Raw genomic sequence first — 55283 nt, 5'->3', positions numbered from 1 at the left:
ACGGGTCCAGATCGCCGGTACGTCGTAGGCGCCGATCACCCGGGCGGTCAGCACCGGGTCGCCGAGCTCCTCGGCCGCGGCGATCGCGGCGGTGCGATGGCGGCGGGCCGCGACCAGGCCCCCGCCGCCGGTGACCGCCAGCGTCCGCAACATCTCGACGGTCGAGTCCAGCCGCGCCCGTGCCCCGGCCGCCACGATCCGGTCGTAGTCGGCCGCCGCCTGCGCCCACACCTGCCCCGCCGTCGGGTCGCCGGATGCGGTCCGGGTGGTCTGCGCCAGCGTCAGGTGCGGGGCCTGGCGCAGGATGTCCTGTTCCAGGTGGCGTAGTTCGGGGGTGGGATCGAGGCCCAACTGGCCGGCCAGGAGCGCTCGGGCCCGGCGCAGCACCGCGAGTGCCTCGGGCTGGCGGCCGGTCCGGTAGAGGGCCAGGGCCAGCAGGCGCCAGGCCTGTTCGCGCCACGGGTGTTCGGTGGCGTGGGCGTCCAGGTCGGGGATCGCCGAGGCCGGGTCACCGGCGGCCAGCCGGGCCTCGCCGAGCTGTTCGACGGCGCGCAGGCGCAGTTCGGCCAGCCGGGCACGTTCCGCGCCGGTCCACGGGTCGGCGGCGAAATCGGCGTACGCCGGGCCGCGCCACCACGACAGGGCCTCGGCCAGCCGGCGGGCGTCGGTGGTGCGGACCGCCGCCTCGAAACGCCAGGCGTCGACCGTGTCGGGATCGGCGCGCAACGCGTAGCCCGGACCCTCGGTGACAAGCAGCCGGGCCGGGGCGCGTGGCGGTCTGGACGGCTCGATCGCCCGGCGGAGGGCCGCGACGAATGTGCGTACCGCTGCATCCGCTTTTGCCGGAGGCGCCACCCACAGGTCGGTGACCAGGTCGCCGAGCGGAACCACCCGCCCCCGCGCGGCGACGAGCCGGGCCAGCACGGCGCGGTGCCGGGGACCGCGCAGCGCGATCGGCCCGGTGTCGTCCCAGGCCATCACCGGTCCCAGCACCCCGAACGTCACCCGCACCCGGCCAATTTACTCATCGGCTGCTCATCGGGGGCGGCGAGCCTTGACCTCATGACCAAGTTCGAAATCTCGCGCGTGCCGGTGGCCGACGGTGTCCGGCTGAACGTCTCGGTGGGCGGGGCCGGCTCGCCGATCGTGCTGCTGCACGGCTTCCCGCAGACCCACCTGATGTGGCGCCACGTCGCCGCCGACCTCGCCGCCGGCCACACCGTGATCTGTCCCGACCTGCGCGGCTACGGCGCCAGCGACAAGCCGGTGGCCACGACCGCGGACACCTACTCGAAGCGGACGATGGCCGCCGACATCGTCGCGCTCGCCCGCACCCTGGGACACGACCGCTTCGCGCTGGCCGGGCACGACCGCGGGGCGCTGGTGGCGATCCGCGCCGCCCTGGACCACCCCACCGCGGTCACCCATCTGGCGTCGCTCGACGTGCTGCCCACCCTCGACATGTGGGACGTCCTGCACGGCACCTCCGCCGCGGTCGGTTTCCACCTGTACCTGATGGCGCAGCCGCCCGGCCTGCCGGAGAAGATGATCGCCGCCAGCGCCGACGAGTTCTTCGGCTACTTCCTGGACCTGTGGACGTCGTCGCCGGAAGCGATCCCGCCCGCGGTCCGCGCCGCCTACCTGGACGCCTGCCGGGCGGCGGTGCCCTCGATCGTGGCCGACTACCGGGCGTCGGCGGGCATCGACGTCGAGCACGACGCCGCCGACCGCGCGGCCGGTCGCCGCCTGACGATGCCGGTCACCGTCCTGCAGCAGGACTGGGGCGCGGCGCTCGGCTTCGACGCCGCCGCGCTCTGGCGGGCGTGGGCTCCCGACCTGGTGCATCAGCCGGTCACGTGCGGGCATTTCCTGGCCGAGGAGGCACCCGACCAGGTGACCGCCGCCATCCGGGAACTGCTGACCCGCTGAGTGATGAGTTGGCGTGCCCGCACCCGTCATACCTGGCGACGGGACACGATGAGACGGAAGGATCGACGTCATGGGTGCGGACACGCTGCTCGACGGATTCTCGGGACACGCCGAGCAACATCGGCGGGAACTGCACGTGCACTGCTACCGGATGCTCGGCTCGTTCGAGGACGCCGAGGACACCGTGCAGGAGACGTTCCTGCGGGCCTGGCGCGGCCGGGAGACCTTCGAGGGACGCTCGACGTTCCGCGCCTGGCTCTACCGGATCGCCACCAACGCCTGCCTCGACCTGCTCGCCAAGCGCCGCCCGGAGCCGGCGACCGGCGGCGAGGTGCCGTGGTTGCAGCCCTACCCGGACCGGCTGCTCGACGAACTGCCGGCGGGCGCCGCCGACGAGCCGGAAACGGCGACCCTCGGGCGGGAGACGATCGAGCTGGCCTACCTGGTCGCGGTCCAGCACCTGGCGCCCCGCCCGCGGGCCGTGCTGATCCTGCGGGACGTGCTCGGCTGGCCCGCCAAGGACGTCGCGGAACTGCTCGGCGACACGGTCAACTCGGTGAACAGCGCCCTGCAGCGGGCCCGCGCCGGCATGCGTGCGCACCTGCCCGCGGAACGGCAGGACTGGACCGGCGGCGACGAGGACGCCGGAACCCGCGACCTGGTGCGCCGCTTCACCGACGCCAGCGTGGCCACCGACATCCCGGCGCTCACCGCGATGCTGCGCGCCGACGTACGCTCCTCGATGCCGCCGACCCCGGGCGCCTATTTCGGCCGGGAGGCGGTCCTGCACAGCTGGCTCGCCGACGGCTACGAGGGCATGACCGGCCTGCGCGCCGTCCCCACCGCGGTGAACCGGCAGCCGGCCGTCGCCTACTACCACTGGCGCAAGTCGGAAGGCGCCTACCTGCCACTGACGATGGACGTCCTGCGCATCACCGGCGGCCGGATCACCGAGATCTACATCTTCGACGCCGACCAGTTCCCCCGGCTCGGTCTGCCGGCCGGCCTGCCCGCCGACGGCACGGAGTGACCCCGATGCCGACCACGACCACCGGACCCCGCCCGCGCGGGCTCGCCCGCACCGGCCTGCTCGCCACCCTCACCGCGATGGCCGCCACCACCCTCACCGCCGCGCTCGCCCACCTGCTCGGCGTCAACTTCGAGGTCCCCGACGGCGGCGCGGCCATCCCGCTGCCCGGCATCACTGTGGTGACCGCCTTCTTCTCCACCCTGGGCGTCTTCATCGCCGCCGCCCTGCGCCGCTGGAGCACCCGCCCGGCCGAGCGCTTCGCGTGGACGGCTGCCTCCTTGACCGGCCTCTCGCTCCTACCACCCCTGCTCGTCGGCGCCGATCCGGCCGCTGCCGGCACACTCATCACGCTGCACCTGATCGCGGCCGCGGTGATGGGTCCCGCTCTGCTGCGGCCGTTGGTCGCCCACGCCGGCTCTCCCGCCCGCGCGGCGTGAGGGGTTCGCGTCGTTCGGGGGCCGGCCGGGCTTCGGACATCGGCTCGGCTGCGGGTTGCTGGATTTGATCTCGGGCGGGGCTGACCGCCGGGCCGGGCTGGGTTGGACCGACGCGCGCGCTGGTTCGATTCGCGGTGCGATCCGGCCAGGGACCCGATCCTGGTCGCGCCCGCCGTCGCCGGGCGGTTCGCCGGTCCGGCGCACGGCCCCGGGGACCGGCAAGTTCGCGGTGGAGGCGCGGGTTCAGGGGTGGCCCAGTCGCGCGGGCCGGGCGGAAGGCGGGTCGGAGTTCAGACGCCTACGGAGTCGCCGGCCATGAAGTCGGTCACGCCGCGCAGGCGGGTGCGCAGCAGGGACTCCGCGAGGTCGGTGGTCAGGCGGATGTCGGCGGGGACGGTCACGCCCATGTCGGCGGCCCGGCCGGACGGGATCAGGGACGGGTCCAGGCCGTCTCGTTCGGCGACCAGGACGCCGAGGTCGTAGCGGCTGATCGGGTCGGGGCCGGCCAGGTTGAGGATGCCGTGGTAGTCGTTGGCGGCCAGTTCCAGGAGGGCGTCGGCCAGGTCGTCGACGTGGATCGGCTTGCGGATCTGGTCGGTGAAGAGCATGCCGGTGCTGCGCCCGGCGATCAGGTTGTGGGTCAGGGTCTCGTGGGCGCCTCGGCCGTCACCGACGATCAGCGAGGTACGGACCACGGCGGCGGTGGGGTCGATCGCTCGTACGGCTGTCTCGGCGGCTGCTTTCGCCGCGCCGTACCGATAAATGGGGTCCGGTTGGGCGGACTCGTCGTAGTGGACGTCGCGTCCGGAGAAGACGGCCTCGCTCGACATGTGCACCATGCGCGCGCCGACCGAGTAGGCCGCCACCGCGACGTGGGCGGCGCCGTCGGCGATCACCCGCCAGTCCTCGCGGCCCGCGGCGGCGTGGATGACGACGCTGGGGAAGACGCGGCGCATCAGTTCACGGACGGCGGCCGGGTCGCGGATGTCGAGGCGTAACTCGCCCAGTTCGCCCGCGGAGCTGAAGCAGGTGCCGACGACCATCCAGCCGGCCGCCATGGCGCGGGCGGCGACCTTGCGGCCCAGGTGGCCGCTCGCCCCCACGACGAGCATCCGATCCGTCATGGGAGCGCACCTTACCGACTCAGCACACTGGATCGGCACCCCTGGTTCGGATCCAATTACGGTGCGACCAGGCGAGCGGGATGCCACCCGTGTGACCGTTGTCGATCGGAGGTTGGTTAGATCCACGCATCCGACCCGTACCGAGGAGACGCCATGCCCGACCAACCCGACGTCTCCCCGCCCCCGCCCGCGCCCCCGCCGCCCCCGTCGCCGGAGGAGGCAGCTGCTTCCGGGATCCCGGCCCAGCGTCAGCCCGGCCACGACACCCTCGAACCCGACCGGCCCGCCCCGGTCGCGGCTGCGAGCGTGCCGTCCGCCCAGGTCGCGGACGAGGGCCCGGCGGGCGCCCGGGAAAACGGGCCGGGGGAGATCGTGCCGGCTTCGGGGGTTGCGGCTGGGACGCAGGCGGCGGCTGTGGGAGAGGCCGCTACGGACGCGGATCTGGCCAGCGGGACCGTCGGGGCCGGCGAGGGAGATGGCAGGGGAGATGTCGAGGGGGTGCGCGCCCGGCGGTGGGTGAAGGGCGGCGTCGCGGTCGTGGCGGCTCTCGGCGTACTCGTGCTCGGGGTTGTTCTGCTCAAGCCGCAGCCGAAAGGCGCGGCGATAGCGGCGCCCAGCGTGCCGCCGGCATCGTCCGGTGCCGAGCCGGCGACGCCCTATGACCGGGCCGTGGCGGTTCTCGAGGCGCAGGCGAAAGCGCTTCTGGCCGGGGATGAGAGCGGGTGGCTCGCGGCGGTCGATGCGAGCAAGGCACCGCTGGTGGCGAAATACCGCGGTCTATTCCGGAATCTGCGCGGACTGGGGGTGACGCGATTCGAGTACGAGCCGGGGCTGGGCCGGGCCGTCAAGGGCGATGCGACGGCGCTTTCGATCCGGGTCGAATCGCTCTACTGCTTCGGGGAGCAGATGTGCCCGGCGGACGCGGCCACCGAATGGGCGAAGCCGCCGCACATCTCGCAGACGGTCACCATGCGGCCGGTCGGCGGTAGATTCGTGATCAGCGCGCTCGGTGCGTCGCCGAATCCGGATTTCCATCAGCCGTTGCCGTGGGAGAGCACCGACCTGGTGTTCGCCACCGGCAAACGGGTCGTCGTCGCGGCGGCCACGGGGCAGGAGAAATATCTGCCGGTGGTGCTGCCGGTGGCCGAGCAGGCGGCGGTGGTCGCCGACCGCTATGCGGCGCTGAACGGGACCCCGCAGCGGGACTACCGCATTTTTCTGGCCGGCGAGAAGCAGTGGAAATCCTGGTACGGCGGGGAGCCCGACGAATGGGCGATCGGACTGGCGATGCCGCTCAACCGGCGCGGGATCGACGTCATCGTGCGGATGTCGGAGATGGACGACGCGTTGACGCTGCGGACCACCGTGCAGCACGAGCTCGGGCATGTGGTGACGTTGACCGGCGCCTTTCAGATGGACGCGGTCGAGGACACCTGGCTCAGTGAGGGCATCGCCGAATACATCGGGTGGAAACCGAAGGGTGCCGCCGGCAGTTTCCGGAAGTACAGCGTGAAATGGCAGTTCGACCGGGCCGCCCCGAAATCCATCGTGCCGGTCCGGCCGGGGCCGAAAGCCCCGGCGCGGGCGGGTGACGCGTTCTACGGGTTGAGCCACTGGGCGGCCGACTGCATGGCGGCGAAGTACGGCGAGACGAAGCTGTTCACCTTTGTGCGGCTGGTTCTCACCGAGGACAACAGCTACGACCAGGCCTCCCGGGACGCGTACGGGGTGCCGTTCGCGACCGTGGACAAGGCCTGCGTCTCGTGGATCAGGAAGCAGGCGTCCTGAGGACTGTGGCCAGCCGTCCCATGCCTTCGGTGATCTCGGCCGGGGTATGGGTGGTGAACGACAGCCGCATGGTCGCGGTGTCGGGCGGCCCGGCGTAGAACGGCGCGCCCGGCACGAAGGCGACGTCGCGGGCGAGGGCGGCCGGCAGCATCGTGGCCGTGTCGACCTCGCCGGGCAGGCGCACCCAGGTGAACATGCCGCCGTCCGGGTCGGTCCAGGTGCTGCCGGCCGGCGCGGTCGACGGCATGGCGGCCATCATCGCGTCCCGCCGGGCGCGGTAGGCGTCCCGCAGGCCGGCGACGTGCGCGGTCATGTCGGTGGCCTCGAGCCACGCCGCGGCGGCGGCCTGGTCGATCGTGGAGGTGTGCAGGTCGGCCGCCTGCTTGGCGACGGTCAGGGCCGGGCGCAGCGTGGCGGGCGTGCGCACCCAGCCGAGCCGCAGGCCGGGCACCGCGATCTTGGAGAAGCTGCCGAGGTGGAGGACCCGGTCGCCGGCGTCGGGCTGGGCCGCGAGGGCGGCGACCGGCTCACCGCGGTACCGGAGTTCGCCGTACGGGTCGTCCTCGACCACCCACATGCCGTGGGCCGCCGCGAGCGAGGCGATCTCGGCCCGCCGGGCGACCGGGAGGGTGCGGCCGGTCGGGTTGGCGAAGGTCGGCACGAGGTAGAGCAGCTTGGGCCGGGCGGTGGCGAGCACGTCGGCGAGCGCGGCCGGGTCGATTCCGGAGTCGTCGGACGGGACGGTCACGATGCGGCAGCCGGCCAGCTGGAAGCATTGCAGGGCGGCCAGATATGTCGGTTCCTCGGCGGCGACGACGTCACCCGGGTCGAGCAGGGCGGCCGCGATCAGGGTGAGGGCCTGCTGCGAACCGGTGGTGACCAGCAGGTCGGCGGCCGAGGTGGGCAGGCCGCGGGCGGTCATCCGGGCGGCCACCAGCGTACGCAGATCGGGGTTGCCCTCGGTCGGCGCGTATTGCAGGTGACGCCGTCCGCCGGGGGAGGACAGCACGTGGTCGAAGGCGGCCCGCATCCCGTCGACGTCGAAGAGCTCGGGTGCGGGCAGACCGCCGGCGAACGAGATCACGTCCGGGCGGTCGATCAGGGCGAGCAGGTCACGCACGGGCGAGCTGGCGACACCGGTGAGGCGTTGGGCGGGCAGCGCGGGGTGAACGGCGAACTGAGACATGAGGAAACTCCTGGTCAGGCGGAACTGAGCGGGTGCGCACGGCGGGTTGGCCGAAATGGCGCGGGGGAGCTGCCTGATCGAGGAGCTACGCACACCTTAGCGGATGTTAAGCACTGAACGACGGTTAAGGGGAGTGGTGACCGCGCCAGGATTCGCCAGAAAAGTGGACGTTCATTCATCGGCGTGCGGGGATGCGCGATCAGGCCGGTTACACCGCAGCCCACGTGGCGTTTTCCGCGCTCTTGAGCCGACACGCCGCACCGGGCGTCTGTTCGACGACCGGTACGCCGCGTGGTTCCTGCCGCGGTGGCCGGCCCGCCCGCGCGCCTCCGCGATCGTGCGTACCCGGCTCATCGACGACCTGGTCCTCGACGCGGTCGCCGCCGGCGCCACCCGGGTGGTCCTGCTCGGCGCCGGGTACGACAACCGCGCCTACCGGCTGCCTGCCCTGGCCACCACGCCGGTGGTGGAGACCGACCACCCGGCCACGCAGCAAGCGAAGATGCGCGTGGTGAAGGCACGGATCCGGGCCGACCGGCGCGCTCATGTGCGCTTCGGGCCAGTCGATCCGAGCCGGCAAGAATTGCCTGCGGCGGCGCTCGACACCGCTGCGCCGACCGTCGTCACCGCTGCGCCCACCGTCGTCATCTGGGAAGCCGGTCCGCGCTCGAGCCGACCGCCGAGTTCTACCATCGCGCAGGCGGAGGTCAAGCATGCCCAAGGTCAGTGATGCGCACCGCGCCCGACGGCGGCAACAGATCCTCGCCGCCGCCGCGGCCTGCTTCGCCCGGCACGGATTCCACCGCACGTCGATGCAGGACATCGTCACGGAGTCCGGAGTCAGCGCCGGTCTGCCCTACCGCTGTCTCGCAGGCAAGGACGACATCATCGCGGCCATCGTCTCGGACTGGCATCAGCAACGTCAGCCGCCCTCGCCGACAACCCGGTCCCGGCGTACTTGACGCTGTTGCGCTCCATCGGCGACCCCGACGCTCGCGAACGCCGGCAGATCGGCGTGCAGACCTGGGCCGAGGCCGTACGATCACCGCGAATCCGGGATCTCGTCCGTGGCGGTGTCGACGAAGCACGCACAGCCGCCGCCGCGTTCATCATCCGGCAGGCGCCGGACACCGACGCCGCCGCGCTCGCCCGCGTGCTCATCGCGATATACCAAGGGCTGCTCCCGCAGACCGTCTGGGACGACAGCGTCGACAATGCCGCCCTACGTGGCGGCCGTCGAATTCCTGCTCGCACGACTCGACTGAGCCGCCTCGCTCATGCGCACGCCGCCAACCGCCCGAGCGGGCGCCTGGAAGGACCGAATGTGCCACACCCAACCGGTGTGCCATCGCCACCCTCCCGACGATCATCAACGGTCGATACCTGAACGGATGATCGACCCATCCCGCCGATAGCTGCACCCTGAAGCGATGTCCTCACCTGTCCCACCGCTCGGCTGGCAACCACCACCGCCCCCGCCGAAGAAGATATCCACCCTGCGCATCGCGCTGATCACGTTCACCGCAATGATCGTGCTGTGTGTCGGAGGGCTCGTCACCCTCGGCCTGATCGTCGGAGACCCCAACCCGGGCAAGACGAAAGAGGCAGCCGACCAACAGGCCCGTCCGGCAGTGGCCCTGCCGGCCAGCAGCAGCCCCGCGGCGGAGTCCGTCCCGACGGTTGAGTCCACCACCGCTGCACCCGCCACCACCGCGGCGGCAACGGTCGCGCCGGCAGCCGAGCCCACCACCGGCAAACCCACCACAGCCAGGCCGACGCCGCGTAGGACCACCGCCCAACCCACCCGCGCGCCCAAGCCGAAACCGACGACGACGCGGCCCAAGCCGAGACCCACCACCAAGGCGCCCACAGCGGGCACCGTCCACCCGGGCGCGTTCTGCTCCCCGGAGGGTGCCCGCGGGGTCACGTCGAAGGGCACAGCTATGCGGTGCACGTTCAAGTCGGGTGACAAGCAGCCCCGCTGGCGTGCGGCCTGACCCAGGAAGGCGGTGAACCCCGGCGCCGGTCGACCGCCGGGGTCCTCGATGGCTGGGGCGTTTCGACACGGCGCGCGGCCCGGCGACGACCAAGCCAGTCCCCGATCCGTCCCGCGAGCAGACCTACAGTGCCGTCGATCAGGAACTCGAGCCCGATGAGGACCGTGCCGAGGACGAGAACCTGCAGCCAGACCCGACCCAGCCCGGGATCGACGAACTGTGGCAGGAATGCCATCGTGAAGGTGATCATCTTCGGGGTTCACCAGGTTCGTCAGCAGGCCGCGGAGAAACGCGCGCCGGCCCGACATGCTCGTGGCGGCCCGTTCGACAAGCTCGTGCCCGCGGTGACGGATGGCCTGCACGCCGAGACAGACGAGGTAGCCGGCGCCGGCCAAGCGCATCGCGGTAAACGCCGTCGGCGCTGCCGCGAAGAACGCCGACAGGCCACGGCGGCCAACCCGATGTGCACGATTTCGCTGGTCGCAAACCCTGCGGTAGCCGACAGCCCGGCGCGCGCGCCGCCAGCATCCCGCAACCAAGGATAAAGAGCATGCGGGGCCCCGGACTGATCATCGCGACGAACGTGGTGACGAGGAAGAGGACAAAGGGGTGCTGCTCGACGGGCATACGCCAATGCTCGTACCGGTGTGACACCCCACAACCTCTTCATCTAGTAGGTCTGCCGTGATGATTGCGGGCAAGGTGTCGAGCGCAGCGACCGGGCGTCGATGCCCCAGGGATCATCGGCGACGGGAAGGCTTCGGTGGGCGGATCTGAAGTGCGGGGCCCCGGTCATCCGAAGATCAGCGGGGAAGGCTCGCGTACGACGCGTCGTGACGGTGGGCGCGACCTGCGGGGACGATATTGTGCCTGGCTATGACGTACTCATCCAAACAGATCGACTTCTGATGCTGGTCGACTTCGCGGCCGGGGTGGCGGCGTCGCCGCTCGAGGTGGAAGAGGCGGCGGCTCAGGCCGAGCGCGCCGGCTACGACGGGTTCGGGGCGGCGGAGACCCGGCACGACGTCTTCGGGTCGCTGCTGCTGGCGGCTCGGCGGACGCAGACGATCACTTTGCAGTCGGGGATCGCGGTGGCGCTCGCGCGCAACCCGATGACCCTCGCGATCCAGGCCAACGACGTGCAACTGGTCAGCCGGGGGCGGTTCCAGCTCGGGCTCGGTTCGCAGGTGCGGCCGCACATCGAGCGGCGCTTCGCGATGCCGTGGAGCAAGCCGGCCGCTCGCCTGGAGGAGTTCGTCGCGGCGGTACGCGCCATCTGGGCGGCCTGGGCGACGGGGGAGCGGCTCAACTTCCGGGGCGAGTTCTACCGCCACACGCTGATGACCGACTTCTTCAGTCCCGGGCCCAACCCGTACGGTAATCCGCCGATCCTGCTCGCCGCGGTGGGGGAGCGGATGACCGCGGCGGCCGGCCGGGCCGCCGACGGCATGCTGGTGCACCCGTTGACCAGCCCCGCCTACCTGCGTGAGCGCACCTTGCCGATCCTGCGGGCGGCGCGCGGCGGTTCCCTCGACGGCTTCCGGCTCGGGCTCTCCGCGTTCGTCGTGACCGGCGCCGACGAGAACGCCCGCGCCCGGGCCGAGCAGGCGGTCAAGGCGCAGATCGCGTTCTACGCGTCCACGCCTTCCTACCGGCCCGTGCTCGAACTGCACGGCTGGGGCGAGCTGGCCGACCGGCTCAACGGGCTGTCCCGGCGGCAGGCCTGGGACGAGATGACCGCCCTGGTCACCGACGAGGTGCTGGACACGTTCGCGGTGGCCGGCGACGTCGGCCGGGGCCTGCGCGACCGGTTCGGTGATCTGGTCGACCGGATCTCGTTCTACACGCCGTACGAGGTCGCTCCGGAGGTGTTGGACGACCTCCGGGCCGTTATCAAGCTGTAAACACAGCTTTGAGGGATTGCGTCCGTAATGCGGCGTGCGTTGCTTTGATGGCGGAGTGCGCCTGCCCACCGATCGCCCGATCTTCGTCGTCGGCTGTCCCCGCTCGGGGACCACGATGTTGCAGCTGATGCTGCACGCCCACCCGCGGATCGCGCTGCCCCCGGAGAACCGCTTCGTGCTGCCCGCCTACCAGCGCCGACACGAGTTCGGCGACCTACGCCATCCGGGGCGGCGCGCCGAACTGGCCCGCTGGATGATCGGTACGCGGCAGTTCGCCGACCTGGGGCTGGCCGAGCAGCAGGTGATCGACGCGGTCGTGGCCGCCCCGCCCACGCTCGGCTCGGCGCTGGGCACCGTGTTCCGCCTCTACGCGCAGCGGTTCGGCAAGCCGCGCTGGGGCGACAAGCGCCCGGCCTATCTGCGCAGCCTGCCCACCCTGCTGCGGTTGTTCCCGGACGCCCAGATCGTCAACATCATGCGCGACGGGCGCGACTGCGTGGCCTCCCTCAAGGAGGCGCCGTGGAGCTCGGCCGACCTCGGCGACCACATCACCGCCTGGTCGCGGGCGGCGGACGCGTCGCTGCGCGCCGCCCGGCGCTGTCCGCCGGACACCTACTTCATGATCCGGTACGAGGATCTGACCGCCGACCCGCCGACCCAGCTGCGCCGACTGTGCGAGTTCCTCGGGGAGGACTACGACCCGGCCATGGCCCACCCGGACGAGGTGGCCCGGGTGGCCGTCCCGCGTTACAAGACGTGGCACACCCGCACCCACCAGAGCGTCACCACCGAACGGGTGCGCAGCTGGCAGCACCGGCTCACGGCGGCCGAGATCGAACGCTGCGAGGCGGTGTTCGGCAGCCGGTTGAACCGTTTCGGATATGAGCAGTCGACCTTCAGCCCGCCGACCCCCGCCGACCGGCTGGACCGGGCCCGGCTCGCCGTCCGCGACCGGCTCGCACCGGTGCGCGGGCTGGTCGACGACGCGCGGGCGGTACTGCGCACGCACCGGCTGGAGCCGGCCGTCGCCGCCCTGCTGACCAGCGGTCAGTGCCTGCGCTGAGCCGGTGCCCCGGCTGGGCCGCGGCGGACCGCCGCGGCCGTCACCGTGCGGGACCTCAGTGGTCCTGGACCTCGATGGAGTCGACCCGGCCGTCCCAGAACGCGACGTGACCGGCGATCTCGGACACCGCGTCGTGCGGCTTGGGGTATTCCCACACCGAGTCGACGGCCTTGTCGCCGCCGGCCGGGATCGAGTAGTAACTGGCGTCGCCCTTGAAGGGGCAGTAGCTCTCCGTCTCCGTACGCCGCAGAAGGGTTTGATCGACGTCGGCCAGCGGGATGTACTGCACCGGCGGGTAGGTCGACTCCTGCAGGGTCAGGGCGTTGTGCGAGTCGGCGACGACCTTGCCGCCGGCGGTCACCACGACCCGGCCGGTCGTGGGCGTGATGGTGATCGGGTGGTTCGGCCCGGGCTGTAGAACCGGCTTGTCAGACATACGTGAAACGTACTCCGCCGGTATGACGGTTATTGTTGATCACATGCCGTCGCCAGCCGAACAGGCCGCTGCCGAACTCGGGGTCGCCCACCGGGTTCTCGCGCACGGACCGGTGTCGAGTGTCGCCGAGGCCGCCGCCGCGCAGGGTGTCGAGATCCGCGACCTCGTCAAGACCATCGTGGTGCGGCGGGCCGCCGACGACTACGTTTTCGTGCTGGTCCCGGGTGATCGGCAGATCTCCTGGCCCAAGCTGCGCGCGCTGCTCGGCGTCAACCGGCTCTCGATGCCCGACGCGGCCACCGCGAAGCAGGCCACCGGTTACGAGCGCGGCACGATCACCCCGTTCGGCTCGGCGACGGCGTGGCCGGTGATCGCCGACGCGCTCACCCGGGGCCGCACGATCAACCTCGGCGCCGGGGTGCGCGGCGTCGGACTCCAGGTCGCGGCGGACGACGCGGTCACCGCTTTGCGGGGTACGTTCGCCGATGTCACCGAGCCAATGTAGGTTTCGCCTGTGACGAGCGAAGACCCGATCCAGCCCGACGTCCCCCCGTCCGGCACCGGCTGCGTGGAGTGCCTCGACGGCGGTGGCTGGTGGTTCCACCTGCGCCGCTGCGCGCAGTGCGGCCACGTCGGCTGCTGCGACAGCTCACCGGCGCAGCACGCCACCGCCCACTGGAAGGCCACCGGTCATCCGGTCATCCAGTCCTTCGAGCCGGGCGAGGACTGGTTCTGGGACTTCTCGACCGAACAGGCCGGCAGCGGTCCGCAGCTGGCACCCGCCCACAGCCACCCGGCCGACCAGCCCGCCCCCGGCCCGGCCGGCGCGGTGCCCGCCGACTGGAAACATCACCTGCACCGCTGAGGCGGTTATCCGGTTTGCGTCCGGCGCCCCGTGCGACTGTCCTAAAGTCGGCACGGGGAGCCTGACGCGCGGGGGTGTGTGGTGTCCGATCCGTTGCTCGATTCACTGGCGAGCCGGTCCGACTGGAGCGAACCGGACAGCGTCCTGGGCACGTACGTGGCTCAGATGGACCGGTTGATCAAGCCGGTGGATCCCGGGGTGCCGTTGATGTTGACGGTGCACGGCCTGCTGGTCAGCGGTGACCTGATCCCGCAGTGGCAGTGGTTCGCCGAGGTCAGCGAGATGAACGACTATTCCGACGCCTTCTACACCGGCATGGCCGAGCACATGAAGGAGCAGTCGGACCTCGCCCACGACGCGATCCGGGCGCGCGACACCGGCGGTGAGGTGACCCACCGCCAGATGAGCGCGTTGCTGGCCCCGACGAAGTACATCCACCTGCGCAATACGCGCATCTACTCGCCGGACAGCACCCCGGGTGACGGCCGGCTGTGGCGCGGCCGGCTCTGCGACGTGTCGGGCTGGACGCCGGGACTCGCGTCCGCCTGATCGCCCGCCATCAGGTCGTCGAGCCCTGGCCCGGCGGTGTTCTCGGCCGGCGGCTCCGCCTCCGGCTCGGGCTCGGGCTCGGCCGGGTATTCGGCCCGGTATTTGTCGGGCGACCAGGCGAATGCCAGGGCGCTGCCGACCACGCCCAGCACCAGGCCGACGATGAAGCCGCCCAGGTTGGACGTCAGCCACGAGGCGAGCGTGAGCACGGCCGCGACCAGCGAGTAGAAGAGGTGCTGCGCCGGGTTGAGCAGCAGCAGCACGCCGAGCACGGCGATCAGGATCGGCAGCAGGTAGCCGATGAAGCCCTGCATGCCGACGTGCACGATGACCGGCAGCGGCGCCCAGACCGTCAGGAAGATCTCGGCACCGGACAGAAAGACGAACAGCCCGCCCCAGAAGGGGCGGGCGTGCCGCCAATGCCAAAAGGCAGAGCGTTGACGCATTGTGTTCAGCAGCCGTCCGCGCTGAACGACATACGCAGGTGCGGCAGGGTGAACTTGGCGGCCGTGGTCGCGTAGTTGTTCTGCCGCAAATTCTTGATCTGGACCGCGTCGGCCTGCTGGCCGAATACGTAATCCGGGCCGGTCACCTGCTGGCCGGTGTTCGGGTTCTTCACCTTGTCGAACAATCCGGCGTCGCCCCCGACCTCGATGTTGGTGAAGTCGGCGTTACCGTTGATCTGGTCGGAGTCCACGACGAGTGCCTTGGCCGAGACCGGGGTGCCGGCGTCACCGGCGGTGATCTTCAGGTAGGCCCCGCCGAGCGACACGCTCTGGCACAGGTTGGTGAGCGTCGCCGTGTTGATGGCGGAGACGATGAGCACCTTCTGCCCACCCTCGTCGGCCAGGTTGGGGTTGTCCTCGCGGGTCGTGTCCAGCGTCGCGAACTGCTCGAACCCCTGACCGTTGAGCTCGTCCGCGACGACCACGAACGGCATGCCGGAGATCGAGAAGTTGGCGGCGAGAACGCCGGTGGCGGTCAGCGCGATGAGACCGCCGGCGGCCACCCCGGTGAAGGCGAGCATGCCGGCGAACTTCCGCCAGCGGACTCCGCCGGCGGCAACGTCGTCCGGTTTCGTCATTGGATTACTCCCTGGTTGTGGCTCGTGAACAAAATCGGGAATTCGATTTGTCGGTCATCGACAACGGCATTTGACAATGGTCGAAGTCTATGTAGCGCACGAAGTTACCGCTCGGTATGCAAGTGGTCAAGTGGCTTGACGAGTCCGATTCGGACGGCTATACATCGACAGCGTCAAGTGTCGCTTTTGTTCGCACTATTTTCCATTGCCGACCCTTGGCGCCCGAATATCCGGACCGGTTGCCGCATTCCCCCGCGGGTGGCCGTTCCGGGTGCTCCGTCCCGCAGTTGCCCAATCGCAAGGAGAACGCCCATGCGTGCGTCCCGCAGCCTCACCGTCGCCGCGGTCTCGATGCTGGCAATGGCCCTGACGGCCGGCCCGGCTCTCGCCGACGACCCGGTCGCCGTGCTCACCAGTGGCAGTGCCGCCGGTGCCGACGTCGCGACCGGTGACGTGCTCAACGCCGCCGTCGCGGCCGGCACCACCGCCGACTTCGCCACCGCGTCCGGGGGCAGCACCGGCGTCAAGTGCGCCGAGTCGGCGTTCAGCACCACGGTCGTCGACAACCCGGCCGCGCCCGGCGTGGCCACCCAGTCGACCACGGCGCACACGTTCGCCTCGTGCACGGCCAACATCCTGGGCGTCACCAGGGTCACCAGCGTCAAGGTGAACAACCTGCCGTTCGCCACCACGATCAGCAGCGACGGCGTGGTCACGGTCAGCGGAACCGACGCCGCGCCGATCCGCACCACGCTGGTGCTCGGCACCCTGCTGGGCACGGTCACCTGCGTGTTCCAGGCCGGCGGCAACGCGATCACCGGCACCGTGGCGAACGCCGACCAGTCGATCAACTTCGTGAACCAGGCGTTCGCCAAGGTGACCGGCCCGGCCACCTGCCCTGGTGCCGGCTTCTTCACCGCGAAGTACGCCCCGGTCGTCGACACCTCGGTCGCCGGCTCACCCGCCGTCTTCACCAACTGATTCAGCGGCGCCGCCGGTCGGAACCCTCATGCCGGGGGGCTCCGGCCGGCAGCGCGCTGTTTCCAGGTCGTTGACAGCAGGTCAACACCTCGATTCAATCCTTTACATGTCTCTATGGGAGCGCTCCCGAACGGTCGCTGTCCTGACCGTTCTTCTCGTCGGCGGTGCGGCCGCCCCGGCCCTCGCCGACGAGGTCGAACAGGTCCGCAACGGCGGATTCGACGGCACCACCGATCCTTTCTGGTCCACCTCCGGCATGCCTATGACGCTCACCGGCGGGCAGGCCTGCGTGGACGTACCCGGCGGCACGACCAACCGCTGGGATGTGGCGATCGGGCAGAACGATGTGCCCCTGGTCGCCGGCCAGAGCTACCGATTCAGCTTCGACGCGTCCGGCGACGCCGGCCACGTCGTGCGAGCAATCGTCGGTCTGGCCGTCTCGCCCTACGACACCTATTTCGAGCAGTCGCCGGTCCTCGGCGGCCTGACGCACTACTCCTCCACGTTCACCGCCTCGGCCGACACGGCCCAGGGCCAGGTGGGTTTCCAGCTCGGTGGCAGCGCCGATCCGTGGCACTTCTGCCTCGACAACGTCTCGCTCGTCGGCGGCGTGCCGCCCGAGGTGTACGTGCCGGACACCGGCCCGCGCGTGCGGGTCAACCAGGTCGCCTACCTGCCCGCCGGGCCGAAGACGGCGACCGTCGTCACCACCGTCACCACACCGCTGCCCTGGAAGCTGCTCGACTCCGCCGGGCGGGCGGTCGCTCGCGGCACCTCGACCCCGCGCGGTGTCGACGTGTCGTCCGGGCAGAACGTCCAGACCATCGACTTCGGCCGGTACCGCCGGCCGGGCACCGGCTACACGGTGGTGGCGGACGGCCAGACCAGCCGGCCCTTCGACATCGGGACGGCGGCCTACGACAAGTTGCGGGCCGACGCGCTGAAGTTCTACTACACCCAGCGCAGCGGCATCGCGATCGACGACGCCCTGCGCCCGGGTTACGGCCGCGCGGCCGGACACGTGGACGTGGCGCCCAACCAGGGTGACGGCAAGGTGCCCTGCCAGGCCGGCGTCTGCGACTACACCCTCGACGTACGCGGCGGCTGGTACGACGCCGGCGACCACGGCAAGTACGTGGTGAACGGCGGCATCACGACGTGGGAGATCCTCAGCGAGTACGAACGGTCGCACGCCGTCCGTACGGTGTCGTTGAAGATCCCGGAGAGCGGCAACCGCGTCCCGGACATCCTGGACGAGGCCCGCTGGGAGCTCGACTTCCTGCTCCGCATGCAGGTGCCGGCCGGTAAGCCGCTGGCCGGGATGGTCCACCACAAGATCCACGACCAGGCGTGGACCGGCCTGCCGCTGCTGCCCGACCAGGACCCGCAGCCGCGCGAGCTGCACCCGGTCTCGACCGCGGCGACGCTCAACCTCGCCGCCGTGGCCGCGCAGGCCGCCCGGATCTACCAGCCCTACGACCCGGCCTTCGCCAAGCGCGCCCTCGCGGCCGCCAAGACCGCCTACACCGCGGCCAAGGCCAACCCGGCCCTGCTCGCGCCCGAGTCGGACGGGGTGGGTGGCGGTGCCTACAACGACACCAAGGTCAGCGACGAGTTCTACTGGGCGGCGGCCGAGCTCTACCTGACCACCGGGGAGCGCTCCTACCAGCAGGACGTGCTCGCTTCGCCGGAGCACACGGCTGACGTGTTCGGTCCGGGTGCGTTCGACTGGGCCTCCACGGCCGCGGCCGGCCGCCTCGACCTGGCCACGGTGCCGAACCGGCTGCCCGGTCTGCCGGCGGTCAAGGCGTCGGTGGTCAAGGGGGCGGAGAAGTACCTGGCCATCGCCAAGGCCCAGGCGTACGGCGTGCCCTACGCGCCCACCAACAACTCGTGGGACTGGGGGTCGAACAGCACGATCCTGAACAACATCGTGGTGCTCGCCACCGGTTACCGGCTCACCGGCCGGCCGGCGTTCCGCGACGCCGTGCTCACCGGGTTCGACTACGTGCTGGGGCGCAACGCGCTCAACCAGTCCTACGTGACCGGTTACGGCGAGGTCAGCTCGCAGAACCAGCACAGCCGGTGGTATGCCCACGAGCTCGACCCGGCACTGCCCAACCCGCCGGCCGGGACCCTCGCCGGTGGCCCGAACTCGTCCATCCAGGACCCGTTCGCGCAGGGCAAGCTGACCGGGTGCGTCGGCCAGTTCTGCTACATCGACGACATCCAGTCGTGGTCCACCAACGAGGAAGCGATCAACTGGAACTCGGCCCTGGCCTGGGTTTCCGGCTTCATCGCCGATCTCCGACCGTAAGTCCCGCGCCGGGTGCGTCACGAAATCAGATGCACCCGGCGTGCCGGGCCCCCTACGGTGGGCGGATGTCCGCCGATGCCGCCCGCGCCGCCGAATTCCTGTCGCAGCTCGCCGTCCCCGCCCGGCTCGCGGCCTTCGCCGAGCTCGTGCGCCGGGGCCAGGAGGGCGCCACCCTCGCCGAGCTGGCCTACACGCTCGACGTCCCGATCCAGGAGGCCGGCAACCTGCTGGCCCGGCTCGCCGGTGCCGGGCTGGCCACCGGCACGGGCAACGGCGTCTACCGGGCCGACGCGTCGGTGCTGCGCGAGGCGGCCCAGGCGGTCGACCGGGCCCAGCCGATCGCTCCCCTGCTGGCCGATTTCCCGCAGCTGCGCGGCAACTTCGCGCACGGCCGGCTGAGCAGCCTGCCGCCCACCATGAGCGAGCGCTATCACCAGGTCGGCGAGTTGTTCGCGCGGTTCCTCGCGCTCGACGGCCCGCACACCGAGGCCGAGATCAACGGCCGGTTGTCCGCGGTCACCGACGACGTGGCGGGCGTGCGCCGGATGCTGGTCGAGACCGGGTGGCTGGAGCGCGACCGGGCCGGCACGACGTACGGCCCGGGAAACCGCTCACCGAGCTGACGTGATCAGTGGGTGTCCTGATAGGCGCGCAGCGTGCGCGGGCCGAACGCGTCGGGCAGCACCTCGTCGATGGTCTTGACGCCGCTGACGGTGTTCAGCAGCATGCCCTCGGCGGAGTGCTCGAAGAGCAACTGCCGGCACCGACCGCACGGCATCAGCGTGTTCCCGTCACCGTCGACGCACACGAAGGCCACCAGCGTCCCGCCGCCGGTCATGACCAGGTCGGTGAGCAGCGAGCATTCCGCGCACAGGCCCAGGCCGTAGGAAGCGTTCTCGATGTTCGCACCGCTGACGATCCGCCCGTCGTCGACCAGGGCGGCGGCGCCGACCGGGAAGTTCGAGTACGGGGCGTACGCCTTGGCCATCGCCTCGCGGGCCCGGTCGCGCAGGGTCTGCCAGGTCTGGTCGGTGATGGTGGTCATCGGGGGTCTCCTCCGGGCTGGATGGGCGTGATCAGCTCCTGCGCGACCCATCGTGCTACGCCGGGCGGGTAGGGCGCGGGCAGGCTCAGCACGATGTGACCGAAACCGCCGCCGACCGCCTCCGCGATCGTGTCGCGGGTGGTGGCGGGGGATTCGTAGGACACCGGCACGTTGAACGAGCGGACGATCTCGGCGGGATCGCGGCCGATCTCGGTGCAGTAGCGATCCAGCCGGGCACTGCGAGCCTGGATGTCAGCCATGCTCTCGCCGCCCGGAATGTTCCAGATGTCGGCGTGCTCGGCCGCGATGCGGAGCACCGCGTTCGACCGACCGGCGATCAGGAACGGCGGCTTGCGTACCGGCTTCGGGTTGCCGAAAGCGCCGGTCAGCCGCACGAAATCGCCGTGGAAGTCGAACGGTTCAGGGGCGCTCCAGAGCCGTTTGATGACTGTGCAGGCCTCGGCGAACCGGCCCACGGCGACCGGTGTCTCGTCGAAGGGCAGGCCGTGGGCGTCGTACTCCCGCTTTGCCAGGGGGTGTCCCGGCCGTGACCCGACGCCCAGGCCGAACACCATGCGGCCGTGCGAGACGACGTCGACAGTGGTGGCGATCTTGGCGAGCAGCGCCGGCGGCCGCACCCGATTGCTCGTCACGAGCAGACCCAGGTCGAGTCGCGACGTCCGGGCGGCGAGCGCCGACAGCAGGGTCCAGCCCTCGAGGGCGGGTCCGTCCGGGTCGCCGGCGATCGGCATCAGGTGGTCGAACAGCCACGCGTGCTCGATCTCCGCCACCTCGTCGGCCTCCTGCCAGACCCGCGCGATGTCGTCGTAGCCGACCTGCATCGGCGGCGTCATGATGCCGAAGCTGACCCTGGTCATCGGACCCCCTGAGAGTAATCGGAGCGTCGTTCCGCTTCAACGATACGGAGCGCGGTTCCATTTACCAAATCAAGGGTCGTGCACCTCAACAGCGGAAGGCGCCGACCAGCGCGGTGAGGTCGCTCGACAACTGCGTCAAGTTGGCCGCCGCCTGCTGGGTCGTGCCCGCGATGCCGGCGGTCGAGGACGCCACGTCGGCCACCCCGGTGATCGTGGTGGCGACGTCCCCGCTGTTCTGGGCCGCCTCCGTCACCGTACGGCTCATCTCCGCGGTCGTCGCCGTCTGCTCCTCGACGGCCGAGGCGATCGTCGTGGTGTAGTCGCCGATCTGCGTGATGACCTGCGCGATCTCGCCGATCGCCGCCGCCGCGGACGCGCTCGACAACTGAATCGCGCCGATCCGGGCGGTGATCTGCTCGGTGGCCTTGGCCGTCTCCTGCGCCAGATCCTTGACCTCCGACGCCACCACCGCGAAGCCCTTGCCCATGTCCCCGGCGCGGGCCGCCTCGATCGTCGCGTTGAGGGCCAGCAGATTCGTCTGCTCGGCGATCGCGTTGATCAGCCGGACCACCTCGCTGACCTCGGCGCTGGCCGCACCCAGCTCGGCGACCTGCTCGTTGGTGCGCTCGGCGACCCGCATCGCCTGGTTGGCCACCTGCGCCGCCTGCGAGGCGTTGGTGGAGATCTCGCCGATCGAGGCGGTCATCTGCTCGGCGCCGGCGGCGATCGAGTGCACGCCCGCGTTGACCTGCTCGCTGGCCGCGCGGGCGGACACCGCCCGGTCGGACGCGGTCGCGGCACCCGCCTGCAGCTGGGCGCTCACCGAGTTGAGGTCGCGGGCCGCCGCCGAGAGCAGGCCGGTCGACTCGCCGATGCCGCGGATGGTGACCGCGACCTTCTCGACGAACGTGTTGAACGCGTCGGCGAGCTGGCCGGCCTCGTCGTCGCGGGTCACCGAGACCCGCTGGGTCAGGTCGCCGTCGCCGTGCGAGATCTCCCGCATCCGGTCGCGCAGGCGCTCGATCGGCCGCAGTATGGTGCGGGCCAGGAAGAGGGCAACCACCGCGGCGAAGAGTACGGCCACCACGGTGATGAGCAGGCTGACGTGCCGCGTGGTGTTCGCGGCGGCCAGGATCGTGGCGGTCGGCACCGTGACGATCAGGGTCCACGTGTCGCTGCTGCCCAGGGAGACCGGCGTGGCGATCCGGAGGGTCTCCTCCCCGTTCAGCTCGGAAACTTGCTGGGTGCTCTTGCCGGCCCGCACCGCCGACGTCGCGAAGGCGAGGGCGTCCGCCGGAGCCGCCTTGCCGGCCAGGGCGGGGTCACCGCCCCCGATCACGGCTCCGGCCGTGCTGAGCAGGACGGCGCTGCCGGTGCCGAACGGCTTGATCCCGTCGACCATGGCCTGCAGGGTGTCCAGCTTCATGTCGAGGCCGGTCACCCCGACCGCCTTGCCGCCGCGGACCATCGGCACGGCCAGGGAGGTCATCAGGACCTCCGTGCCACCGACTTTGTACGCGTACGGCTCGATCACCTTCTCGGCGCCGGAATTCCTCGGCACCTGGTAGTAGTCGCCCGTACCCGCGACGGTGTAGTCGGTGAGCGGAGACAGACTGATCTTGTCGCCGTCCCGGAACCAGTACGGCACGAACCGGCCCGTACCGTCATGGCCCTCCGCTTTTTTGTACCGGTTGTCCTGCCCGTCGAAGGCGTCGGGTTCCCATCCGGTCCACACACCGAGGTAGTTGTCGTGCACGGTCAGCACCGCGCGCAGTTCGGCGGAGGCGACCTTGCGGCTCCCGTCGGTCGACGACACCGCGAGCATCGACTGGGCCAGGTCCTGCGCGGTGCCGAGGCCCCCGAGCACCACCTGTCGCACCGCGGCGGCGTTGCGCTGGGCAACCTCACCGGCATAGGCGAAACCGGTGTCGCGCGCATCGTCGGCGGTCCGGGCGGTGATGTACCAGACCACCGCACTCATCGCGATAACCAGCATCACCACCATGGAGGCGATGATCCGCACCTTGATCGTGAACCGGAACCGGCGCACTCAAACCCCCTCAGGACCCGACAGACCGCACCAACCTGTTCGGCCGAAACGCCAACGGGCTGAGATGTGCCGCCCCGGGGGTGCCCCGGGGGAGGCCGTGCGCGGTGTGGGCCGAGGGCGTGCGGGCCGGATGGGAGGACGTGCGGGGGGCGGGGAAGGTCGCACCGGGCCGGGGAGGAGGGCATGCGAGCGGGGGGAGGCCGCGCCGCGCCGGGGAGGGGCGAGGTGGTCAGCGGCGGGCGAACAGGAAGGCGCCGGTTGTGTCGGGTTCGGGGTGGTGGAGCAGTTCGGCCTCGGCGGTGAAGCCGGCCTCGGTCAGCCGGGCGACGACTGCGGCCGGGCGGCGGCGGTGGACGTGGAGGTTCATCGGGTGACCGCCGTACCCCTCGGTCTTGTGGTGGACGCTGTCGCCGGCCTTGATCGCCAGCAGCAGGGCGCCGCCGGGTCTGAGGACGCGGTGGAACTCGGCCAGGACCGTGCGCACCTCGTCGTCCGGGATGTGGATCAGGGAGAACCAGGCCAGCAGGCCGGTGAGCGACTCGTCGGCGAGGTCGAGGGCGGTCATTCCGGCAGACCGTCCCGCCATGCCGGCGGCCGGGTTCGCGTCCGGGGCGGAAGGCGGCGGGGGCGGTCAGCCGTCGGCGTGCCGCAGCAGGGAGTCGGCGATCTCGGCGACGGCGAGGAGCAGCGGCTGGGCGAAGATGAGCAGCGTCAGCGCGCCGGCCATGAGGAGGACCGCGGCCACGACGAGCAGTGTCATGTGGGTGGTGGCGTAACGCCACGCGCTGATCGGCTTGTCGGCCGCCAGCTCCAGGCCGTCGCCGTCCTCGAAGAAGATCACAGCGTGACTGTACGTCAGAGGTGGGCAGACATTCATGCTTATGAACGATGTGGGCTGCGCTACGAAATGACGGAAAGTCAACGGCTGTACTTGTCGAGGTCGTCTTTGCGCCATCAAGCACTTTCATGATCCACCCAGCGCGCACCGGACTCGGGGCGCCTGAAGGAGGATCTCAAGTGCGCACCCCTATCGGCCGTACCCTGGCCGTCGTCGTCGCTGCCACGACGGCCGTCGCGATCGCGGCCTGCTCGCCGCCGGAGAAGGACGACACCGCGGCCGCGGGTGGCGCGGCCACCGCCACCAGCGCCGCCGACCTCGGTGGCGTCGACGCGCTCGTTGCCGCGGCCAAGAAGGAGGGCCGGCTCAACGTCATCGCGCTGCCGCCGACCTGGGCCAACTACGGCGAGATCATCAAGGCGTTCGGCGACAAGTACGGCATCCAGGTGAACTCGGCGCAGCCGGACGGGTCGAGCCAGGACGAGATCAACGCCGCCAAGACGCTCAAGGGCCAGGACAAGGCGCCCGACGTGTTCGACCTCGGCGGCTCGGTGGCGTCGGCCAACACGACGATGTTCGCGCCGTACAAGGTGGCCACGTTCGGCGACATCCCGGACTCGCTCAAGGAGGCCGCCGGCACCTGGGTCAACGACTACGGCGGTTACATGTCGATCGGCTACGACAGCGCCAAGGTGCCGGCCCCGACAAGCGTGGCCGACCTGCTGAAGCTGGACTACAAGGGCAAGGTCGCGCTCAACGGCGACCCGACGCAGGCCGGCGCGGCGTTCGGCGGGGTGCAGATGGCCGCGATCGCGGACGGTGGCACCGCCGACGACATCACCAAGGGTGTCGGTTTCTTCGGCGACCTCAAGAAGGCCGGCAACTTCCTGCCGATCGACCCGACCGCGGCCACCATCGAATCGGGCCAGACCCCTGTCGTGTTCGACTGGGACTACCTGAATGTCGCTGAGGCCGCCAAGCTCAAGACCTGGAAGACCTTCATCCCGACGGGCGCGGTGCTCGGTTCGTACTATGTGCAGGCGATCAGCAAGGACGCCCCGCACCCGGCGGCCGCCCGCCTGTGGGAGGAGTTCCTCTACTCTGACGAGGGTCAGAACCTGTGGCTCAAGGGGGGCGCCCGCCCGGTCCGCGCCGACGCGATGCAGAAGGCCGGCACGCTCGACACGGCCGCCTTCGCGGCGCTGCCCAAGGTCGACGGCACCCCGGTCCTGCCGACCGAGGCGCAGAACACCAAGGCCAAGGAATACCTGACGGCGAACTGGGCCAAGGCCGTTGCCTGAGAAAGCTCTCGCGGCCCCGCGGCGAAAGCCGCGGGGCACCGCCCTGCTGGGCGCGGTCCCGTTCTTCGGGTACGTGGCGATCTTCCTGATCGTGCCCACTCTCGTGGTGGTGATCGGGGCGTTCGCCGGGACCGACGGCGCAGTCAGTTCCGCCAATGTCGAAGCGCTCACCAACGGCTACCTCCTGGACGCGTTCGGCCGCAGCATCGTGCTGTCCGCGGTGAGCGCGCTGGTCGGCGCGGTACTCGGCGCCCTGCTGGCCTATGCGCTGGTCACCGCGTCGGGGCTGGTGCGGCGGATCGCCACCTCGGCGGCCGGCGTGCTCGCCCAGTTCGGCGGCGTCACCCTGGCCTTCGCCTTTCTGGCGACGATCGGGCTCAGCGGTTTCGTCACGGTCTGGCTGCACGACCATCTGAGCATCGATCTGTACGCGAACGGGGTGTGGCTCTTCGAGCTACCGGGATTGATCCTGGTCTACACGTATTTCCAGATCCCGCTGATGGTGATCGTGTTCCTGCCCGCCCTCGACGGCGTCCGGCCGCAGTGGCGCGAAGCCACCGAAAGCCTCGGCGGCTCCACCTGGCAGTACTGGACCCGCGTCGCCGGGCCGTTGCTCGCCCCCGCATTCCTCGGTTCCACGTTGCTGCTTTTCGCCAACGCCTTTTCCGCGTACGCGACCGCGGCCGCCCTCGTCAGCCAGGGCAGCCCGATCATTCCGCTGCAGATCCGCGGCGCCCTCACCAGTGAGGTCGTGCTCGGCCAGCAGAACGTCGGCAAGGCGATGGCGCTCGGCATGGTCGTCGTGGTGGCCGTCGTCATGGGCCTCTATTCGCTGCTGGAGAGGAGAACCGCGAAATGGCTGGGGTGATCGCCCGCCGGCGGCGCAACCAGCGGGCCTTCCGGTGGGTCGTATTCGTCGTGCTCGGCGTCTTCTTCCTGCTCCCCCTGGCCGCGATGGTGGAATTCAGTGCTCGCGACTCGCAGACGTGGCCGCTCCTGGTGAACTGGCCGAAGCTCAGCGACACCTATCCCGATCTGGCCGACGGCATCGTCGCCTCGCTCGAACAGGCCGGGCTCACTGCCGTGCTGATGCTGGTGCTGCTCGTACCGACCGCCATCTGGGTGCGCCTGCGGCTTCCCCGGTTGCGCCGGACGGTCGAATTCCTGTGCCTGCTGCCGCTGACGATTCCGGCCATCGTGCTGGTCGTGGGGCTGGCACCGGTCTACGCCTGGGTCACGTACTTCCTCGGTGACTCTTCGTCGACGCTCGTTTTCGCGTACACCATCCTGGTCCTGCCTTATGCCTATCGCGCGATCGACGCGGGGCTTTCGGCAATCGACGTGCGGACCCTCGCCGAAGCCTCCCGGAGCCTCGGCGCCGGGTGGTCGACAGTCATCGTCCGCGTGGTGTTGCCGAACATCCGGTCGGCCGTTCTGTCCGCGGCATTCCTGACCGTCGCCCTGGTTCTCGGTGAATACACCATCGCGTCGTTGCTGAACCGCACGAATCTGCAGGTCTCCATCGCCCTGCTCGGAAAGAGCAGCGCCACCATGTCGGTGGCGGTCTCGCTGGCCGCGTTGCTTCTGGCCTTCGCTTTGCTGTTGCTTCTGTCGCTGGCCGGACGTTCCCGGAAGGACTCGAAATGAGCGGCGTCGCCGTGCACCTGGAAGGGTTGCGCCGCGCTTTCGGTTCGGTGCACGCCCTCGACGATCTCGACCTCGAAATCGCCGCGGGGGAGCTGATCGCGCTTCTCGGGCCGTCCGGCTGCGGCAAGACGACCGCGCTGCGCGTGCTGGCCGGCCTCGAGGACGCGGACAGCGGGCGGGTGCTGGTCGGCGGCAAGGACGTCACCGCACTGCCGGCCAACCGCCGCGACATGGGCATGGTGTTCCAGGCGTACAGCCTGTTCCCGCACCTCACCGCGCTGGAGAACGTCTCCTTCGGGCTGCGGTTGCGGGGTCGCCGGCGTGACCCGGGCCGGGCCGCCGCGATGCTCGACCTGGTCGGGCTGAGCGCGCACGGCCGGCGTTATCCCCACCAGATGTCCGGTGGGCAGCAGCAGCGGGTGGCGTTGGCCCGCGCGCTCGCGATCGAACCGGCCGTGCTGCTGCTCGACGAGCCGCTGTCGGCGCTCGACGCCAAGGTGCGGGTGCAGCTGCGTGAGGAGATCCGGCGGATCCAGACCGAGGTCGGGACCACCACCCTGTTCGTCACCCATGATCAGGAAGAGGCGCTCGCGGTCGCCGACCGGGTCGGGGTCATGCGGGCCGGGCGGCTCGAGCAGCTGGCCCCGCCCGCCGTCGTCTACCAGCAGCCGGCCGGCGCGTTCGTCGCCGACTTCGTCGGCTTGAGCAACCGGCTGCCCGGCGTCGTCTCCGGGCCGGTGGTGGCGGTGCTCGGCACGGAACTTCCGCTCATCACGCCGGCCGCGGCCGGCCGGGTCACCGCTCTGGTACGACCGGAAGCCGTCGACGTGACACCCGACCCCGACGGCTCGGGAAGGGTACTGACCAGCAGTTTCCTCGGCTCGACAAGCCGGGTGACGGTGGCCGTCGCAGAGACGCTCGTCGTTGCCCAGGTGGCGAGCGGCCAGTTGCCGTCGCTCACCCCGGGAACCGCGGTGCGGCTGACGCTCCAGCCCGTACCCGTCGCCCTCGATCCTGGGAACTGAGAAAAGTTTCGCGTTTCGCCCACGACACGTGAGACGCCTTCGTACGGTCGGTAACCGTGCGCCTGAAACGACTGCTAGCCGCCCTGCTCGTCCTGGTCGTCCCGGCATCCGTCCTGCCGGGGCGACCTGCTTCGGCAGCGTCCCGCCCCGGCGCGGTCTGGCACGTGGTGGCCCCCGGCGACACCATGGACAGCATCGCCCGGGCCGCCCGCCTGCGGGTCGCGGACATCGGCCGCTGGAACCAGATCGTCCCGCCCTACCCGGTGCACGTCGACGAGACGTTGCGCCTGACCCCGCCCCGGGTGCAGCTGCGGGACTGGCGCACGAGCGTGGAAGCCGTCACGCCCGCGATGGTCAACTGGAACCCGGCCGTCGGCTGCCCGGTCCCGCCGGCCGCCCTCCGCCGGGTCTGGGTGTCCTACATCGACCTGCAGGGCGACTACCACGACGGCAGCATCATCGTGCACCGCGACGTCGTCACCCGGATCCAGAAGATCTTCTTCACCCTGTTCCGCTGGCGCTACCGCATCATGGCCATGGCCCCGATGTCGGTGAACATGCCCGGCGAGACCGACATGGGCATCGTCACGGCCGGCTACAACTGCCGCCCGGTCGGCGGCACCGACGTCTGGTCCGAGCACGCCTACGGCGTCGCCATCGACATCAACCCGCTGCAGAACCCGATGATGCGCAACGGCTCGGTGTCACCGGCCGGCGGCCACGCCTACCTGAACCGCCGTTCCTACAAGATCGGCATGATCCACCCCGAGGGCGCCGGCCGCGCGTTCACCACGAACGGCTACTTCTGGGGCGGCAACTGGCGAAGTCTGAAGGACTACATGCACTTCAGCCTCACCAACAAGTGAGACCTGGTCATCTGTAGATCAACTCGCGCTCTGGGCCGGGCCGGGCCGCAGAACGGTCCAACCCGTTTCGCCCGGGGTCGCCGCGCCGGTGGGGCGGCGGCACAGAGCAGGGCGATCGCTTCCCGGACGTGGGCGGGTGCAGATGTCGCCGTCGCGCCAATGGGCCAGGGCGGGCAGGACCTGGCGGCCCGGATTCAGCCGCCGCCCTCGGGATCTGCGCTGCCGGCGGCCGGGGATCCGGTCGGCAAGGTGGTTCGGAGTCCGGCGTAACAGAAACGGTTGCTTTTGAGACGCGTGTCGGCGAGGCTGTCGGGATGACCGCCAACAGCAAGTTGACGATCGCCGCCCACGCCCTCGCATGGCTGGAACTGGCCAGGCGCCGGGGTCGGGAAGTGCTCACCTCCGAGGAGGTGGCGGCCAGCGTCAACACCAACGCGGTCATCGTCCGACGCAGCCTCGGCGACCTGCAACGGGCCGGCCTGGTGCGGGCGCGTCGCGGAAATGGCGCGGGTTTCTCGCTGGGTCGCTCAGCGGCCGAGATCAGCCTGCTGGACATCTGGCTCGCCGTCTCGGCGGAGCCTCTCCTCGCCCTCCACCGTTCCGAGCCGAACCTGGAATGCCCGGTCGGGCGCGGAATCCGTCCGGTGCTCACCGACCTCTACGACGAAGCGACCAACGCGTTCCGGGCGGCGCTGGCGCGCTCGACCGTCGACGACGTACTGGAAAGGATCCTCCGATGATCGTCGAGTTGCGCCGATACACCCTGCGCGAGGGCCGCCGCGACGAACTCATCGACCTGTTCGACCGCGAGTTCATCGAGTCCCAGGAGGATCTGGGGATGGCCGTGCTGGGCCAGTTCCGCGACCGCGACCGACCCGACCAATTCGTGTGGCTGCGCGGATTCGCCGACATGCCATCGCGCCGGACCGCCCTGACGGCCTTCTACACCGGCCCGGTGTGGGCCGAGCACGGACCGGCGGCCAATGCGACGATGCTCGACTCGGACGACGTCATGCTGCTCCGCGAGATCGTCGCGGTTCCGGTATTCGACCGTGGTGCCGCCGAACCCGAAGCAATTCTGTACGCGACAGTTTGGTATTCGGCCGACCCGTTCCCCGACCCCGTACCGACCCCGGAGGACACCCTTGCGGTACTGCGGACCGAGTACGCGGCGAACAACTTCCCCCGGCTCCCGGTTCGGGAAGGGGAACACGCGCTGGTCTGGCTCACCCGCGCACCCTTGCAGGGGGAGGTCCCCGCGGAGGTCGTGAAGACCGAGAGCTTCCGACTCGGCCCAACCCACCGCTCCACCCTCTACTGAGTCCGGCGGGCCCGCAGCCGGCGGAGCGCGACCACAGATCTGGTACCTCGACTGCGCTGTCCTGCACTGGGCTCTGCCCTTACGTTCGCGATTTTCCGGTGGGTCAATCAGGTGCCGGCGAGAGAAGCGAGGAGGGCGAGCTTCTCCGCGCTCTCACTTCCGGCCTCGGCGTAGTAGAGGACGAGGAGCAGCCCATGGACGGGGAGCTTGTCGCGATGCAGTACCAACTCGCCCACCATCGGGTGCAGCACGGTGGTGCTGCCGCCCTCGAGCCGGCGCACGTCATGGCGGCCCCAGAGCTCCCGGAATCGCCCGCTTTCCAGCGACAACTCGCCGATCAGCTCGACGAACCGGCGGTCGTCGGGGTTCGTCCCGGCCTGCTCTCGGAACGCGGCGACGAACCCGGCGGCCGACGTGGCCCAGTCCTTCTGGAAGGCTTGCTCCTCGGGGTCGAGCAAGAGCGAGCGTAGCCGGTTCTGCCCTGGCTGCAGGCGGGGTGAGAGGGCGATTGCCAGCTTGTTGGCGGCGAGCACGTCGAAGGCGCGTCCCTCGACAAATGCCGGTACGCCGACTGCCGACAGCAGGTGGTGCAGCCGTGCGGGTACCCGCTCCGGCGACGTACGCGTCTTGCGCAGTCGTGGCAGCGGCTGGACGAGACCGGACAGGTAACGGCGTTCGGTCTCGTCCAGTTGCAGCACCCGGGCGAGCGCGTCGAGCACCTGGGGTGACGGACGGGTGTCCCGGCCACGTTCGAGGCGCAGGTAATAGTCGGTGCTGATGCCGGCCAGCATCGCGACCTCCTCGCGACGCAGGCCGGGCACCCGACGGATCGGTCCCGGCGGGATGCCGGCCTGTTCCGGGCGAATCAGCGCCCGCCGGGCCTTGAGGTAGGAACCGAGCCGGTTCGTCGGCGTGTCGTCGGCCATCCCTGATCGTCAGCCCTTGGTGCGGCTGGGCAGCGCGGCGAGCGCCTGCGAACGCTGCGCCACGAGGTCGTGGTAGGTGCCGTCGCGCTCGGCCCATCGATGCATGAGTACGCCCTCCACGAGAATCTCCCGAGGCGTCGGGTCCTGCGCGAGCAAGCTCATGACTTCGGCGCCGAACGCATCCAGAGCGAGTGCGTGGGGATTGCTGCTGCCGATGCGGGTGGCGACCGCCGGTGGCACCAGTTCCGCTACCTCGACGCCGGTGCCGGCGAGTTGGGCGCGCAGCGCCTCGCTGTAGGCGTGCACGCCGGCCTTCGACGCGCCGTAGGTGGGCATCAGCGGGAAAGGAAGGAAGCCGATTCCGGAGCTGACGGTGACGACCGTTGCGGCGCGACGGGCGACGAGATGGGAAATGAAGGCGTCGATGACGCGGATGGTGCCGAGCAGGTTGACGTCGATGATGGTTCGAGCGGTGGCGAAGTGCGCCGGGTCCTGGAGGTCTTCCGCTGCTCCGGTGCCGGCCATCGTGACGATCACGTCGAGGTCGGGGTGTGACCGCAGCACGTCGTCACGGGCGCGGGCCACCGAAGCGGCATCAGTGACATCGATTTCGACGGCACCGAACCCCTCCGCGGTGAGCTTCTCCAGTAGCTCGGTGGTGCGTCCTCCGACGACCACGTCGCTGCCGGCTGCCCGGAAGCGGCGCGCCAGCTCGAGCCCGATGCCTGAAGTGCCGCCGACCACGAATACGGAACGTGACTCGATGTTCATGTCTCCCACGCTAAGCCGCTGAAGCCCCAGCAGGGGAGGCCCCGCCAGGACCCCGGCACGGACACCCCTCCCCCCTGCTGATGACAAAGTCATCTGAAGCTGCCTGGGCGGCGCCGTCATCTCGCGTGGTTTCAGGCCCTGCGGCAGTCGGCATTCGTGACCGGCGAGCACCTCGCCCGCCGATCAGACCCGGGGAAGCGCCACGGAAGCGGCGCGCGACTCCTGACGCGTTCCTCTCTCGCGCAGTTCCGATTCCGGGCCCGGGCCCGGGCCGGTGCTCAGCGAGGTCGGCCCGGTCGAGATCACCGAGCCTCACGACGACGCAGGTTATGCGGGGAAGTCGTACATGTAAATATCTTGACGGGCGTGATTGTTATCGTTAACAATCTGCGGCAACCTGGCGCCGGATACGACCGCGGTGCCTCCGCCCCCTGATTGAGGCCGCCGTGGTTGCCGCCGTTCGCCGTCCCCTCGTTCACCTCCTCGTCGCCCTGCTCACCGCGGCCGTCGCGCTCACCGTGCCGCCGGCCGCCGCGGCCGCGGCCACCGACGACGGGCTGGTGCTGCGCTACGACCTCGACCAGACCACCGGCACCGCCGTCACCGACGCCTCCGGCCACGGCCGCACCGGCACCCTGGTGGGCGGCGCCGCCTGGTCCGGCGGCGCCCTCAAGTTCGCCGGCACCGACGGCTACGTGCGGCTGCCGGGCAACGTCCTCGCCGGACTGGCCCAGCTCACCGTCACGGTCGACGTGCTCGTCGACCCGGCGCAGGCCACGCCGTACATGATCTGGGCGATGGGCAACACCGACGCCGCCGGCGTCGGCAACGGCTACCTCTTCAGCACCGGCGACACCTATCGCGCGTCGATCGCGAGCGGCAACTGGTCGACCGAGCAGACCGTGCAGTCGACGGCGGCGCTCCCGCGCGGGGTGTGGCAGAGCCTCGCCTACACGCTGAACGGCTCCGGGGTGGCCACCGCGTACCTCAACGGCCGGCCGGTCGCCACGCGCAGCGGCGTCACGCTGACTCCGGCGAGCCTCGGCGGTGGCGTCACCGCCGCCAACTACCTGGGCCGGTCCGTCTACACCGCCGACGCCTACCTGCGCGGGCAGGTCCGCAACTTCCGGATCTACGACCGGGCGCTGTCCGCCACCGAGACGGCCGGCCTGGCCATCAGCGACAGCGTCCGGGTCGCGGCCGACGCGGCGACGCTGACGCTCGGCGACACCGGCGCGGTGACCGGCGATCTCACCCTGCCGGCGACCGGGCCGGCCTACGGCAGCGCGATCACCTGGACGTCGTCCGACCCGTCGGTGATCAGCGAGAGCGGGGTGGTCACCCGGCCGGCCACCGACGAGCAGGTCACCCTGACCGCGACGATCAGCAGCGGCGACGTGCGCGACACCCGCACCTTCACGGTCACCGTACGGGCCGACCTGTCCGACCCCGAGAAGGCCGCCAGAGCCGCCGAGGCGCTCACCGTGGCCAACCTCGACGACGCCCGCGGTAACCTCACCCTGCCCGCGACCGGCGGCTACGGCAGCCGGATCGCCTGGGCGTCGGCCGACCCGGCGACCGTGACCGCCACCGGCGAGGTGCGGCGCCCGGCGGCCGGCAGCGCGGCCCGCAAGGTGGCGCTGACCGCGACGATCCGCGTCGGAGCGGCCGAGACCAGCCGCACGTTCACCGCGACCGTGCCCGCGCTGCCCGCCCCGTCGCCGCCGGCCGGCTACGCGTTCGCCTACTTCACCGGCAACACCGTCGCCGGCGAGAAGATCTACTTCGCGGCCAGCGAGGGCAACGACGCGCTGAAGTGGAAGGAGCTCAACGGCGGCAACCCGGCTCTCGCCTCCACACTGGGCACCAAGGGCCTGCGCGACCCGTTCCTGATCCGCTCCCCGGAGGGCGACAAGTTCTACCTCATCGCCACCGACCTGTCGATCGGCGGCGGCACCTCCTGGGACTCCTCGCAGCGTCAGGGCAGCCGTTACCTCGAGGTCTGGGAATCCACCGACCTGGTCAACTGGGGGCAACAGCGGCACGTGCTGGTGTCGCCGCCGACGGCCGGCAACACCTGGGCGCCCGAGGCGTTCTGGTCGGCCGAACTCGGCTCGTACGTCGTCTACTGGGCCTCGAAGATCTATGCCGGGTCGGACCCCGGGCACACCGGCAACACCTACAACAAGATGCTGTACGCGACCACGCGTGACTTCGTGACCTTCAGCGACGCCAAGGTGTGGCAGGACTTCGGCTCCTCCCGCATCGACAGCACGGTCATCGCCGAGGGCGGTGCCTACCACCGGTTCACCAAGGACGAGGGCGGGGTCACCGGCTGCAGCGACATCATCCAGGAGCGGGCCGACTCGCTGGTGGCGGTCGACGACGTGGCCGACCCGGCCTGGGACCCCAAGAACCCGAAGTGGACGATCGTCACCTCCTGCATCGGCAAAGCCGCCGGTACCTCGGCCGTGGAGGGACCGACCGCGTTCAAGGCCAACCCCGGCGACACCTCCGGCTCGAAGTACTACCTGTTCGTCGACGAGTACGGCGGCCGCGGCTACATCCCGCTCGGCACCGACGACCTGAACCACCCGCAGTGGCGGGTGCCGGCCTCCTACAAGCTGCCGGCCAGCCCCCGGCACGGCACGGTCCTGCCGGTCACCAAGGCCGAACTCGACCGGCTCACCGGCGTGCCGCAGCCGCTGCCGGCCGGTGCCGACGGGCTGATCGCCCGGTACCCGCTGGACACCGGAACCGCCGACGCCTCCGGCAACGGCAACGACGCCAAACTCAGCGGCGGCGCCACCTTCACCGGCGGCAGCCTCTCCTTCGGCGGCACCGACGGCTACGTCAAGCTCCCGGACAACGCCCTCGCCGGGCTGGCCGCCATGACGGTCTCGGCCGAGGTGTGGGTGGACCCGGCCCAGCAGACCCCCTACTTCCTGTGGGGGATGGGCAACACGACGTCCGCGGGCGCCGGCAACGGCTACGTCTTCAGCACCGGCGACAGCGCCTACCGCGCGGCGATCGCCTCGGGTAACTGGACCACCGAACAGAACGCCACGAGCGGCGCTCCACTGCCGCGGGGCGCGTGGCACACCATCACGTACACCCTGGGCGGCGGAGCCGCGACGCTCTACCTCGACGGCCGGCAGGTCGCGGTCAACCCGGCGGTCGCGCTGACCCCCGGCTCGATCGGCGGCGGCGTCACCACCGCCAACTACCTCGGACGCTCGGCCTACACCGCGGACAAGTACTTCAAGGGCAAGATGCGCGACTTCCGCCTCTACAACCGGGCCCTCCCGGCCGGCGAGGTGGCCGGGATCGGCCCGAACGCGACAATGGTGACCGCGGTGACGCTGGACAGCCTCAAGGCGCCGGCGCTCATCGACGCCGACGCGGGCACCATCGTGCTGCCGGTCAAGCCCGGCACCGACACACGTGCCCTCGCCCCGCGGTTCACCGTCGCCGCCGGTTCCACGGTCGCCGGCGCCGAGGCCGGGGACTGGTCGCGGCCGCGGCCGATCACCGTGACCGGCCCGGCCGGGGCGAAGCGCACCTACACGGTGACGACCCGGGTGATGCGCTCGCCGGTCCTGCCCGGCCTGTACGCCGACCCGAACATCGTGCGCTTCGGCGACACCTACTACATCTACGCGACCACCGACGGCTTCGACGGGTGGAGCGGCACCACGTTCACCGTCTGGTCGTCCACCGACCTGGCCACCTGGACCCGCCACGGCACGATCCTCGATCTGGCCGACGTGAGCTGGGCGCACACCAACGCCTGGGCGCCGACCGCGGCGTACGCGAACGGGAAGTACTACTTCTACTTCTGCGCCGCCGGCAACATCGGGGTGGCCACCGCGGACTCGCCGACCGGACCGTTCACCGACTCCGGCGCCCCGCTCGTCGACCGCGCCGACTTCGGCGGCGCCCAGCAGATCGACCCGGCGGTGTTCACCGACGACTCCGGGCAGAGCTACCTGTACTGGGGCAACGGCACCGCGTACGTGGCGCCGCTGAACGCGGACATGACCTCGCTGGGCCAGCGCCGGCCGATCACCGGGCTCCCCGACTTCCGCGAGGGCCTGTTCATGAACAAGCGCAGCGGGCTTTACCACCTGACCTACTCGATCGACGACACCCGCAGCCCGGACTACCGGGTCGGCTACGCCACCGCGACCAGCCCGTACGGTCCGTTCACCGCTCGTGGCGTCATCCTGGCCAAGGACCCGGTGCTGGGCATCCTGGGCACCGGGCACAGCTCGATCGTGCAGGTGGCCGGGACCGACGAGTGGTACATCGCGTACCACCGGTTCGCGATCCCGGGTGGTGACGGCACCCACCGCGAGACCACCCTGGACCGGGTCTACTTCGACACCGACGGCCTGCTCAAGCCGGTGGTACCGACGCTGGAGAGCGTCGACCCGCTCACCTACGACGGTGTGCCGCCGACGTCCAACCTGCCGGCCTCCGGGTGGCTGGGCGCCGGCGCGACCCTCACGCTCACCGGTGGTTCCGGCAACAGCGAGCTGCAGTACGCGCTGACCCCGGGCACCTGGCTGCCGTACACCGGGCCGGTCACCCTGCCCGCGGGCAGTTACCCGGTGTCCTACCGGGCCCGGGGCGCCAACCTGAGGTACAGCGCCCCGGTGGAGACACGGGTGCAGGTCGACGTGGAGGCGCCGATGACCGGGGCGCGGGTCGCCACGGCCGGTACCCGGTCGACGGTGACGCTGAGCGCGCAGGACGCCGACTCCGGGGTGGCGTCGATCAGCTACCGGACCGGCGCCGGCGGATGGCTCACCTACACCGCACCGTTCACCGTCACCGGGGTGCAGCGCATCGAGTTCACGGCCGTCGACCGGGCCGGGAACACCGCCGCGCCGCAGGCCGTCACCGTGCCCCTGAGCCGGGACACCACCGGCCCGACGGTGGTCGCCGGCACCAGCCCGGCGCGGGCCACCGGGGCGAACGGCTGGTTCACCACCGGCGTCGTGGTGTTCGCGGTGGCCGTCGATCCATCCGGCATCGCGTCGCGGGAGTACCGCGTCGGCAGCGGCGGGTGGCGCGCCTACACCGGGCCGATCCCGGTGCGCGACGGCGTGACGACGATCCGGATCCGGGCCACCGACAGCTGGGGCAACCGGTCGGCGGAACGGGTCGTCACCGTCAAACGGGACATCGCCCGGCCGACGGCGAGCGCGCGGACGGCGGCCACGAAGCGGTCCGTGACGGTCCGGCTGTCCGGCTCCGACGCCACCTCCGGGGTACGCGGCGTGCAGTACCGGGCGGACGGCGGCCGCACCTGGCGCACCTACCAGAAGCCGGTGAAGGTCACCGGCAAGGGCCGGCACGTGATCACCTACCGGGCGATCGACAAGGCCGGCAACGTCGGCGGCACGCGAACGGTCAGCTTCCGGATCCGCTGACCGTCCACGGTGGCGGGCCGGGTCGTCGACCCCGGCCCGCCACCGCCCGGCCGCGGGTGATGCCACCGGCCTCGACGGTCAGCTCGCGACGACCGCGGTCACCAGGAGGCCGCGGTCGGCGACGAACCGGCCGTGCAGGACGCTCAGGGGCGCCCCGCCGTCGACCCGGCTCCCGTCCACCAGCAGGGTCGCGGCGAACGTACCCCGGTCCGGGTCGATGGCCAGGCGCGCTTCCTCGAAGCCCAGCCAGCGGCGGGTCACCGGGAACCACGCCTTGTAGACCGACTCCTTGGCGCTGAACAGCAACCGTCCCCATTGCACGTCCGGATGCGAGCGGGCGAGCCGGTCCAGCATCTCCGGCTCGCCGGGCACCGTGATCGACAGGGCGACACCGTCGGGCAGTGGGCCGTTCGGTTCGGCGTCGATGCCGAGCAGGGACGCGTCGACGGTGCGGGCCACAGCCGCCGCGCGATAGCCGGCGCAGTGCGTGATGCTGCCGGTCATGCCGGCCGGCCACCGCGGCTCCCGTTTCGGACCGGGTCGGATCGGTGCGTCCGGATGGCCGAACGCCCGCAACGCCGCCCGGGCGCAGCGGCGCGCGGTGATGAACTCACGCCGGCGGCCCTCGACCGCTTTGTCGATCAGGTCTTCCTCGCCGGGGAACGGCGCCTCGCCCGGCACGTCCTCGAACTCCTCGACAGCCACCACCGTCGGCGGCAACAGCGCCTCGATCACGCCTCGTCCCTTCATGTCGTCGAACAAGGTCAGGGCAGGATCCTGCGCATCGGGGCCGGGGTGTCGCCGCGCCGGCGCCACTCCCGCGGGTAGCCGAGCGAGACCTCCTGGAACGGCACGCCGTCGTACTCGGTGCGGCGGGGGATGTGCAGGTGACCGTAGACCGCGACCTTGGCGCGGTAGCGCAGGTGCCACTCCGCGGTCCGTACGGTGCCGCACCACTGGGCGAACTCCGGGTACCACATCACGTCGGTCGGCTCCCGGCGCAGCGGCCAATGACTGACCAGCACCGTCGACGCGTCGGGGGCGAGAGCGTCGAGCCGGCGCGTCGTCTCGGCCAGTCGGGCCCAGCACCACTGCTCGCGGCTCGGGAACGGGTCGGGGTGCAGCAGCGCCTCGTCCGAGCACACCACACCCGACTCGTACGCGACCTTCAGCGACTCCTCCTTGGTGGTGGTGCCGGGCGCGTGGAAGGAGTAGTCGTACAGCAGGAACAGCGGCACCACCACGACCGGACCGCCGCCGCCGGTCCACACCGGGTACTCGTCCTCCGGGGTGATGACGCCGTTGTCCCGGCACATCCGCACCAGCGCCCGGTAGCGTTCCTCGCCGCGCAGCGTGACCACATCGGACGGATGCGTCCAGAGCTCGTGGTTGCCCGGCGCCCAGATCACCGCCGCGAACCGTTCGCGAAGCAGTCGCAACGTATGCTCGATGTCGGCGAAGACCTCCCCGACGTCACCGGCGACGATCAGCCAGTCGTCCGCCGACTCGGGCCGCAGGCGATCCGCCACGGCCTTGTTCTCCGAATATGAGACGTGCAGGTCGCTGACCGCGAACAAGGAGCCATTCACCCGTCGATCGTGCCACCTCGCGGCCGCGGGTGCCCGCCCCGCCCCGCCGCGGCGGGCGCGTTCACGCCGCGATGCGAGCCTTCTACCGGGCGGCGGTGGATCCCGCGACTCGCGACCATTGCCCCGGCCGCCCGGGTTCTGCGTTACTCGCCGAGCCAGGCGAGGGAGGGCGCCGGGCGTTCGTCCAGGGTGCCGTTGCGGATCCGCCACTGGGTCGCGCCTGCGCGTTCGTCGGTGATCAGGAACAAGCCGGCGGGCCGGTCGCCGTCGTCGTCGATCGGCGGCATCGCCGCCAGTTCGGCGACCGTTTCGCGGAGCCAATCGAGCTCCTGCTCCCGGACGTCACCACCGTAGAAGAGGTACAGGGTCCAGTTGAACGGCGCGGTCGGGAAGGCCCAGCCGCCCGAATAGAGCTCGTGATGGTGCCGCGTGATGATTTCCTGAGCGGTGCTGCGCTGCTCGAACTTCATCTCCAGCCAGCCGCGAGCTGAGGCGTACATTCCCATGACATCAGACTTTAGGTACGGAGGGTGCGGCACCCTCGGCCGGCGCCCGCGCCATGGCCGGGTGCTTCAAGGGCGAGGTCGCCCGGTTGCGCGGTCTTCGTCATGATGATCCGGTGCGCGAACACGACGCGGAGATGCTCGATGGCCATGGATCTGACCCGTTGACGTGGCTTCAGGCTTGGTACGCGATGCAGTGCGACGGGGATTGGGAGCACGAGTTCGGTGTCCAGGTCGGGACGCTCGACAACCCCGGCTGGACGCTGGCGATAGATCTGCAGGGCACCGCCATGGCCGGACTGACGTACGCCGGTCAGGAGATCCACCGTAGCGAGCACGACTGGTTCGTCGCCCGGGTGCTGGCTGAACGATTCGACGTCGCCTGCGGTCCGCTCAATCTCGGCGAGGCGATCCACGAGTTTCGTATGTGGGTTGCCGACAGCGCCCGGCGCAAATCCTGATCGTGGAGAGTCCTCACGCGTCAGAGCCCGAACTTGATTCCGGTCAGGTCCTCGGACACCGTCCACAAGCGGCGGGCGAGTTCCGGGTTCTTGGAGTGCTTGGAGCGGCCGATGAGCTCGGCGCCGCCGCGCATATGCATCGCGTGTTCGGGGCCGGTGAACGAGCCCGGGGGGATGTCGGCGGTGGCGGCGAACAGCACGGGGAGCGCGCCCTGCGCCGGGCTCTGGGCCAGGTGGCGGACGATGAGCCGGGTCAGGGTGCCGCCGCTTCCCGTGGTCATTGGGGTGGCGACGAGGCCCGGGTGCGCGGCGGCGGCCAGGACCGGCGAGCCGGCTTCGGTGAGGCGGCGCTGCAGTTCGGTGATGAAGAGCAGGTTCGCGAGCTTGGCCGCCGCGTAGGCCCGGGACTCCTGGTAGGGGGTCCGCTCGAAGTTGAGGTCGTCGAAGTTGATCCGTCCGGTCCGCTCCGCTTGGGAGGAGAGCGCGACGACGCGTCCGGTGACGTGCGGGAGCAGCAGGTTGGTGAGCGCGAACGGGCCGAGGTGGTTGGTGCCGAACTGCAGCTCGAAGCCGTCCCTGGTTTGTTGCCGGGTCGGCGAGGAGACGCCGGCGTTGTTGACCAGGATGTGGATCGGGTCGGACCAGCGGTCGGCGAAGCGGCGCACCGAGTCGAGGTCGGCGAGGTCGAGATGGCGTACGTCGGTCTCGCCGGGGATGGACGCCGCCGCCGCCGTCCCCTTCGCCGTGTCGCGGACGGCGAGAACGACGCGGGCGTGGGCGGCTCCGAAGGCGTGCGCGGTGGCCAGGCCGATGCCGCTGGACGCGCCGGTGATGACGACGGTGCGCCCGGTCAGGTCAGGCAAAGTGATCATGTATCTAAGCTAGGCAGTGTCTATAAAATAGTCAATGTCTAGAAAGTAGGCAGTGACTATCGTTACGGTATGCTCGGATCATGAGGCGGCCCTTCCACCACGGCAATCTGCGTGCGGTCCTGCTCGATCAGGCGGAGGTCATGCTGCGTGCCGGGGGCGTGGACGGCCTGTCGCTGCGAGAGCTCGCCCGGCAGGCCGGGGTCAGCCACGGCGCGCCCCGCAGTCACTTCATCGACCGGCAGGCCCTGCTGGACGCGCTCGCCGTTCAGGGCTTCGAGCGGATGGCCGAGAAGATCGGAGTGGCACTGCATGTGCCGGCCCCGGTCCGTGAGCGGTTCCGCCTGGTCGGGCGGGCGTACGTGGACTTCGCCGTGGACAACGCGGCGCTCATGGAGTTGATGTTCGCGGCGAAGTCGAACGAGGTGCCCGGGCCGGTCACCGACGCCGCGGTGCGCCTGTTCACGCTGCTCGACGACGGGCTGGTGGCTAACTCGAACGCCGGTGCCGGCGGCCAGCACCGGGAACGGTTCAAGCTGCTGTTCGCGGCGGCGATGCAGGGGACCGCCGCCCTCATCACGTCTCGGCGCATCACCCGGGAGCAGGGCGAAGTCCTCGTCGACGACGCGATGGACGCCCTACTCGCGTCGCAACTGGGCACGGGAATTCTCGCCGACGAGAGATGAACCGGGCGCGAAGGCGGCATCCACGCCGTCCGGAACGGGCGGCCGTGCCCGAACCCGCGCCCGTCCGTGACCGGACGGTTGCGCCGACGGGGAATGCTGATCCGATGGCACGCCGATCGATGATCCTCACGCTGGCCGCCGTCCTCGCCGTGTCCGCCGGATGCATGGGGTCGCGCGAGTCGAGCCTCGCCGACGACGGGCCGCTGACCGAGAAGTGGCGGCTCCCCGCACCGCTGCCCGCGACGAGCGGTCCGGCCTGGCAGTTCACCGATACCCAGGCGGGCTTGATCGGGCAGGGCCGGCGGCTCGTCTCGATCGACGTGGCCCGGGGCATTCAGCGCTGGGTGATCGACCTGCCGCCCGGCCACCCGGCCGTGGCCGGTTCGCTGACCGTCACCGACCAGGCCGTGGTGGCGCGGGGCACGAGCTCCGTGCTCGCCTTGTCGCTCTTCGACGGGCACACCCTCTGGGCGCGGCCGGGCCGGCAGGCGGCCGCGGTCACCGACGAGGGCGTCGTGGCGAACTGCTCCGCCGAGGGCTGCGACCTGACCGGGGTCGACATGCTCACCGGCACTGCCCGGTGGACCCGGCGGATGAGCGCCGGCGGCACCCTGACCGGCACCGACCGCAACTGCGGCTGTGTCTACTTCCTCGCCGGCCGCACCCTCACCATGCTCGACGCGGCGACCGGCAGCAGCCGCTGGACGCTGACCACGCCGGCCGGCGCCGGGACGCGCGTCCTCCCCAGCCTCTACCGGGCCATGCTCTTCACCCCGCCCACGCCGCCGTCGTGCACGGCCACCTTCCGCGGCGTCGCCGACGGCACGATCCTCTGGACCCGCGCCTTCCACTGGCGCGACCCGGCCCGCCCCGCCGCCGCCTGCACCTACGACCCGGCTCGCCTGCTGACCGCCTACGACAACCCGCGGATACCCGTCGACGGGGCGCTCGAGACGCTCGACTCGTACTCGGGGATGGTCTCCCCGCGCGCCCTCGACCCCGGCGAATATCTACTCACCGGCGATTACGGCACGCTGACCTGGACGCCCGGGGCCGGATACCGCTCCCGGGAGGGCACCGACGTCCGATCCGCGGCGATCGCGCCGCCCGACGACAACCGCCCGTGGGGCACCGTCTCCGGCTCCCTGTGGCTGGTCCGCTCCGGAGCGGGACTGACGCTCTACAGCCCGTTCGGCGGAGTCCGCTGGACCAAGCCCACCCCGGGCCCCGCGCTGATCAGCCACGACCGGCTCGTCTACCTCGACGGCACCGATCTGGTCGCCCTCGGCCCGCCCGCCCGCACCGATTGACGGCACCCGCACCACTGGACCGCCGGCGCCGGGGGACGCTCAGGTGTGCGGCTTCAGGTGCGCGGACAGGGCGGTGAGGAAGTCCGGGGCGTCGAAGACCGCACCGGCGGACACGATCCCGCCCGCGCCCGGGTGCGCCCGGTGAGGATCCGGTCGACTGCTTCCACCGCGAGCGGCCCGCTGATGGCGTAGACGTCGCGGCCGGCGCCGGTCAGGCGGCGTTCGGTGTCGCCGGAGCGGACCCGGGCGCCGACGACGAAGAGCTGCGCCGAGCGACCCCGCTCGTCGACCGCCGTAGGTGCCGACGGGTCGGGGGAGAGCAGGTCCGCGATGACGCCGCGAATCCCGAGCGGGGCGGGAAGGGACCAGCGCACCGTCGGGAGCGCGGCGTCGTGGTGTCGCAACCTGCCGCCGGTGAAGCGAACCCGGCGACCGCCGCGCCGAGACGGCATCCGTGGCGAGGGTGCCGCCGGTGGGGGGCCGGACGGGTTGCCGGATGTCCGCTGCGACTGGAAGCCCGCGCGGCGGGCATCCGGACCGACGCCGGCGGTGAGTTCCTCGTCGTCGAGGCCCACGTCGTCGCGGTGCACGCCGATTCCCGCATCGTCGTACCCGGCACCGATCACATCGACCCGGCGGCCTGGAACCCTTTGATTTACAACTTCCGCCCCTACTGCGGCCTCGGCGAGCAGCGCGGTCACAGCTTCCGCGCCGAGACGCCGTTGGTCACCGGACAGCCGCCGTGAATCCGAACCGCGCGAATCCACCTCGGTGCGGGCGAAGCTCGACCGGCTCCAGCACCGACGGCCGCGGCTGACGTTCCGGGCCCGGTCCGGCGGGGCGGCCAGGCCGGGTCGGTTCACCAGGTGACGGGCAGACTCCTGACACCCTGGACGTCGAGGCTGCCGGAGAACGGGACGTCCTCGAACGGGACCGCCAGCCGCAGGCCCGGCAACCGGCGGAACAGCGCGCCGTAGACGACCTCCAGCTCCATCCGGGCCAGGGTGTGCCCCACGCAGAGATCGACCCCGAAGCCGAAGGCCAGGTGCTTGCGGGCGGCCTGATCGATGTTGAGCACGTCCGGGTGCTCATAGACGGCCTCGTCACGGTTGGCTGAGCTGATCAGGCAGATGATGCCCTCGCCGGCCTTTATCACCTGGCCGCCGATCTCGAGGTCGGCGGTGGCCACCCGCTTGGGCGCGAACTCGGCGACGGTGAGATAACGCAGCAGTTCCTCGGTCGCGTCCTCGGCCCGCTCCGGCCCGGCCGTCAGCAGGGCGGCCTGCTCGGGGTGGCAGAGCAGGGCGAGTACTCCGGTCGAGATCATCTTGACCGTGGTGTCGTAGCCGGCCGCGACCAGAAGGGTGATCTGCAGGAGCAGCGACGGCCGCGACAGCCTGCCCTCGGCAGTGAACCCGATCAGCCGACTGACCAGGCCGTCGTCCGGCTCCCTGGACCGGAATTCGACCAGGTCGACCAGCTGGGCGACGAAGTCGTTGCGGGCGGCCAGGGCCGTCTCCGGGGTGCCGTTCCCGTCGAACAGCCGGGCCGTGGCCGCGTCGAAGCTCGCCCGCCGATCCGGCGGCAGACCCAGCACCCAGCCGACCACTGTGGATGGCACGGGTTTCGCCAGGGCCGGCACCAGGTCGACCGGCCGTGGCCCGGCCAGTAGCTGATCGATCAGGCCGTCGACCAGTTCCTCGGTTGCCGGACGCAGCGCGCGAACCCGCTTGACCAGGAAGTGGGGGGCCAGCATCCGGCGCATCTCGGTGTGTTCGGGCGGGTCCATCCGGCCGGGGGACCGCTGCCCGTCGGCGGCGCTGCAGACCGCCTTCGACAGCTCGCTGAGCCAGGGGAAGCCCGGACTGAGAGCGTCGACAACGACCCGTGAGTCGGACAGGAGCGCGCGGATGTCGTCCTGCCGGCTGATCAGCCAAGCCGAGGTGCCGTCCCAGAGGGTGGCCCGGGAGACCGGCTCCTTGGCCCGTAGCTCGGCGTACCGCGGGGGCGGGTCCATCGGGCAGCCGGGTGCTCTGCTCATCGGATAGGTAGTCGGCCGGGTGGTCGGGGTCATGCGTTCGCTCCTTCGACCCTGTCGTTCTGCGGCACCTGTGGTCGAGGGCTCAGGAGGGTGAGCACCAGGGCGACCAGGACCAGAGCGGCCCCGGCGGCGACCGCTGCCGCGGGCCCGGACCGGTCGATCAGCACCCCGGCCAGCGGGAGGCTCGACGCGGCGCCGCCGGTGCTGGCGGTGGCCAGCCAGCCGAACGCCTCCGCCCGGCGTTCGCGGGGCGCGGACTCGGCCACCTCCTCGAAGTTGGCCGCCAGGGTGGGCGCGATGGCGGTGCCGCCGAGGAACAGCACCACGGCGATGACCCCGATCGGTGACGTGGTCACGACCGGCGGCAACAGGACGGCCAGCACGGCCATCCCGATCGTGAGCCCGGCCACCCTCGGCGCCCGGGGCACTCGCCGGGCGAAGGTGCTCACCGCGATGCCGCCGGCCAGGGAACCCCCGGTCCAGCCGGCGATCAGCACCCCGGACAGGGCGGGACGGCCGATGTTCTGCGTCCAGGCCACCACCGACAGGTTGACGGTGAAGATCGCGGCCATCACCAGCATCGAGATGACGACCACCTGGACGAAGCGCCGCTCGGTGAGCAGGGACCGCTGGGCGGCCGATTCGGTGCGGGACGGCAGGCGTTCCGCACCGAGACCGGCCCGGCCGAGCGCAGCGGCGAACAGGAGCGCCGAGAGCAGGGCGACGAGGGCCGTGACGAGGACCGCCCAGGCCGGCCCGGCAACGCCGATGATCAGGGCGGCGAGCAGTGGCCCGGTGGTGGTGATCACCTCGGAGGCGGTCGCCTCGGCCGTGTAGAGCGTGCGGGTCAGCTCCGGCCCCACCACTCTGGGCCACGTCGCCCGGCTGATCTGCGATACCGGGACCGCGGTCAACCCGGTGACGACCGCGACGGCGACGACCACCGGCCAGCCGCCCGCGGGCAACGTCGCCACCAGCGTCACGATCACGGCGAGGCCGATCGCGTACGCGATGCCGGTGATCACCAGAAGCCGGCGGGTGGAGCCGCGATCCGCGGCCCGGCCGCGCAGCGGGCCCGCTACCGCCTGTCCCAGGGTGAGGGCGCCGCCGACCACCCCGACTATGCCGTACGAGCCGTTCCAGCGCACCAGCATCAGTGACAGCCCGACCGGCAGGAGCGAGACGTTGAGCCGGCCCAGCATCGACCAGAGGAAGAGTTGGGGCAGACGGGGAACTCTCGCCAGGTCCCGGACGCCGCTCACCGCGGGTCACCCGGTCCGGAAAGGAGTGCCGTCACCGTCGGGTTCCCCACCGGACGGGGAAGTCCTCGACAAGCAGCTTTGGCACGCTGGGTCCTTTTCGGAGGGAGACGGCGAATCCCCCTCAGTCAACAAGAGGGCAACGCCGGTCCAGAACCCCTACGCACCCCTAACGACGAGCGATCTCGTGCGCGGCCCGCAGCCCTTCAGCGGTGGCCCGGACGGCGTTCAGCGCGGTCACGGCGGCCGCCCCGCCGGCCGCGACGAACGGGACCCCGGCGCCGCTCAACAGCTCGCTGACGGCGGTGTCACCGACCTGCCCGGCGGCCATCACGACATGGTCCGCGGGGATCGTGAACTCGGCGCCCGCGCCGTCCACGACGCTCACGCCGGCGGTGGTGATCTCCCGGTACGCCAGGCCGGTCAGCATCCGTACGCCCGCGGCCCGGAGCTCGGCCAGCACCACCCAGCGGGTGGACGCGCCGACCCCGGCCCCGATCCGGCCGGAGCGGCGCATGATCGTGACGTCGACCTTGGACCGCTCGGCCGTCGCCCAGCCGGCTGGGAAATCGCCGGCCGTGAGCGGGTCCCGGCCGGAGCCGGTCAGCAGGTGAGCGAGGTCGACCGCGATGCCGCCCCCGCCGATGACCGCGACCCGCGGGCCGAGCACCGCCGGGTCGGCGAAGGCCGCCGGGTAGTCCAGCACGTGGGGCAGCTCGGCCCCGGACAGCCGCGGGCGCCGGGGAAGGACCCCGGTCGTGACCACGACGCCGTCCAGCGCGGCCAGGGCGGGCACGTCGCCGGCGTCGACCCGGTGGCCGAGCCGGAGGGTGACGCCGAGCTCGGTCAGTTCCCCGACCCGCCGCCGGATGGCTTCGCCGAAGGCGGCTTTGCCGGGCACCATCGCGGCGAACCGGAACTGGCCGCCGGGTCCCTCCGCGGCCTCGAAGACCTCGACCTGGTGGCCGGCCCGGGCCAGCGTGCGGGCGGCCTCCAGCCCGGCCGGCCCGGCGCCGATCACCGCGTAACGCCGGGCCGGCCGGCTGGTGCGGTGGGCCGGAAATTCCAGTTCGTGTCCCGACCGCGGGTTGACCAGGCAGGAGACGACCTCGTCGCCGAACGAGCGGTCGATGCAGGCCTCGTTGCAAGCGATGCACAGCTCGACGGCGCCGGCCCGCCCGGCCCGGGACTTGGCGACGATCGCGGGGTCGGCGAGGAACGGCCGGGCCATCGCCACGAAATCGGCCTGTCCGGCGGCCAGCACGGTGTCCGCCTGCTCGAGCCGGTCGAAGCGGTTGGCGGCGATCACGGCCACCCCGGTCCGGCCGGCCGCCGCCAACGCGTGTTTGACCGTGGCCGCGTGCCGGGCCCAGGCGCCCGCCGGGACCTGCGCCTGGACCGTCGGCACCGGGGACTCGTGCCAGCCGACTCCGACCGCCAGGGCGTCGGCCTCGTCGGCGAGGGCGATGGCCAGGTCGAGCACCTCGAGCTCGGGGGTGCCCCCGGTGATCAGGTCGGCCACCGAGATCCGGAACAGCACGGGGAAGTCCGGACCGACGGCTTCGCGCACGGCCCGCAGGACGGCCAGGGGGAACCGGCGCCGCCGTCCGGCGTCACCACCCCAGTCGTCGGTACGCCGGTTGGTCAGCGGCGCCGTGAACTGGTTGATCAGGTAGCCCTCGGAGCCCATCACCTCGACCGCGTCGAAGCCGAGCGCGCGGGCGGTGGCCGCCCCGCGGGCGAAATCCGCGATCGTGCCGGTGATCTCCTCCGGGGTCATCTCCCGGGGAGTGCTGCGGGCGAAGCGGCTGGGCACGGCCGAGGGGGCGAGGGGCGGGCCGTCCACTCCACGCACACCCGGCAGCGCGTACCGCCCGGCGTGGAAGAGCTGCGAGGCGATGGCGCCGCCGGCCTCGTGGACCGCGCGGACGGCGGTGCCCAGCGCCGATCGATGAGCGGGGTCGGTGAGAACCCCGTAGCCGGGACCGCCGGCTCCGGCCGGGCTGACCGCACTGCCACCGGTGACGATGAGACCGGCTCCGCCCTGGACCCGTTCCGCGTAGAACGCCGCCAGGGCGGCGCCGTCGTCGTCGCGGGTCTCCAGGTTGAGGTGCATCGCCCCCATGACGATCCGGTGCGGCAGCCGCAGGCGGCCGATCGTCCCCGGACGGAAAACGTGGTCGAGCATCCGCTCAGGCTGTCTGCGGCGTGCGTGTCGGCCTGGGCGGCAGTGCCAGGTCGTCGTCCGCGTCCGCGAAGAACGGCGGGGCGACCACGCTGAGACCACCGTCGACCACCAGGGTCTGCCCAGTGATGTAGCTGGCCCCCCGGCCGAGCAGGAAAGCGATCGTGTCGGCGACCTCGCCCACGGTGCCCGCCCGGCGGGCCGGGATCCGGTCCAGGACACCCTGCATGGCGGGCATGCCCTTGACGTTGTAGAAGAACTCCAGCGAATCGGAGTCGATCAGGCCGCCGTTGACCGCGTTGACATTGATCCCGTACGGGGCGAACTCCAGCGCCATGTAGCGCACCCAGGACTCGATCGCCGCCTTCATCCCGCCCAGCGTCGCGTAGGTCGGGTAGGCGCGGATCGAGCCGTACGAGGACAGCGCGACGATCCGGCCGCCGTTGTCCATCAGCTTCACCGCCTCCTTCGCGCCGAGCACGAAAGGGCGCAGGTTCATCGCGTACGACCGGTCCAGATGCTTGGGGCCGAGGTCGATAATGTTCTTGAACGCGCTGGCGGCCGCGTTGGAGACGAAGTGGTCGAGGCGCCCGCACCGGTTGGCGACCTCGTCGAAGAGCGCGGTGACGCCCTCGGTGGTCTCCACGTCGGCCTGCACGGCGAAACCGTGCCCGCCGGCCAGCGCGATCTCGGCCACCACCTGTTTGGCCAGGTCCTCGTTGCGCTTGTAGTTGACCACGACGGTGCCGCCCCGCCGGGCCAGCCGGATGGCCAGGGCCCGGCCGATGCCGCGGGACGAGCCGGTGATCAGCGAAACCTGTTTGTGCTCGGGCATCTGCTCGTTCTCCTGACTGTTCATCGGGTCTGCCCCTCGCTCGCCGCCGCGAGCTGGAGCAGTTCCCGGAAGACCACGGTCTTCTGGATCTCGTTGGTGCCTTCCTCGAAGCGCTGCGCCCGAGCGTCGCGGTACACGCGCTCGATCTTCTGCGACTTCCAGTAGCCGAGGCCGCCGTGCACCTGCAGGGCCTTGTCGGTCACCGCGGTCAGCATCGTCACGGCGTGCATCTTGGCCATCGACGACTGCAGGGAGGCGTCGGCCTCGCCGGCCTCGAACCGCCGCGCCGCGTGCAGCACCAGCTGCCGGGCGGCCTCGATGTCGGCCGCGTTCTCGGCCAGCATGAACTGGATGGCCTGGCGCTGGGTCAGCGCCTTGCCGAAGGTGACCCGGTTGCGGGCGTAGTCGACCGCGAGCTGCTGGGCCCGGGTCGCCAGGCCGACGCAGCTCATCGCCACGGAGATCCGCGACGGGGTGAGGAAGCCGCCGAGGAAGACGTCGAGGCCCTCGCCCTCGGCCCCGAGCCGGTGGTCGACCGGGACCGGGGTGCGATCGAAGGTCAGCGAGGCGTGGTCGGTGCCGACGACGCCCATCGTGTTGGAGGTGTCCTCGACCGTCACGCCGGGGGCGTCGCGCGGTACCAGCAGGGCGACGGTGCCGTTCTTGCCGGTGCTGCCCTCGAGACGGGCCGCCAGCAGGTAGTAGTCGCACCGTACGCCGAAGGTGATCAGGTGTTTGCGACCGGAGAGATAGTAGGTTTCGTCTTCCCGGACCACCGACGTGGTGATGTCGGCACCGGTGCCGTTGCCCGGCTCGGTGAGGGTGAACGCGATCTTGATCTCGCCGGTGATCGACGGGATGACGAAGCGCTTGCGCTGCTCGTCGTCGGCGTGGCCGTCCATCGAGCGCCAGATGCCGTTGACGACGTGCACGATCATCCGGATCGAGCCGTGCGAGCGGGAGAAGATCTCCATCAGTTCCATCCAGCGGGCGAAGCCGAGGCCCTGGCCGCCGTACTCCTCGGGGGCGGCGATGCGCAGGAAGCCGAGGTCGCTGAGCTCGGCCCACAGCTGCTCGGGCACCTCACCGGTCTCCTCGATGCGCTCGGCCCACAGCTCGCCCGGCCCCCGCACCCACTGCTCGACCTGTGCCCTCAGGACGCCGAACTGCTGATCATCCATCATCTGTGTCACTGCTTTCCTCGGGCGCGAAAGTCGCGCGCCAACGCTCTGAGCTCGAACTTCTGCACCTTGCCGATCGGGTTGCGGGGCAGCGCGGCGACCGGCTCCAGCCGCTCCGGCCAGTACTGCTTGGCCACCCGATGCTCGTCGAGATAGGCCGTCACCTGCACCAGCGACAGCTCGGTGCCGGGGCGCAGCACGACGAAGGCGCAGGCGCGCTCGCCGAGGCGCTCGTCGGGCATGGCGGCGATGGCGACGTCGGCCACCGCGGGATGCTCGAACAGCAACTGCTCGATCTCGGCCACCGGGATCTTCTCCCCGCCCCGGTTGATCACGTCCTTGATCCGGCCGGTGATCCGCAGCGCGCCGGCGGCGTCCAGGGTGGCCAGGTCGCCGGTGCGGTACCAGCCGTCGGCGGTGAACACCTCGGCGGTCAGGTCGGGCCGGTCCAGATAGCCGTCGAACATCGTCTGCGAGCGCAGCTCGAAGTTGCCCTCCGCACCGGCCGGCAGCAGGGTGCCGGCGTCGTCGACGATGCGCAGCTCGATGCCGTCCAGCGCGCGCCCGTCGGAGCCCCAGCGCCGGCTCGGCTCGTCGCCGGGGGCCGACAGGGTGCCGAGGCACGTCTCGGTGGTACCGAAAGCGCCGCAGACGGCGGTGCCCAGCACCCGGCCGGCCCGGTCGGCCAGGCCGCGTGGGACGGTGGCCCCGGTGGCCACGAAGATCCGCAGGTGTTCCGGGACCTCGCCGGTCAGCTCGACCGCGTCGACCAGGTCGGACAGGAACGGCGTGGCCGCCTGGACGAACGTGCCCTCGTGCTGGTTGAGAGACTGCAGGGCGCGCTTGGCGTCCCATTCGGACTGCACGATCTGCGGCACGCCGAGGACCAGCGCCAGCACCATGCCGTACAGGAAACCGGTCTGGTGGGCCAGCGGGGACGGCGCCCAGATCGTGTCCCCGGCGGTGAGGCCGAGGTGCCGGATCTCCATGGCGGCGGCCCGGGTCAGGTTGCGCGAGGGCTGCATGACGCCCTTGGGTTCCCCGGTCGTGCCCGAGGTGAAGAGCAGCTGGGCGGTGGCGGCGGGGCTCGGCACGAAGGCGTCGAGCGCCGCCCGGTCGACGGTGGCCTCAGCCAGCGATTGCGACCAGTCGCGCACGGCCGGCCCGCTGCCGTCCGCGGCCGGCAGGTCGGCCGGGCCGCCCGAATCGGCCACGACGACGACGTGCTCGAGCCGTCCCCGGTCCTCGGCGGCCAGCGCCAGCACCTCGCGGGCGGGCTCCCGCGAGCGGTAGCGGTCGGCGACGACCAGCACCCTGGCGTGGGCGCGGCGCAGTACGAAGGCGACCTCGCGCTCGCGGAAGAACGGGATGATCGGGCAGCAGACGGCGCCGATCCGCAGCGCGGCCAACGACAGCACCACGAACTCGACCCGGTTGGGAAGCTGATAGGCCAGGTTCTCGCCCGGCCGGACACCGAGCCGCAGCAGCAGAGCGGCGGCCTGCTCGACGCGCTGGGCCAGTTCGGCCCAGCTCACTTCGAGGTCGCCGTCCGGGCGGACGTCGACCAGCGCGGTGTCCGCCGGCCGGTCGGCGGCGCGGCGGCGCAGCCACTCGGGCAGGGTGACCTCGGCCGCCCGGTCCGGGTCGAGGACCTCCGGTTCCAGTCGCCGGGCCGGGCCGGCGGCCGGTGGGCGAGTCCGCACGGACATCGAGGCGCCGAGCGCGGTCATCGCGTCGAGGAAGCCGGGGTAGGAAATCCGGTAGGCGTTCGGGTAGGTGAGCGTCGTCGATCCGGCGGCCCGGGTCGAGGCCACCGCGAGCGACATCAGCACCCGGTGGTCGTTGTACGACTTGAGTCGCGTGCCCCGCAGCCGTTCCACCCCACGGATCCGCAGCTCGTCGGGGCCCAGGTCGAGGTTGCCGCCCATGGCCGCGAGCTGGGTCATCGCGGCCGCCCGGTCCGATTCCTTGAGCCGGGTGTGGGCGACGTTGCGGAAGACCGACTCGCCGTCGGCGAAGACCGCCATCGTGGACAGGATCGGCAGCATGTCGGGCATGTCACGGCAGTCCAGATCGATCGCGCGCAGCCGGGGCGCGTCCTGCCGGATGCGCAGGCCGCCGGCGGCCAGGTCGAGCTCCAGCGGCACGCCCATCGCCCGGGCGGCGTCGACGAAGTGGAATTCCGGGTGGTCGGCGGCCCTGCCCTCGAGACTCGTCATACCGCGCAACAGCACGTCGCAGGGGTGCAGGGCGGACAGTGCGATGCCGAAGGCGGCCGAGCCGATGTCCGGTGGCAGCGTCAGCTCGACCGGCTGGGCCCGCTGGCCGGGCTCGATGTCGAAGCGGCGCCAGTCGTCGGAGACCGTCACCCGCAGCCCGAACTGACGCATCATCGCGACCGTCAGCTCCAGGTAGGTCCGCTCGTTGAGCTCGCCCTCGACCTCGATGGTGGTCGGCCCGGTCGCGAACGGCGCCAGCAGGATCAGCCCCGAGATCCACTGCGACAGCGTCCCGGCGATCCTCACCCGCCCGCCGGTGGGCCGGCGGCCCCGCACGTGTACGGGCGGGCAGTCATCGGCCGACGACAGCTCCACACCCATGTGCTCGAGCGCCCGCAACAGCGGCGCGACCGGCCGGCGGCGGAAGTACTTCTGGCCGGTGACCGAGACCGCACGGTCGGACAGCGAGGTCAGTCCGATCATGAAGTACAGCGTGGTGCCGGAACTGCCGGCCGAGACCGTCTCCCGGCGGGGCTGGTAGCAGCCGCCGAGCCCCTGGACTACGTAGGTGTCGCCGGCGCGCGTGATGCGTACCCCGAGGCCGCGCAGCAACTGGACGGTGTACTCGACGTGCCGGGCGTCCGACAGGCCGTGGACGACGCTGACTCCATCGGCCAGAGAGGCCAGGATCAGGGCCCGGTGGGCGTGGTATTTCGACCGCGGGACGACGATTTCGCCGGTGACCCGATGCCGCGTTTCATTGACCAGAAGGTGCATTGTCAGTCGCTGCTCTCTCCGCGGCCGGAAATGCCGGAGCGATCGATCGACGACCGCATTTCCCAGGGGCGATCGCGCTCGATGAGAACCATTTCTCGCAGCCGATCACTGGTAACGATTAGTCCAGTCGGCGCCGGGACGCGGAACCCCTACACGGCCCTGCTCCCAGCGGATTCAGGGGATTGAGGGGAGACTAGGGGTGCCCGCGATCCCCGGTCCGTCGCCCAGTCCGCTCAGCCATTTCTCGACGGCCTCGCCGGTCGCCTCCGCGTACTCGCCGATCATCGTGCAGTGGTCGCCGGGCACGTTCGCCTCCGCGTGCGGCAGCGGCCACACGGCCCGCCAGTCGTCGCCGGTCATCGGTTCCTCCGGTGCGCCGGGGATGCACTCGTCGGGCCGGACGAACAGCGTCGGGCGATCGATCGGGTCGGGCCGCCAGCCGCGGAACATGCCGCGGTAGGTGCCCAGCGCGGTGATCCCCTCGTAGTGCATCGAGGTGAAGCGCATCCGGCGTTCGACCACCTCGTACGTCATCGCCTTGCGCATCTGGAGGGTCATCCCGTCCGGCAGGTACGTGTCCAGCAGGACCACCGCCACCGGCCCGTGTCCTTGCCGTTCCAGGTGCACCGCGGTGGCCTGGGCCAGCCAGCCGCTGGACGAGTAGCCCAGCACCGCGTAGGGGCGGCCACCGGCGGCCCGCAGCACCGCGTCGGCGAGCACCTCGATCAGCACCTCGGCCGACCCGGCCAGCGGCTCGCCCGGCAGGAAACCGGGCACTGTGACCACCGAGACCTTGCGGCGCCCCCGGAAGTAGGCCGCCAGCCGGGCGAACTGCAACGAGCCGTCGACCGGCGCGAACGGCGGGAAGCAGACGATCTGCGGCCCGCCTTCGCCCTGCGCCAGGGTGCTGACGTGGGCGCCGTGGCCCAGCTCGGCCAGGCTGCCGAACCGCTCCCGCAGGGCTGAGGCACCGGTCAGCAACGACTCGACGTCCTGCATCTTGCCGAGCAGCCCGAGCTTGCGGTAAAGGCCGACGAGGGTGTCGTTGGAGTCGCTCGGCAGCGCGGCCGGGGAAGCGGCGGGGGCCCGCTCGCCGGTGCTCTTCTCCAGCAGGTGGGTGACCAGTTCGCCGACCACCGGATAGTCGAAGACCAGCGAGCTGGGCAGGCCGAGACCGGTCAGCTTGGTGAGCCGGTTGCGCAGGTCCACCGCGGTCAGCGAGTCGAAGCCCAGGGACAGGAACTCCCGGTCCTCGGTGACCTCATTGCCGTCCGCATGCCCGAGCACGTCGGCCACCTCGCGGCGGACCAGCTCGGTCAGGTGCGGCCGCTGGTCGGCGACCGGGAGTCGCCGGAAGTCGGCCGGTGCGGTCTTTTCCGGGACGGTGACCAGGTGCTGGATCAGCGGGCTGGGCCGGTTGACGGTGAAGAAGTCCGCGAACGTGTCCCAGGCGATCAGCGCTACCGCGGCCGGGCCGGTGTGCCGCAGGGCGGCCGTGGCGTACTGCGGGGTCAGCGCGGTGATCCCGCGCCGGCCGAGCCGGCGCAGATAGTCGTCGTCGGCCATCCCGCCGCCGGCCCACGGACCCCAGGCGATCGAGGTTCCGGTCCGCCGCCGGCGAACGAGGGCGTCCAGGTGGGCATTGGCCGCGGCGTACGCGCCGGAGTAGGCGCTGCCCCAGGTCGCCGAGATCGACGAGTAGACGACGAAGGCGTCGAGATCGTCGGGCAGCAGTTCGTCGAGCAGTTCGGCCCCGACGACCTTGGCGGCCGTGGTGGCGGTGTAGGCGGCGACGTCGAGATCGGCCACCGGTAGTTCGGTCGTGGTCGTCCCGGCGGCGTGCACCACGGCCCGGATGTTCGGGTGCTCGGCGATGAGCCGGGCCACCTGGGCCCGGTCGGTGATGTCGCAGGCGACGATGCTGACCGTGGCACCGAGTTCGGCTTGCAGTTCGGCTGCGCCGGGCGCTTCCGGTCCCCGCCGGCTGGTCAGGATGAGTTCGGGTGCGCCCTGACCGGCGAGCCAGCGGGCGGTGTGGCGGCCGAGGGCGCCGGTACCGCCGGTGATCAGGGTGGCGCCTCCGGTCCACCACGGGCGGCCGGGCGCGACGGCGACCCGGCGCAGCCGGCGGCCGTGGATCTGGTCGCCGTTCAGCCGGATCTGGTCCTCGCCGGCCGTGGTGGTCAGCGCGGTGTGCAGGGCGGCGGGGTCGAGGTCGCCGTTGAGGTCGATGAGCCCGCCCCAGGTGGTGGGGTGTTCGAGGGCGGCGACCCGGCCGAGTCCCCAGGTCTGGGCCTGCCACGGATCGGTCTCGGCGGCCCGCGTGAGTGTCCACAAGCGACCCTGATGCTGAGCCTGGACCAGCGAGACGGTGGCGAGGGCGCCGGTGGAGGTGCCGGGATGGTCGGGGTGTTCGGTGGCGTCCAGGGCGAGCAGGGAGATGATCCCGGTCGTTCCGGTGGGGATCTCGGCCCCGGCGGTTATCACCCGCAGCTGGGCGCGGGAGTTCTTGAGAGCATCCAGGATCTCCGGTTCGTCCTGGCCCTCGTGCATGACGACGACCCAGTCGCCC

The 55283-nt window shown here is 71.1% G+C and carries 52 protein-coding genes and 3 pseudogenes (1 of these 55 running past the window's edge); 28 read left to right on the top strand and 27 right to left on the bottom strand.

Translation table 11 applies throughout. From position 1 onward, the window contains the following. On the bottom strand, positions 1–1011 hold the 5' portion of the coding sequence (locus Afe05nite_RS23145; protein WP_239118128.1) for an AfsR/SARP family transcriptional regulator. 912 nt of this gene lie to the left of the window's left edge; only the first 1011 of its 1923 coding nucleotides appear in the window; it begins with the start codon at positions 1009–1011; the stop codon falls past the left edge of the window. Between the two features lie 51 nt (positions 1012–1062). Here Afe05nite_RS23145 and Afe05nite_RS23140 point away from each other — a divergent pair, with 51 nt between their 5' ends. The 3 genes from Afe05nite_RS23140 to Afe05nite_RS23130 all read left to right on the top strand — a co-directional run bounded on the left by Afe05nite_RS23140 (position 1063) and on the right by Afe05nite_RS23130 (position 3396). Continuing rightward, positions 1063–1929 (top strand): alpha/beta fold hydrolase, encoded by an 867-nt coding sequence (locus Afe05nite_RS23140; protein WP_203819263.1) that lies wholly within the window; start codon positions 1063–1065, stop codon positions 1927–1929. Positions 1930–1999: 70 nt separating this feature from the next. Further along, the gene (locus tag Afe05nite_RS23135) at positions 2000–2959 is read left to right on the top strand and encodes an RNA polymerase subunit sigma-70 (protein ID WP_203819262.1); all 960 of its coding nucleotides are present in this window, start codon (positions 2000–2002) and stop codon (positions 2957–2959) included. 5 nt (positions 2960–2964) lie between these two features. Beyond that, positions 2965–3396 (top strand): DUF6069 family protein, encoded by a 432-nt coding sequence (locus Afe05nite_RS23130; RefSeq protein ID WP_203819261.1) that lies wholly within the window; start codon positions 2965–2967, stop codon positions 3394–3396. Between the two features lie 290 nt (positions 3397–3686). On the opposite strand, the gene Afe05nite_RS23125 is transcribed toward Afe05nite_RS23130, so the two are convergent. Then, positions 3687–4520, bottom strand: a complete 834-nt coding sequence (locus tag Afe05nite_RS23125; protein WP_203819260.1) for an SDR family oxidoreductase — start codon at positions 4518–4520, stop codon at positions 3687–3689. A gap of 153 nt (positions 4521–4673) precedes the next feature. Between Afe05nite_RS23125 and Afe05nite_RS23120 the strand changes: the two genes are divergently transcribed. Continuing rightward, entirely contained in the window at positions 4674–6308 is a 1635-nt protein-coding gene (locus Afe05nite_RS23120; protein WP_203819259.1) for a hypothetical protein, read from the top strand. Here the strand turns inward: Afe05nite_RS23120 and Afe05nite_RS23115 are convergent. Continuing rightward, entirely contained in the window at positions 6289–7494 is a 1206-nt protein-coding gene (locus tag Afe05nite_RS23115) for an aminotransferase-like domain-containing protein (protein WP_203819258.1), read from the bottom strand. The genes Afe05nite_RS23120 and Afe05nite_RS23115 overlap by 20 nt on opposite strands. 103 nt (positions 7495–7597) lie before the next feature. Between Afe05nite_RS23115 and Afe05nite_RS44635 the strand changes: the two genes are divergently transcribed. The 4 genes from Afe05nite_RS44635 to Afe05nite_RS43975 are packed head-to-tail and all read left to right on the top strand — an operon-like array spanning position 7598 to position 9491. After that, positions 7598–8224, top strand: a complete 627-nt coding sequence (locus tag Afe05nite_RS44635; RefSeq protein ID WP_203819257.1) for a class I SAM-dependent methyltransferase — start codon at positions 7598–7600, stop codon at positions 8222–8224. After that, positions 8208–8456, top strand: coding sequence for a TetR/AcrR family transcriptional regulator (locus Afe05nite_RS23105; protein WP_203819256.1), 249 nt, complete (start codon positions 8208–8210; stop codon positions 8454–8456). The genes Afe05nite_RS44635 and Afe05nite_RS23105 overlap by 17 nt, the downstream gene beginning before the upstream one ends. Further along, the gene (locus tag Afe05nite_RS23100) at positions 8453–8881 is read left to right on the top strand and encodes a TetR family transcriptional regulator C-terminal domain-containing protein (protein ID WP_203819255.1); all 429 of its coding nucleotides are present in this window, start codon (positions 8453–8455) and stop codon (positions 8879–8881) included. Before Afe05nite_RS23105 ends, Afe05nite_RS23100 begins: the two co-directional genes overlap by 4 nt. A 43-nt stretch (positions 8882–8924) precedes the next feature. Next, entirely contained in the window at positions 8925–9491 is a 567-nt protein-coding gene (locus tag Afe05nite_RS43975; RefSeq protein ID WP_239118124.1) for a hypothetical protein, read from the top strand. Positions 9492–9802: 311 nt separating this feature from the next. Here Afe05nite_RS43975 and Afe05nite_RS44955 read toward each other — a convergent pair. Then, positions 9803–9892: pseudogene (locus tag Afe05nite_RS44955) on the bottom strand (hypothetical protein); the annotation flags it as partial. Between the two features lie 507 nt (positions 9893–10399). Here Afe05nite_RS44955 and Afe05nite_RS23090 point away from each other — a divergent pair. Continuing rightward, entirely contained in the window at positions 10400–11395 is a 996-nt protein-coding gene (locus Afe05nite_RS23090) for a TIGR03617 family F420-dependent LLM class oxidoreductase (protein WP_203819253.1), read from the top strand. A 55-nt stretch (positions 11396–11450) separates the two neighbouring features. Continuing rightward, the gene (locus Afe05nite_RS23085) at positions 11451–12458 is read left to right on the top strand and encodes a sulfotransferase family protein (RefSeq protein ID WP_239118121.1); all 1008 of its coding nucleotides are present in this window, start codon (positions 11451–11453) and stop codon (positions 12456–12458) included. Between the two features lie 55 nt (positions 12459–12513). Here the strand turns inward: Afe05nite_RS23085 and Afe05nite_RS23080 are convergent, their stop codons facing one another. Further along, positions 12514–12894: a DUF427 domain-containing protein gene (locus tag Afe05nite_RS23080; RefSeq protein ID WP_203819252.1), complete on the bottom strand. Its 381-nt coding sequence runs from the start codon at positions 12892–12894 to the stop codon at positions 12514–12516. A gap of 43 nt (positions 12895–12937) precedes the next feature. On the opposite strand from Afe05nite_RS23080, the gene Afe05nite_RS23075 reads away from it, so the two are divergent. The 3 genes from Afe05nite_RS23075 to Afe05nite_RS23065 all read left to right on the top strand — a co-directional run bounded on the left by Afe05nite_RS23075 (position 12938) and on the right by Afe05nite_RS23065 (position 14308). Then, entirely contained in the window at positions 12938–13399 is a 462-nt protein-coding gene (locus tag Afe05nite_RS23075) for an aminoacyl-tRNA deacylase (RefSeq protein ID WP_203819251.1), read from the top strand. A 9-nt stretch (positions 13400–13408) separates the two neighbouring features. Beyond that, the gene (locus tag Afe05nite_RS23070) at positions 13409–13759 is read left to right on the top strand and encodes a UBP-type zinc finger domain-containing protein (protein WP_203819250.1); all 351 of its coding nucleotides are present in this window, start codon (positions 13409–13411) and stop codon (positions 13757–13759) included. Between the two features lie 81 nt (positions 13760–13840). Next, entirely contained in the window at positions 13841–14308 is a 468-nt protein-coding gene (locus Afe05nite_RS23065; RefSeq protein ID WP_203819249.1) for a GvpU-like protein, read from the top strand. Here Afe05nite_RS23065 and Afe05nite_RS23060 read toward each other — a convergent pair. Next, the gene (locus Afe05nite_RS23060; protein WP_203819248.1) at positions 14215–14754 is read right to left on the bottom strand and encodes a DUF6114 domain-containing protein; all 540 of its coding nucleotides are present in this window, start codon (positions 14752–14754) and stop codon (positions 14215–14217) included. The genes Afe05nite_RS23065 and Afe05nite_RS23060 overlap by 94 nt on opposite strands. A gap of 5 nt (positions 14755–14759) precedes the next feature. Then, entirely contained in the window at positions 14760–15392 is a 633-nt protein-coding gene (locus Afe05nite_RS23055) for a DUF6230 family protein (protein ID WP_203819247.1), read from the bottom strand. Between the two features lie 312 nt (positions 15393–15704). On the opposite strand from Afe05nite_RS23055, the gene Afe05nite_RS23050 reads away from it, so the two are divergent. From Afe05nite_RS23050 to Afe05nite_RS23040, 3 genes are all read left to right on the top strand, one after another. Continuing rightward, positions 15705–16373, top strand: coding sequence for a Tat pathway signal sequence domain protein (locus tag Afe05nite_RS23050; RefSeq protein ID WP_203819246.1), 669 nt, complete (start codon positions 15705–15707; stop codon positions 16371–16373). A gap of 106 nt (positions 16374–16479) precedes the next feature. Beyond that, positions 16480–18690, top strand: a complete 2211-nt coding sequence (locus tag Afe05nite_RS23045) for a glycoside hydrolase family 9 protein (protein WP_203819245.1) — start codon at positions 16480–16482, stop codon at positions 18688–18690. Positions 18691–18755: 65 nt separating this feature from the next. After that, complete coding sequence (locus Afe05nite_RS23040; RefSeq protein WP_203819244.1) at positions 18756–19313, top strand: DUF2087 domain-containing protein; 558 nt, start codon at positions 18756–18758, stop codon at positions 19311–19313. Between the two features lie 5 nt (positions 19314–19318). Here the strand turns inward: Afe05nite_RS23040 and Afe05nite_RS23035 are convergent, their stop codons facing one another. From Afe05nite_RS23035 to Afe05nite_RS23015, 5 genes are all read right to left on the bottom strand, one after another. Beyond that, the gene (locus Afe05nite_RS23035; protein ID WP_203819243.1) at positions 19319–19735 is read right to left on the bottom strand and encodes a cytidine deaminase; all 417 of its coding nucleotides are present in this window, start codon (positions 19733–19735) and stop codon (positions 19319–19321) included. Continuing rightward, positions 19732–20613: an LLM class flavin-dependent oxidoreductase gene (locus tag Afe05nite_RS23030; RefSeq protein WP_203819242.1), complete on the bottom strand. Its 882-nt coding sequence runs from the start codon at positions 20611–20613 to the stop codon at positions 19732–19734. Before Afe05nite_RS23030 ends, Afe05nite_RS23035 begins: the two co-directional genes overlap by 4 nt. Before the next feature lie 85 nt (positions 20614–20698). Then, positions 20699–22663: a methyl-accepting chemotaxis protein gene (locus Afe05nite_RS43965; protein WP_239118120.1), complete on the bottom strand. Its 1965-nt coding sequence runs from the start codon at positions 22661–22663 to the stop codon at positions 20699–20701. 229 nt (positions 22664–22892) lie between these two features. After that, complete coding sequence (locus tag Afe05nite_RS23020) at positions 22893–23228, bottom strand: class I SAM-dependent methyltransferase (RefSeq protein ID WP_239118119.1); 336 nt, start codon at positions 23226–23228, stop codon at positions 22893–22895. Between the two features lie 66 nt (positions 23229–23294). Next, positions 23295–23504 carry a hypothetical protein gene (locus tag Afe05nite_RS23015; RefSeq protein WP_203819240.1) on the bottom strand — a complete coding sequence of 70 codons (210 nt, stop codon included), beginning with the start codon at positions 23502–23504 and terminating at the stop codon, positions 23295–23297. A 176-nt stretch (positions 23505–23680) separates the two neighbouring features. On the opposite strand from Afe05nite_RS23015, the gene Afe05nite_RS23010 reads away from it, so the two are divergent. The 5 genes from Afe05nite_RS23010 to Afe05nite_RS22990 are packed head-to-tail and all read left to right on the top strand — an operon-like array spanning position 23681 to position 28340. After that, positions 23681–24802, top strand: a complete 1122-nt coding sequence (locus Afe05nite_RS23010; RefSeq protein WP_239118118.1) for an ABC transporter substrate-binding protein — start codon at positions 23681–23683, stop codon at positions 24800–24802. Continuing rightward, on the top strand, positions 24795–25670 hold the full coding sequence (locus tag Afe05nite_RS23005; protein ID WP_203819238.1) for an ABC transporter permease: 876 nt from the start codon (positions 24795–24797) through the stop codon (positions 25668–25670). Before Afe05nite_RS23010 ends, Afe05nite_RS23005 begins: the two co-directional genes overlap by 8 nt. Continuing rightward, on the top strand, positions 25658–26449 hold the full coding sequence (locus tag Afe05nite_RS23000) for an ABC transporter permease (protein ID WP_203819237.1): 792 nt from the start codon (positions 25658–25660) through the stop codon (positions 26447–26449). Before Afe05nite_RS23005 ends, Afe05nite_RS23000 begins: the two co-directional genes overlap by 13 nt. Further along, a complete protein-coding gene (locus tag Afe05nite_RS22995) occupies positions 26446–27474 on the top strand; it encodes an ABC transporter ATP-binding protein (protein WP_203819236.1) in 1029 nt (342 codons plus the stop codon). Before Afe05nite_RS23000 ends, Afe05nite_RS22995 begins: the two co-directional genes overlap by 4 nt. Positions 27475–27530: 56 nt before the next feature. Then, complete coding sequence (locus Afe05nite_RS22990) at positions 27531–28340, top strand: M15 family metallopeptidase (RefSeq protein ID WP_239118117.1); 810 nt, start codon at positions 27531–27533, stop codon at positions 28338–28340. 120 nt (positions 28341–28460) lie between these two features. Here Afe05nite_RS22990 and Afe05nite_RS43960 read toward each other — a convergent pair. After that, positions 28461–28613: pseudogene (locus tag Afe05nite_RS43960) on the bottom strand (IS5/IS1182 family transposase); the annotation flags it as partial. A gap of 41 nt (positions 28614–28654) precedes the next feature. On the opposite strand from Afe05nite_RS43960, the gene Afe05nite_RS22985 reads away from it, so the two are divergent. Both Afe05nite_RS22985 and Afe05nite_RS22980 read left to right on the top strand, forming a co-directional pair. Next, on the top strand, positions 28655–29080 hold the full coding sequence (locus Afe05nite_RS22985; protein WP_203819235.1) for an Rrf2 family transcriptional regulator: 426 nt from the start codon (positions 28655–28657) through the stop codon (positions 29078–29080). Next, complete coding sequence (locus Afe05nite_RS22980; RefSeq protein ID WP_203819234.1) at positions 29077–29661, top strand: NIPSNAP family protein; 585 nt, start codon at positions 29077–29079, stop codon at positions 29659–29661. Before Afe05nite_RS22985 ends, Afe05nite_RS22980 begins: the two co-directional genes overlap by 4 nt. A 107-nt stretch (positions 29662–29768) precedes the next feature. On the opposite strand, the gene Afe05nite_RS22975 is transcribed toward Afe05nite_RS22980, so the two are convergent. Then, on the bottom strand, positions 29769–30587 hold the full coding sequence (locus Afe05nite_RS22975; RefSeq protein ID WP_203819233.1) for a helix-turn-helix transcriptional regulator: 819 nt from the start codon (positions 30585–30587) through the stop codon (positions 29769–29771). Between the two features lie 9 nt (positions 30588–30596). After that, positions 30597–31358, bottom strand: coding sequence for an SDR family oxidoreductase (locus Afe05nite_RS22970; protein WP_203819232.1), 762 nt, complete (start codon positions 31356–31358; stop codon positions 30597–30599). Positions 31359–31804: 446 nt separating this feature from the next. Between Afe05nite_RS22970 and Afe05nite_RS22965 the strand changes: the two genes are divergently transcribed. After that, positions 31805–36796 (top strand): family 43 glycosylhydrolase, encoded by a 4992-nt coding sequence (locus Afe05nite_RS22965; protein WP_203819231.1) that lies wholly within the window; start codon positions 31805–31807, stop codon positions 36794–36796. Positions 36797–36874: 78 nt separating this feature from the next. Here the strand turns inward: Afe05nite_RS22965 and Afe05nite_RS22960 are convergent, their stop codons facing one another. The 3 genes from Afe05nite_RS22960 to Afe05nite_RS22950 form a co-directional block, all read right to left on the bottom strand. Then, positions 36875–37531, bottom strand: a complete 657-nt coding sequence (locus tag Afe05nite_RS22960; RefSeq protein WP_203819230.1) for a 4'-phosphopantetheinyl transferase family protein — start codon at positions 37529–37531, stop codon at positions 36875–36877. 29 nt (positions 37532–37560) lie between these two features. Then, on the bottom strand, positions 37561–38385 hold the full coding sequence (locus Afe05nite_RS22955; RefSeq protein ID WP_203819229.1) for a metallophosphoesterase family protein: 825 nt from the start codon (positions 38383–38385) through the stop codon (positions 37561–37563). A 143-nt stretch (positions 38386–38528) separates the two neighbouring features. Next, positions 38529–38891, bottom strand: coding sequence for a hypothetical protein (locus Afe05nite_RS22950; RefSeq protein ID WP_203819228.1), 363 nt, complete (start codon positions 38889–38891; stop codon positions 38529–38531). A gap of 113 nt (positions 38892–39004) precedes the next feature. Between Afe05nite_RS22950 and Afe05nite_RS22945 the strand changes: the two genes are divergently transcribed. Then, positions 39005–39349, top strand: coding sequence for an immunity 53 family protein (locus Afe05nite_RS22945; protein WP_239118116.1), 345 nt, complete (start codon positions 39005–39007; stop codon positions 39347–39349). Positions 39350–39369: 20 nt separating this feature from the next. On the opposite strand, the gene Afe05nite_RS22940 is transcribed toward Afe05nite_RS22945, so the two are convergent. Continuing rightward, positions 39370–40221 carry an oxidoreductase gene (locus Afe05nite_RS22940; RefSeq protein ID WP_239118115.1) on the bottom strand — a complete coding sequence of 284 codons (852 nt, stop codon included), beginning with the start codon at positions 40219–40221 and terminating at the stop codon, positions 39370–39372. Positions 40222–40301: 80 nt separating this feature from the next. Here Afe05nite_RS22940 and Afe05nite_RS22935 point away from each other — a divergent pair, with 80 nt between their 5' ends. Beyond that, on the top strand, positions 40302–40904 hold the full coding sequence (locus Afe05nite_RS22935; protein ID WP_203819227.1) for a TetR/AcrR family transcriptional regulator: 603 nt from the start codon (positions 40302–40304) through the stop codon (positions 40902–40904). A gap of 104 nt (positions 40905–41008) precedes the next feature. After that, positions 41009–42214, top strand: a complete 1206-nt coding sequence (locus Afe05nite_RS22930) for an outer membrane protein assembly factor BamB family protein (protein WP_203819226.1) — start codon at positions 41009–41011, stop codon at positions 42212–42214. A 53-nt stretch (positions 42215–42267) separates the two neighbouring features. Here Afe05nite_RS22930 and Afe05nite_RS22925 read toward each other — a convergent pair whose 3' ends face one another. Beyond that, complete coding sequence (locus Afe05nite_RS22925; RefSeq protein ID WP_203819276.1) at positions 42268–42804, bottom strand: hypothetical protein; 537 nt, start codon at positions 42802–42804, stop codon at positions 42268–42270. On the opposite strand from Afe05nite_RS22925, the pseudogene Afe05nite_RS22920 reads away from it, so the two are divergent. Beyond that, positions 42700–42960, top strand: a pseudogene (locus Afe05nite_RS22920) (flavin reductase family protein); the annotation flags it as partial. The gene Afe05nite_RS22925 and the pseudogene Afe05nite_RS22920 overlap by 105 nt on opposite strands. Positions 42961–43073: 113 nt before the next feature. Here the strand turns inward: Afe05nite_RS22920 and Afe05nite_RS22915 are convergent. The 7 genes from Afe05nite_RS22915 to Afe05nite_RS22885 all read right to left on the bottom strand — a co-directional run. Beyond that, on the bottom strand, positions 43074–44288 hold the full coding sequence (locus tag Afe05nite_RS22915) for a cytochrome P450 (RefSeq protein WP_203819225.1): 1215 nt from the start codon (positions 44286–44288) through the stop codon (positions 43074–43076). After that, positions 44285–45517: an MFS transporter gene (locus Afe05nite_RS22910; protein ID WP_203819224.1), complete on the bottom strand. Its 1233-nt coding sequence runs from the start codon at positions 45515–45517 to the stop codon at positions 44285–44287. Before Afe05nite_RS22910 ends, Afe05nite_RS22915 begins: the two co-directional genes overlap by 4 nt. A gap of 166 nt (positions 45518–45683) precedes the next feature. Then, positions 45684–47702: an oxidoreductase gene (locus Afe05nite_RS22905; RefSeq protein ID WP_203819223.1), complete on the bottom strand. Its 2019-nt coding sequence runs from the start codon at positions 47700–47702 to the stop codon at positions 45684–45686. A gap of 4 nt (positions 47703–47706) precedes the next feature. Further along, a complete protein-coding gene (gene chcA, locus Afe05nite_RS22900) occupies positions 47707–48558 on the bottom strand; it encodes a 1-cyclohexenylcarbonyl-CoA reductase (protein ID WP_203819222.1) in 852 nt (283 codons plus the stop codon). Then, positions 48555–49718: an acyl-CoA dehydrogenase family protein gene (locus Afe05nite_RS22895; RefSeq protein WP_203819221.1), complete on the bottom strand. Its 1164-nt coding sequence runs from the start codon at positions 49716–49718 to the stop codon at positions 48555–48557. The genes chcA and Afe05nite_RS22895 overlap by 4 nt, the downstream gene beginning before the upstream one ends. Positions 49719–49723: 5 nt before the next feature. After that, complete coding sequence (gene aroA / locus Afe05nite_RS22890) at positions 49724–52711, bottom strand: 3-phosphoshikimate 1-carboxyvinyltransferase (RefSeq protein WP_203819220.1); 2988 nt, start codon at positions 52709–52711, stop codon at positions 49724–49726. A gap of 174 nt (positions 52712–52885) precedes the next feature. Then, the coding region (locus Afe05nite_RS22885) for a type I polyketide synthase (protein ID WP_203819219.1) at positions 52886–55283 on the bottom strand (2398 nt) is incomplete at its 5' end.

It is taken from the genome of Paractinoplanes ferrugineus (genome assembly GCF_016862195.1).
In the GTDB taxonomy this organism is placed as follows: domain Bacteria; phylum Actinomycetota; class Actinomycetes; order Mycobacteriales; family Micromonosporaceae; genus Actinoplanes; species Actinoplanes ferrugineus.
The sequence above is the reverse complement of the archived record's forward strand: the minus strand, read 5'-3'. Positions and strand labels throughout refer to the sequence as shown.

What these genes read in the sequence shown, in the direction of transcription:
- Afe05nite_RS23075 (WP_203819251.1), top strand. Translation starts at nt 12,938, where the DNA reads ATGCCGTCGCCAGCCGAACAGGCCGCTGCCGAACTCGGGGTCGCCCAC.
- Afe05nite_RS23035 (WP_203819243.1), bottom strand. Translation starts at nt 19,735, where the DNA reads ATGACCACCATCACCGACCAGACCTGGCAGACCCTGCGCGACCGGGCC.
- Afe05nite_RS22935 (WP_203819227.1), top strand. Translation starts at nt 40,302, where the DNA reads ATGAGGCGGCCCTTCCACCACGGCAATCTGCGTGCGGTCCTGCTCGAT.
- Afe05nite_RS23115 (WP_203819258.1), bottom strand. Translation starts at nt 7,494, where the DNA reads ATGTCTCAGTTCGCCGTTCACCCCGCGCTGCCCGCCCAACGCCTCACC.
- Afe05nite_RS22985 (WP_203819235.1), top strand. Translation starts at nt 28,655, where the DNA reads ATGACCGCCAACAGCAAGTTGACGATCGCCGCCCACGCCCTCGCATGG.
- Afe05nite_RS23060 (WP_203819248.1), bottom strand. Translation starts at nt 14,754, where the DNA reads ATGCGTCAACGCTCTGCCTTTTGGCATTGGCGGCACGCCCGCCCCTTC.
- Afe05nite_RS23080 (WP_203819252.1), bottom strand. Translation starts at nt 12,894, where the DNA reads ATGTCTGACAAGCCGGTTCTACAGCCCGGGCCGAACCACCCGATCACC.
- Afe05nite_RS23140 (WP_203819263.1), top strand. Translation starts at nt 1,063, where the DNA reads ATGACCAAGTTCGAAATCTCGCGCGTGCCGGTGGCCGACGGTGTCCGG.
- Afe05nite_RS22975 (WP_203819233.1), bottom strand. Translation starts at nt 30,587, where the DNA reads ATGGCCGACGACACGCCGACGAACCGGCTCGGTTCCTACCTCAAGGCC.
- Afe05nite_RS43975 (WP_239118124.1), top strand. Translation starts at nt 8,925, where the DNA reads ATGTCCTCACCTGTCCCACCGCTCGGCTGGCAACCACCACCGCCCCCG.
- Afe05nite_RS23120 (WP_203819259.1), top strand. Translation starts at nt 4,674, where the DNA reads ATGCCCGACCAACCCGACGTCTCCCCGCCCCCGCCCGCGCCCCCGCCG.
- Afe05nite_RS22980 (WP_203819234.1), top strand. Translation starts at nt 29,077, where the DNA reads ATGATCGTCGAGTTGCGCCGATACACCCTGCGCGAGGGCCGCCGCGAC.
- Afe05nite_RS23020 (WP_239118119.1), bottom strand. Translation starts at nt 23,228, where the DNA reads ATGACCGCCCTCGACCTCGCCGACGAGTCGCTCACCGGCCTGCTGGCC.
- chcA (WP_203819222.1), bottom strand. Translation starts at nt 48,558, where the DNA reads ATGAACAGTCAGGAGAACGAGCAGATGCCCGAGCACAAACAGGTTTCG.
- Afe05nite_RS23105 (WP_203819256.1), top strand. Translation starts at nt 8,208, where the DNA reads ATGCCCAAGGTCAGTGATGCGCACCGCGCCCGACGGCGGCAACAGATC.
- Afe05nite_RS22915 (WP_203819225.1), bottom strand. Translation starts at nt 44,288, where the DNA reads ATGACCCCGACCACCCGGCCGACTACCTATCCGATGAGCAGAGCACCC.
- Afe05nite_RS23045 (WP_203819245.1), top strand. Translation starts at nt 16,480, where the DNA reads ATGTCTCTATGGGAGCGCTCCCGAACGGTCGCTGTCCTGACCGTTCTT.
- Afe05nite_RS23000 (WP_203819237.1), top strand. Translation starts at nt 25,658, where the DNA reads ATGGCTGGGGTGATCGCCCGCCGGCGGCGCAACCAGCGGGCCTTCCGG.
- Afe05nite_RS23055 (WP_203819247.1), bottom strand. Translation starts at nt 15,392, where the DNA reads ATGACGAAACCGGACGACGTTGCCGCCGGCGGAGTCCGCTGGCGGAAG.
- Afe05nite_RS22970 (WP_203819232.1), bottom strand. Translation starts at nt 31,358, where the DNA reads ATGAACATCGAGTCACGTTCCGTATTCGTGGTCGGCGGCACTTCAGGC.
- Afe05nite_RS22930 (WP_203819226.1), top strand. Translation starts at nt 41,009, where the DNA reads ATGGCACGCCGATCGATGATCCTCACGCTGGCCGCCGTCCTCGCCGTG.
- Afe05nite_RS22905 (WP_203819223.1), bottom strand. Translation starts at nt 47,702, where the DNA reads ATGCTCGACCACGTTTTCCGTCCGGGGACGATCGGCCGCCTGCGGCTG.
- Afe05nite_RS23030 (WP_203819242.1), bottom strand. Translation starts at nt 20,613, where the DNA reads ATGACCAGGGTCAGCTTCGGCATCATGACGCCGCCGATGCAGGTCGGC.
- Afe05nite_RS23135 (WP_203819262.1), top strand. Translation starts at nt 2,000, where the DNA reads ATGGGTGCGGACACGCTGCTCGACGGATTCTCGGGACACGCCGAGCAA.
- aroA (WP_203819220.1), bottom strand. Translation starts at nt 52,711, where the DNA reads ATGCACCTTCTGGTCAATGAAACGCGGCATCGGGTCACCGGCGAAATC.
- Afe05nite_RS44635 (WP_203819257.1), top strand. Translation starts at nt 7,598, where the DNA reads ATGTTAAGCACTGAACGACGGTTAAGGGGAGTGGTGACCGCGCCAGGA.
- Afe05nite_RS23040 (WP_203819244.1), top strand. Translation starts at nt 18,756, where the DNA reads ATGTCCGCCGATGCCGCCCGCGCCGCCGAATTCCTGTCGCAGCTCGCC.
- Afe05nite_RS22940 (WP_239118115.1), bottom strand. Translation starts at nt 40,221, where the DNA reads ATGATCACTTTGCCTGACCTGACCGGGCGCACCGTCGTCATCACCGGC.
- Afe05nite_RS23125 (WP_203819260.1), bottom strand. Translation starts at nt 4,520, where the DNA reads ATGACGGATCGGATGCTCGTCGTGGGGGCGAGCGGCCACCTGGGCCGC.
- Afe05nite_RS22895 (WP_203819221.1), bottom strand. Translation starts at nt 49,718, where the DNA reads ATGATGGATGATCAGCAGTTCGGCGTCCTGAGGGCACAGGTCGAGCAG.
- Afe05nite_RS22995 (WP_203819236.1), top strand. Translation starts at nt 26,446, where the DNA reads ATGAGCGGCGTCGCCGTGCACCTGGAAGGGTTGCGCCGCGCTTTCGGT.
- Afe05nite_RS23130 (WP_203819261.1), top strand. Translation starts at nt 2,965, where the DNA reads ATGCCGACCACGACCACCGGACCCCGCCCGCGCGGGCTCGCCCGCACC.
- Afe05nite_RS23090 (WP_203819253.1), top strand. Translation starts at nt 10,400, where the DNA reads ATGCTGGTCGACTTCGCGGCCGGGGTGGCGGCGTCGCCGCTCGAGGTG.
- Afe05nite_RS23050 (WP_203819246.1), top strand. Translation starts at nt 15,705, where the DNA reads ATGCGTGCGTCCCGCAGCCTCACCGTCGCCGCGGTCTCGATGCTGGCA.
- Afe05nite_RS22950 (WP_203819228.1), bottom strand. Translation starts at nt 38,891, where the DNA reads ATGGGAATGTACGCCTCAGCTCGCGGCTGGCTGGAGATGAAGTTCGAG.